The sequence below is a fragment of the Streptomyces sp. V1I1 genome, assembly GCF_030817355.1.
Lineage (GTDB): Bacteria > Actinomycetota > Actinomycetes > Streptomycetales > Streptomycetaceae > Streptomyces.
In genome coordinates this window covers 226494-282710 of the sequence record NZ_JAUSZH010000001.1, presented here as the reverse complement: position 1 = coordinate 282710, position 56217 = coordinate 226494, and the positions used below count along the sequence as shown (strand labels likewise).

Annotated in this window: 50 protein-coding genes and 7 pseudogenes (1 of these 57 cut by a window edge); 32 read left to right on the top strand and 25 right to left on the bottom strand. The window is 67.9% G+C overall.

What is annotated here, in order from left to right; translation table 11 throughout:
- The first annotated feature begins 1055 nt into the window (after positions 1 to 1055).
- A complete protein-coding gene (locus tag QFZ67_RS01460) occupies positions 1056 to 1655 on the top strand; it encodes a hypothetical protein (protein WP_307659270.1) in 600 nt (199 codons plus the stop codon).
- 6 nt (positions 1656 to 1661) lie between these two features.
- Here QFZ67_RS01460 and QFZ67_RS01455 read toward each other — a convergent pair whose 3' ends face one another.
- The gene (locus tag QFZ67_RS01455; protein ID WP_307659269.1) at positions 1662 to 1937 is read right to left on the bottom strand and encodes a hypothetical protein; all 276 of its coding nucleotides are present in this window, start codon (positions 1935 to 1937) and stop codon (positions 1662 to 1664) included.
- Positions 1938 to 2891: 954 nt separating this feature from the next.
- Here QFZ67_RS01455 and QFZ67_RS01450 point away from each other — a divergent pair.
- The 3 genes from QFZ67_RS01450 to QFZ67_RS01440 all read left to right on the top strand — a co-directional run bounded on the left by QFZ67_RS01450 (position 2892) and on the right by QFZ67_RS01440 (position 6545).
- Complete coding sequence (locus QFZ67_RS01450) at positions 2892 to 4154, top strand: choice-of-anchor Q domain-containing protein (protein ID WP_307659268.1); 1263 nt, start codon at positions 2892 to 2894, stop codon at positions 4152 to 4154.
- Positions 4155 to 4240: 86 nt separating this feature from the next.
- Positions 4241 to 5884, top strand: coding sequence for a carboxylesterase/lipase family protein (locus QFZ67_RS01445; protein ID WP_307659267.1), 1644 nt, complete (start codon positions 4241 to 4243; stop codon positions 5882 to 5884).
- Between the two features lie 148 nt (positions 5885 to 6032).
- Positions 6033 to 6545 carry a hypothetical protein gene (locus tag QFZ67_RS01440; protein WP_307659266.1) on the top strand — a complete coding sequence of 171 codons (513 nt, stop codon included), beginning with the start codon at positions 6033 to 6035 and terminating at the stop codon, positions 6543 to 6545.
- Positions 6546 to 6693: 148 nt separating this feature from the next.
- Here QFZ67_RS01440 and QFZ67_RS01435 read toward each other — a convergent pair whose 3' ends face one another.
- Positions 6694 to 7350, bottom strand: a complete 657-nt coding sequence (locus QFZ67_RS01435) for a TetR/AcrR family transcriptional regulator (protein ID WP_307659265.1) — start codon at positions 7348 to 7350, stop codon at positions 6694 to 6696.
- An 810-nt stretch (positions 7351 to 8160) separates the two neighbouring features.
- Complete coding sequence (locus QFZ67_RS01430) at positions 8161 to 9024, bottom strand: LLM class flavin-dependent oxidoreductase (RefSeq protein ID WP_307659264.1); 864 nt, start codon at positions 9022 to 9024, stop codon at positions 8161 to 8163.
- Positions 9025 to 9187: 163 nt separating this feature from the next.
- Here QFZ67_RS01430 and QFZ67_RS01425 point away from each other — a divergent pair, with 163 nt between their 5' ends.
- Complete coding sequence (locus QFZ67_RS01425) at positions 9188 to 9718, top strand: GNAT family N-acetyltransferase (RefSeq protein ID WP_307659263.1); 531 nt, start codon at positions 9188 to 9190, stop codon at positions 9716 to 9718.
- Positions 9719 to 9825: 107 nt separating this feature from the next.
- Here the strand turns inward: QFZ67_RS01425 and QFZ67_RS01420 are convergent, their stop codons facing one another.
- The 4 genes from QFZ67_RS01420 to QFZ67_RS01405 all read right to left on the bottom strand — a co-directional run bounded on the left by QFZ67_RS01420 (position 9826) and on the right by QFZ67_RS01405 (position 14333).
- Positions 9826 to 11334: an ISL3 family transposase gene (locus QFZ67_RS01420; RefSeq protein WP_307659262.1), complete on the bottom strand. Its 1509-nt coding sequence runs from the start codon at positions 11332 to 11334 to the stop codon at positions 9826 to 9828.
- A 634-nt stretch (positions 11335 to 11968) separates the two neighbouring features.
- Positions 11969 to 13189 carry an IS30 family transposase gene (locus tag QFZ67_RS01415; protein WP_307659261.1) on the bottom strand — a complete coding sequence of 407 codons (1221 nt, stop codon included), beginning with the start codon at positions 13187 to 13189 and terminating at the stop codon, positions 11969 to 11971.
- Positions 13190 to 13319: 130 nt separating this feature from the next.
- Positions 13320 to 13679: a hypothetical protein gene (locus QFZ67_RS01410; RefSeq protein ID WP_307659260.1), complete on the bottom strand. Its 360-nt coding sequence runs from the start codon at positions 13677 to 13679 to the stop codon at positions 13320 to 13322.
- Between the two features lie 78 nt (positions 13680 to 13757).
- A complete protein-coding gene (locus QFZ67_RS01405; protein ID WP_307659259.1) occupies positions 13758 to 14333 on the bottom strand; it encodes a TetR/AcrR family transcriptional regulator in 576 nt (191 codons plus the stop codon).
- Between the two features lie 105 nt (positions 14334 to 14438).
- Here QFZ67_RS01405 and QFZ67_RS38980 point away from each other — a divergent pair, with 105 nt between their 5' ends.
- Entirely contained in the window at positions 14439 to 15503 is a 1065-nt protein-coding gene (locus tag QFZ67_RS38980; protein ID WP_373430192.1) for a DUF2867 domain-containing protein, read from the top strand.
- 125 nt (positions 15504 to 15628) lie between these two features.
- Here the strand turns inward: QFZ67_RS38980 and QFZ67_RS38975 are convergent.
- From QFZ67_RS38975 to QFZ67_RS01390, 3 genes and pseudogenes are all read right to left on the bottom strand, one after another.
- Positions 15629 to 15751, bottom strand: a pseudogene (locus QFZ67_RS38975) (ATP-binding protein); the annotation flags it as partial.
- Positions 15752 to 15810: 59 nt separating this feature from the next.
- Positions 15811 to 16038, bottom strand: a complete 228-nt coding sequence (locus tag QFZ67_RS01395; RefSeq protein ID WP_307659258.1) for a hypothetical protein — start codon at positions 16036 to 16038, stop codon at positions 15811 to 15813.
- A 63-nt stretch (positions 16039 to 16101) separates the two neighbouring features.
- Positions 16102 to 16353: a hypothetical protein gene (locus QFZ67_RS01390; protein ID WP_307659257.1), complete on the bottom strand. Its 252-nt coding sequence runs from the start codon at positions 16351 to 16353 to the stop codon at positions 16102 to 16104.
- Between the two features lie 415 nt (positions 16354 to 16768).
- On the opposite strand from QFZ67_RS01390, the gene QFZ67_RS38970 reads away from it, so the two are divergent.
- Entirely contained in the window at positions 16769 to 17161 is a 393-nt protein-coding gene (locus QFZ67_RS38970; protein WP_373430191.1) for a WhiB family transcriptional regulator, read from the top strand.
- 79 nt (positions 17162 to 17240) lie between these two features.
- Here QFZ67_RS38970 and QFZ67_RS01385 read toward each other — a convergent pair whose 3' ends face one another.
- Together QFZ67_RS01385 and QFZ67_RS38965 are read right to left on the bottom strand one after the other, a co-directional pair.
- Positions 17241 to 17591 carry a PRC-barrel domain-containing protein gene (locus QFZ67_RS01385; RefSeq protein WP_307659256.1) on the bottom strand — a complete coding sequence of 117 codons (351 nt, stop codon included), beginning with the start codon at positions 17589 to 17591 and terminating at the stop codon, positions 17241 to 17243.
- Positions 17592 to 17651: 60 nt separating this feature from the next.
- Positions 17652 to 18317, bottom strand: a complete 666-nt coding sequence (locus QFZ67_RS38965; protein ID WP_373429920.1) for a CBS domain-containing protein — start codon at positions 18315 to 18317, stop codon at positions 17652 to 17654.
- 1015 nt (positions 18318 to 19332) lie between these two features.
- On the opposite strand from QFZ67_RS38965, the gene QFZ67_RS01370 reads away from it, so the two are divergent.
- From QFZ67_RS01370 to QFZ67_RS01355, 4 genes are all read left to right on the top strand, one after another.
- Positions 19333 to 19752, top strand: a complete 420-nt coding sequence (locus QFZ67_RS01370) for a CBS domain-containing protein (protein ID WP_307659255.1) — start codon at positions 19333 to 19335, stop codon at positions 19750 to 19752.
- 1517 nt (positions 19753 to 21269) lie between these two features.
- Complete coding sequence (locus tag QFZ67_RS01365) at positions 21270 to 22010, top strand: UdgX family uracil-DNA binding protein (RefSeq protein ID WP_307659254.1); 741 nt, start codon at positions 21270 to 21272, stop codon at positions 22008 to 22010.
- A 382-nt stretch (positions 22011 to 22392) separates the two neighbouring features.
- A complete protein-coding gene (locus QFZ67_RS01360; RefSeq protein WP_307659253.1) occupies positions 22393 to 22803 on the top strand; it encodes a hypothetical protein in 411 nt (136 codons plus the stop codon).
- A gap of 111 nt (positions 22804 to 22914) precedes the next feature.
- Positions 22915 to 23589, top strand: a complete 675-nt coding sequence (locus QFZ67_RS01355; RefSeq protein ID WP_307659252.1) for a DUF6766 family protein — start codon at positions 22915 to 22917, stop codon at positions 23587 to 23589.
- Between the two features lie 188 nt (positions 23590 to 23777).
- Here the strand turns inward: QFZ67_RS01355 and QFZ67_RS01350 are convergent, their stop codons facing one another.
- Complete coding sequence (locus tag QFZ67_RS01350; RefSeq protein ID WP_307659251.1) at positions 23778 to 23963, bottom strand: hypothetical protein; 186 nt, start codon at positions 23961 to 23963, stop codon at positions 23778 to 23780.
- Positions 23964 to 24394: 431 nt separating this feature from the next.
- Between QFZ67_RS01350 and QFZ67_RS01345 the strand changes: the two genes are divergently transcribed.
- From QFZ67_RS01345 to QFZ67_RS01305, 7 genes and pseudogenes are all read left to right on the top strand, one after another.
- The gene (locus QFZ67_RS01345; protein WP_307659250.1) at positions 24395 to 24718 is read left to right on the top strand and encodes a plasmid stabilization protein; all 324 of its coding nucleotides are present in this window, start codon (positions 24395 to 24397) and stop codon (positions 24716 to 24718) included.
- 354 nt (positions 24719 to 25072) lie between these two features.
- Positions 25073 to 27096, top strand: a pseudogene (locus QFZ67_RS38960) (molybdopterin oxidoreductase family protein).
- Between the two features lie 5 nt (positions 27097 to 27101).
- Positions 27102 to 27560: a hypothetical protein gene (locus QFZ67_RS01325; protein WP_307659247.1), complete on the top strand. Its 459-nt coding sequence runs from the start codon at positions 27102 to 27104 to the stop codon at positions 27558 to 27560.
- A gap of 509 nt (positions 27561 to 28069) precedes the next feature.
- On the top strand, positions 28070 to 28561 hold the full coding sequence (locus tag QFZ67_RS01320) for a metallophosphoesterase (protein WP_307659246.1): 492 nt from the start codon (positions 28070 to 28072) through the stop codon (positions 28559 to 28561).
- Entirely contained in the window at positions 28515 to 28871 is a 357-nt protein-coding gene (locus QFZ67_RS38955; protein ID WP_373429919.1) for a DUF6480 family protein, read from the top strand. Before QFZ67_RS01320 ends, QFZ67_RS38955 begins: the two co-directional genes overlap by 47 nt.
- A gap of 215 nt (positions 28872 to 29086) precedes the next feature.
- A pseudogene (locus tag QFZ67_RS01310) lies at positions 29087 to 29527 on the top strand (xanthine dehydrogenase family protein subunit M); the annotation flags it as partial.
- 30 nt (positions 29528 to 29557) lie between these two features.
- Positions 29558 to 31687, top strand: a complete 2130-nt coding sequence (locus QFZ67_RS01305; RefSeq protein ID WP_307659244.1) for a xanthine dehydrogenase family protein molybdopterin-binding subunit — start codon at positions 29558 to 29560, stop codon at positions 31685 to 31687.
- A 134-nt stretch (positions 31688 to 31821) separates the two neighbouring features.
- Here QFZ67_RS01305 and QFZ67_RS38950 read toward each other — a convergent pair whose 3' ends face one another.
- On the bottom strand, positions 31822 to 31998 hold the full coding sequence (locus tag QFZ67_RS38950) for a hypothetical protein (RefSeq protein WP_373429918.1): 177 nt from the start codon (positions 31996 to 31998) through the stop codon (positions 31822 to 31824).
- A gap of 447 nt (positions 31999 to 32445) precedes the next feature.
- Here QFZ67_RS38950 and ctaD point away from each other — a divergent pair, with 447 nt between their 5' ends.
- From ctaD to QFZ67_RS01285, 3 genes are all read left to right on the top strand, one after another.
- Positions 32446 to 34176 (top strand): cytochrome c oxidase subunit I, encoded by a 1731-nt coding sequence (gene ctaD / locus QFZ67_RS01295; protein ID WP_307659243.1) that lies wholly within the window; start codon positions 32446 to 32448, stop codon positions 34174 to 34176.
- Positions 34176 to 34526 (top strand): hypothetical protein, encoded by a 351-nt coding sequence (locus QFZ67_RS01290; RefSeq protein ID WP_307659242.1) that lies wholly within the window; start codon positions 34176 to 34178, stop codon positions 34524 to 34526. The genes ctaD and QFZ67_RS01290 overlap by 1 nt, the downstream gene beginning before the upstream one ends.
- Before the next feature lie 392 nt (positions 34527 to 34918).
- Positions 34919 to 35335: a CBS domain-containing protein gene (locus QFZ67_RS01285; RefSeq protein WP_307659241.1), complete on the top strand. Its 417-nt coding sequence runs from the start codon at positions 34919 to 34921 to the stop codon at positions 35333 to 35335.
- Positions 35336 to 35656: 321 nt separating this feature from the next.
- On the opposite strand, the gene QFZ67_RS01280 is transcribed toward QFZ67_RS01285, so the two are convergent.
- From QFZ67_RS01280 to QFZ67_RS01260, 5 genes and pseudogenes are all read right to left on the bottom strand, one after another.
- A complete protein-coding gene (locus tag QFZ67_RS01280; RefSeq protein ID WP_307659240.1) occupies positions 35657 to 35824 on the bottom strand; it encodes a hypothetical protein in 168 nt (55 codons plus the stop codon).
- Positions 35825 to 36198: 374 nt separating this feature from the next.
- Positions 36199 to 37155, bottom strand: a complete 957-nt coding sequence (locus tag QFZ67_RS01275) for an SMP-30/gluconolactonase/LRE family protein (RefSeq protein WP_307659239.1) — start codon at positions 37153 to 37155, stop codon at positions 36199 to 36201.
- A 32-nt stretch (positions 37156 to 37187) separates the two neighbouring features.
- Positions 37188 to 37616, bottom strand: a complete 429-nt coding sequence (locus QFZ67_RS01270) for a diguanylate cyclase (protein ID WP_373429917.1) — start codon at positions 37614 to 37616, stop codon at positions 37188 to 37190.
- Between the two features lie 292 nt (positions 37617 to 37908).
- On the bottom strand, positions 37909 to 38862 hold the full coding sequence (locus tag QFZ67_RS01265) for an LLM class F420-dependent oxidoreductase (RefSeq protein WP_307659238.1): 954 nt from the start codon (positions 38860 to 38862) through the stop codon (positions 37909 to 37911).
- A 304-nt stretch (positions 38863 to 39166) separates the two neighbouring features.
- Positions 39167 to 39783 (bottom strand): annotated as a pseudogene (locus tag QFZ67_RS01260) (hemerythrin domain-containing protein).
- A 573-nt stretch (positions 39784 to 40356) separates the two neighbouring features.
- On the opposite strand from QFZ67_RS01260, the gene QFZ67_RS38945 reads away from it, so the two are divergent.
- The 4 genes and pseudogenes from QFZ67_RS38945 to QFZ67_RS01235 all read left to right on the top strand — a co-directional run bounded on the left by QFZ67_RS38945 (position 40357) and on the right by QFZ67_RS01235 (position 44589).
- On the top strand, positions 40357 to 40845 hold the full coding sequence (locus QFZ67_RS38945) for a hypothetical protein (RefSeq protein ID WP_373429916.1): 489 nt from the start codon (positions 40357 to 40359) through the stop codon (positions 40843 to 40845).
- Between the two features lie 886 nt (positions 40846 to 41731).
- A complete protein-coding gene (locus QFZ67_RS01245) occupies positions 41732 to 43192 on the top strand; it encodes an aminotransferase class I/II-fold pyridoxal phosphate-dependent enzyme (protein ID WP_307659236.1) in 1461 nt (486 codons plus the stop codon).
- A 565-nt stretch (positions 43193 to 43757) separates the two neighbouring features.
- Positions 43758 to 44101: pseudogene (locus tag QFZ67_RS01240) on the top strand (plasmid stabilization protein).
- A gap of 137 nt (positions 44102 to 44238) precedes the next feature.
- The gene (locus QFZ67_RS01235; protein ID WP_307659235.1) at positions 44239 to 44589 is read left to right on the top strand and encodes a PRC-barrel domain containing protein; all 351 of its coding nucleotides are present in this window, start codon (positions 44239 to 44241) and stop codon (positions 44587 to 44589) included.
- A 112-nt stretch (positions 44590 to 44701) separates the two neighbouring features.
- Here QFZ67_RS01235 and QFZ67_RS01230 read toward each other — a convergent pair whose 3' ends face one another.
- A complete protein-coding gene (locus tag QFZ67_RS01230) occupies positions 44702 to 45118 on the bottom strand; it encodes a CBS domain-containing protein (RefSeq protein ID WP_307659234.1) in 417 nt (138 codons plus the stop codon).
- A 298-nt stretch (positions 45119 to 45416) separates the two neighbouring features.
- Between QFZ67_RS01230 and QFZ67_RS01225 the strand changes: the two are divergent.
- The 3 genes and pseudogenes from QFZ67_RS01225 to QFZ67_RS01215 form a co-directional block, all read left to right on the top strand.
- Positions 45417 to 45581, top strand: a pseudogene (locus QFZ67_RS01225) (gas vesicle protein K); the annotation flags it as partial.
- Between the two features lie 184 nt (positions 45582 to 45765).
- Positions 45766 to 46224: an SRPBCC family protein gene (locus tag QFZ67_RS01220; protein ID WP_307659233.1), complete on the top strand. Its 459-nt coding sequence runs from the start codon at positions 45766 to 45768 to the stop codon at positions 46222 to 46224.
- 114 nt (positions 46225 to 46338) lie between these two features.
- Positions 46339 to 46530 carry a DUF6381 family protein gene (locus tag QFZ67_RS01215; RefSeq protein WP_307659232.1) on the top strand — a complete coding sequence of 64 codons (192 nt, stop codon included), beginning with the start codon at positions 46339 to 46341 and terminating at the stop codon, positions 46528 to 46530.
- A gap of 1035 nt (positions 46531 to 47565) precedes the next feature.
- On the opposite strand, the gene QFZ67_RS01210 is transcribed toward QFZ67_RS01215, so the two are convergent.
- The 3 genes and pseudogenes from QFZ67_RS01210 to QFZ67_RS01200 form a co-directional block, all read right to left on the bottom strand.
- On the bottom strand, positions 47566 to 47844 hold the full coding sequence (locus tag QFZ67_RS01210) for a GlsB/YeaQ/YmgE family stress response membrane protein (protein WP_307659231.1): 279 nt from the start codon (positions 47842 to 47844) through the stop codon (positions 47566 to 47568).
- Between the two features lie 280 nt (positions 47845 to 48124).
- Positions 48125 to 49126, bottom strand: a complete 1002-nt coding sequence (locus QFZ67_RS01205; protein ID WP_307659230.1) for an ATP-dependent DNA ligase — start codon at positions 49124 to 49126, stop codon at positions 48125 to 48127.
- A gap of 520 nt (positions 49127 to 49646) precedes the next feature.
- Positions 49647 to 50086 (bottom strand): annotated as a pseudogene (locus QFZ67_RS01200) (transcriptional regulator); the annotation flags it as partial.
- 291 nt (positions 50087 to 50377) lie between these two features.
- Between QFZ67_RS01200 and QFZ67_RS01195 the strand changes: the two are divergent.
- Positions 50378 to 51388: a glutathione S-transferase family protein gene (locus QFZ67_RS01195; RefSeq protein WP_373429915.1), complete on the top strand. Its 1011-nt coding sequence runs from the start codon at positions 50378 to 50380 to the stop codon at positions 51386 to 51388.
- A 306-nt stretch (positions 51389 to 51694) separates the two neighbouring features.
- Here the strand turns inward: QFZ67_RS01195 and QFZ67_RS01190 are convergent, their stop codons facing one another.
- On the bottom strand, positions 51695 to 52102 hold the full coding sequence (locus tag QFZ67_RS01190) for an actin depolymerization factor/cofilin-like domain-containing protein (RefSeq protein ID WP_307659229.1): 408 nt from the start codon (positions 52100 to 52102) through the stop codon (positions 51695 to 51697).
- Positions 52103 to 52659: 557 nt separating this feature from the next.
- A complete protein-coding gene (locus tag QFZ67_RS01185; protein WP_307659228.1) occupies positions 52660 to 52935 on the bottom strand; it encodes a hypothetical protein in 276 nt (91 codons plus the stop codon).
- Between the two features lie 94 nt (positions 52936 to 53029).
- Here QFZ67_RS01185 and QFZ67_RS01180 point away from each other — a divergent pair, with 94 nt between their 5' ends.
- The 3 genes from QFZ67_RS01180 to QFZ67_RS01170 all read left to right on the top strand — a co-directional run.
- On the top strand, positions 53030 to 53245 hold the full coding sequence (locus QFZ67_RS01180; protein WP_307659227.1) for a hypothetical protein: 216 nt from the start codon (positions 53030 to 53032) through the stop codon (positions 53243 to 53245).
- 43 nt (positions 53246 to 53288) lie between these two features.
- Positions 53289 to 53474 (top strand): hypothetical protein, encoded by a 186-nt coding sequence (locus QFZ67_RS01175; protein ID WP_307659226.1) that lies wholly within the window; start codon positions 53289 to 53291, stop codon positions 53472 to 53474.
- A gap of 728 nt (positions 53475 to 54202) precedes the next feature.
- On the top strand, positions 54203 to 56217 hold the 5' portion of the coding sequence (locus QFZ67_RS01170) for a DNA polymerase III subunit alpha (protein ID WP_307659225.1). It continues 1438 nt past the right edge of the window; 2015 of the gene's 3453 nt are visible here — the first part of the coding sequence; it begins with the start codon at positions 54203 to 54205; its stop codon lies beyond the right edge, outside the window.

The following is a 56217-nucleotide window of genomic DNA, read 5'->3' as shown; positions in this document are numbered from 1 at the left end:
CGAAGCGCTGCCTCCTAACCGTGATGCAGCGCTATCCCGGTAACTGTCCTTCGTAGGGGCACCTCGTCGGCCTGTGGGTTCCCCGCGACTCCGGGACGTACCGCCGGTGGCCGCCTTGCCGCGAGGGGCCCGGCACACGTGCCTTCATGCGCTGATACCGCGGCCCGGGCCGCAAGGCGGAGAAACTGCCGCAGCTCTTCGCGGACTGGCAAACGGAAACGCTTCTTGTGGGCTTGCAGCGTCGCCCGGCTCAGCCGCGCCGGTGAACTCCAGGTCATCGGCCTTGCCGGGTGAAGTGCGGTGGACGCCGCCTATCGGTCAGGGGTAGGGCCCTTGGGCGTGGGTCATGCTGACGAGGAGGCGCCCTGGCGCCGACAGGCCAGCGTGGTGCGGGCCCATCCCTTCCACCTTCCGTTCCCGCACCACGCTCCACCGGGGGCCGCGCTGCCGCACCACGTCGTCAACCGATGCTCCCGGCTCCCAGCCGCGGACCACACTCCCCGGCTCGCCGATACTCGTAGCGGCCGCAACTGGGGCGTCACCCGTCTGCCGCCTGAGAACTTCCTCCCGGCGTGGATCCAGCTGACCGTTGCGTAAGCCGAACCGAGACGGCCAGCACGACACTCGGCTATTCGGGTGTCCCGCGTGTGAACGTGAACGTCAGGCTCGACGAGCCCGCCAGCTCCCCGCCGTAGCCCAGCAAGGAGATCTGGCCCTTCGCGCTGACCTCGGCGCGATCGTGACCTCGGTGAGCTGAAACTCGCCGCAGTTCACAGGTAGTTCGGCGATGGTCGAACGCATCGGCTCAAGGAACCCGGTGACGCGCTGCTGGAAAACGGCGACGGGAATCTCGGCCCGGCCGACCCGCCATTCCTGCGAGCGCCTGAACAGGGAGCGGTCGTCGCTGTCCTCCAGTCCGAGCACCCGCGCACGACGTCATTGCCCTCGGCCACGTCGGTCTGCGGCTCTTCGCGCTTCGGCCCATCAGTTTGCGAGCATTGGCTTTCGCTGCGCAACGGCCACGGCCGGGGGGGTTGCGCTCCAGCCTCCGGGCGTTGCGCAGCACCCGCGGCATCGACGTCAAAGTGACGCTGAGGGCCCTGCCGTTCACTCCACCCGTAAAGCTGTATCTGCTGAACCGCTCCGAGGCGTTGTTCGGGTACCACACCGTCAAGAAGCGGGAGGGGCAGATCGCGGAGACGGCGACCGAGATCTATGACGCGCTCGGCAGCGATTCCGTGCTGTTCCCGTTCGAAGTCGGTGGCGGAACCAAGGAGGTGACCGTTGTGACGCGGTCGCAGGCGTGGTTCGACGGCCTGTGGGGGACGATCGCCACGGAGATTACCCTCGGGAGACCAGCCACCGGTTCCGGAGGAGCGGTACGGAGCCAGAGCTCTCAGCCACGTGAGCACGACCGCGCCTCTCCAGAGACACGTCAGGCCCCGGACGGCGACGATGGCTTGGAGCTGTCGGCGTTCGAACGCCTGCCGTCCCAGAGCCACCTCATGCGGACCTCCGGAGCCACCAGCCTGACCGTGCAGAAAGCCATCCGCGCTCTGGGACGCAGGCCTCGTCCGCGGTCCGCCAGGGACGCGGAACCTTCTCCACCGCCGCGAGCCCCGCCTGCCCCCAGGACACCGCCGCCGATCTGCTGACCCTCCCTACCGCCATGAGCGGACGGATCGACGCCGCTGCCAGCCGGCCTGGCATCCCTGCCCGACTCCCTCACCGATCTCGCCACCTTCCTGCGCATCGACCCCGACCTGGTCGCCGCCGCACTCCTGCCCGACCCCGGCCCCGACCTCACCAGCGCTGCGTACGAGACCTGGATCAGCGCGCTGCCGCAGGGCGACAAGGACGCCGTCCTGCTGCGTCTGCTGCACGACGACGATCCCTACGCCGTCGCTGAGCTGCGCCGCCGCTTCCGCTGCGCCCACCCGGCCGCTACATGCGCCGAGCCCGGCCGCACCGTCCTGCGATCGCGTCGCGGCCGCGGCGCCGGGCAGTGGGCGTCGGCGCGAAGCACGAGACGGCACCTGCTGCAGAAGCGGCTGTCCGGCGTCGACGAGATGGTCATCTCACTTGCGGCAATGGACTGACGACCGGCGAGGTCCAAGCCCACCGAGCGGAGGTCTATGCCGCCGACGCGTCCCGCCGGTCCGGTGCCGTTAGCGGACGGCATTGGTGACCAGCTCGCTGACGATCAGCTCCGGGGTGAAGGCAATGCCGGTGGCCGGGTGCCTGACACCTTGGCCGCTTTGGTGCGCCATCCCGATCTGTTGAGTGATACGTGCCCTTCGGTGGCCAGCTGCTCCGTGGGGGTCGACCGCCGGAAGAGTCTGTGAGCTGCTGATTCTGCCCATCTCTTACAACACCTGCGGCTACGTATCTGCCGCCAACGGTCCGGGGCCGCTGCGCCGCGTTCGCGCGCGAACGGCATAACGAACTCGCTGTTCGTCGCGCTTCGCACCTCCCCGGTCGTCCGAGGGCCGATCAATACGACTTCGGGCCATGGCCGCTGTTTCCCTGTCAGTTCTGTAGACAGCTCCGACTGTGAATGGAACGCTCACTACAGAGAGGCAGGGTTGTCGCCGAGAACGCGTCGTCCTGCCTGCGCAGGGGACGGCTTTGACGGGCAGGTCGGTGTGACACCAGGTGGGCTTGGGCCGTGGTGCGCAGCGGTGCCCGGCGGGGCCGTCGGCGAGCCGAAATGGTTTTTCGCTCCCGCACTCGGCGGTGGCGATTGCGTTCGTCCGCGCTTTCCTTCTCCACGGCTGCTCACCCCGCAGCCCAGACCGGCCTCGGAGCGATCCCGGCAGGTCGTGAAACCCCGGCAGACATTGCCAGTCGGAGCACCAGTCAGCATTCCTTCGCGGACAGGAGTTCACCAGATGAGCAACCGAGCCACCCCAGGAGCACTCGCCGTCGTCGTACTCGTCACGTTGGCGAACTTGGCCGCCGCCGCCTCCTCCGCCTCCGCCTCCGTCTCTGCCGCGGCCAAGGCCGCCGGGCCGACTGAGTTCACCGTGGACACCACCTCCGACGCGGTGGACGCGGACCCGTCGGACGGCGTCTGCCGCACCGCGGCCGGTGCGTGCAGTCTCCGCGCGGCGGTGATGGCCGCCAACTCCCGGCCGGGCAGCACGATCACGCTGCCCGCCGGCCGGTACCGGTTGACCATCCCGCCCAACCCCCTGTTGGTCATCGGATCGCACCCCGACCCGAGCACCGGTGACTTGAACGTCAATGCGCCGACCACGATCCGGGGCGCCGGCACGCGTACCGCCATCATCGACGCCAACCGCATCGACCGGGCCTTCCGCATGCGGGCGAACACCTGGCTGTCCGACCTCACCGTCACCGGAGGAGTCGCCAGGCAGCGCGAAGTGCCCATCACCGACACCGGTGGCGGCGGCATCGCCAACGACAAGAACATGACCCTGAGGCGGGTTGCCGTGACCGGGAACTCCGCCGGATACGGAGGCGGCCTCTTCAACACCCCGGATTCGCACCTGGACCTGATCGACAGCACCGTCAGCGGGAACATCGCGGGGGAAGCCGGGGGAATCAGGTTCGACGACAGCGGCACAGTGGTCAACTCGACGATCGCCGACAACCGCGTGATCGATCCCGGCGGCCGTCCCGGCAGCCTCGGCGGCTACGGCGGGGGCGTGGACATCCGTGGCCTGGGGCCCGTGAAGATCCTCAACTCGACCATCACCGGCAACAGCTCGACCGACGGCGGCGGCGGAATCAACATCGCGCCCGCCTACCTGGACAGCCTGCCCTCGCCGATCACCGACATCATCGATCTGCCACTGGGACATCTCACCCTGCAGAACTCGATCGTGGCAGGCAACACCAGCGAGGACGCGTCCGGTGACTGCAAGAAGGTCTTCGCTGACATCGAATCGCATGGTCACAACATCGACAGTGACGGCAGTTGCCACCTCACCGCCGCGGGCGACCTGCCAAGCCGTACGCCGCTGGTCGGACCTCTCGCCGACAACGGCGGGCCCACAGACACCAACGCGCTGCTGCCCGGCAGCCCTGGCCTCGACGCGGCCGCCCACTGCCCCGCTACCGACCAGCGCGGCGTCCCCCGTCCCCAAGGCGCCGCCTGCGACATCGGCGCCTACGAACACACGCAGTGACACCGGTAACCCTGCTGCGACGGGAGCACCAGACAGGCACCCGCCGTGTGCTCGCGTCCGCCACCGAAGGAAACAGAAGGAGACCGATGAGATCCCGCAGCGTGCGCCGCACCGCGACCCGCGCCGTGACCGCCGTCGCGGCACTGCTGCTGTCGATCACGGCACCCCCGGCAGCCTCCGCCGACTCCGGACACGACCCTCTGGTCGTCCGCACCACGCACGGCACGGTGCGCGGCGCCGCCGGTCCCGATGGCGGCCGGGTCTTCCAGGGCATCCCCTTCGCTGCCTCCCCGACAGGGGAGTTGCGCTGGCGCCCGCCCCAGCCGGCCGCAGCGTGGTCCGGCGTACGGGACGCCACCGCACCGGCCAGCCCCTGTCCCCAATTACCGCTGACGCTCCTCCCGGATGGCGGACCGGTCCTGCCAGGTGACTCCAACCGGACCGGCAGCACCACGGAGGACTGCCTATACCTCAATGTGTGGACCCCGGCCCGGACCGGCAACAGGACCCTGCCAGTGCTGGTGTGGTTGCACGGCGGCGGCAACGCCTACGGCGCCGGAAGCGATTACAACGGCGCGGCGCTGGCCGCGCGGGGCGTGGTCGTGGTCACGGTCAACTACCGCCTCGGAGCACTGGGGTTTCTCTCCCACCCCGCCCTGTCGGCCGTGAGCGCGGACCATGCCTCGGGTGACTACGGCCTGATGGACCAGCAAGCCGCGCTGCGGTGGGTACGGAGCAACATCGGAGCGTTCGGCGGCGACCGGACCAGGGTCACCCTCGCCGGCCAGTCCGCCGGATCAGTCGACACCTGCCTCCACATCACCTCGCCGACGGCGAAGGGCCTGTTCCACCGGGCCGTCCAGCAGAGCGGCAGCTGCGTATCCCACGGCGCTCTCACCCCGCTCACCCTGGCCGCGGCCGAGATGAAGGGGCAGAGCTTCGCGGCCTCGGTCGGCTGCACCGCCCCGTCGACCGCCCCTGCCTGCCTGCGTGCCGTACCCACCACCGAGCTCATCCGCGGCGCCCCCGGGGCCGCCCCACCCTTGTGGGGAGCCAATACCGGGCCGAGCATCCTTCCGGTCTCGCCGGACAAGGCGTGGGCTGCGGGGCGGGTGAACGCGGTGCCGACACTGAGCGGCAGCACCCACGACGAGTACCGGTACTTCACAGCGCTGTATGTGGACCTGCTCGGCGGCGGGCCGCTCACGCCCCAGACGTACGCCGCCTTGATCAGACTGCAGCATCCCGACCGGGCGGCCGCCGTCCTCGACACGTACCCGGCCTCCGCGTACCCGTCCCCCAACCTGGCCTATTCCGCCGTCGGCACCGACCAGCGGTTCGCCTGCCCGGCGAGAGCGGACAGCCGCCTGTACAGCGGCCGGGTGCCCGTCTACGCCTACGAGTTCAACGATCCCCAGGCGCCGCCGTTCATCCCCGCGCCACACACCCCGCAGGGCGCGTTCCACGCTTCGGAACTGGCCTACCTGTTCCCGATGAACGCTCTGCCACTACTGACTCCCGCCCAGCGCCGGCTGTCCGCCACGATGGCCGGCTACTGGGTCAGGTTCGCCGCCACCGGCAACCCCAACGGGCCGGGAGCGGCCATCTGGCCGCGATACGCTGCCGACCGCGACCGCATCCAGGTACTCGCCCCGGACCGGATCGCTCCCACCACCGGCTTCGCGGCCGACCACCGCTGCACGTTCTGGCAGCCCTCCGGCACCTCCTGACGGGCGCCTCGTCGCTCTACGGAGCGGGTCCACTTCCGCTCCGACGGGCCCCTTCGGCGGCCTCGCCCCGTACGGTGAGGCCGCCGTCCCGGCCCCCGCGCTGGGGTACGGCTGCCTACAGGGATGGCTGCATATCCACAGCGACTGGGTGATCTTGGAGCCGGTCGATGCCGCCTATCGCCCCACCGCACCCGGCCATCAGTCCATCACCGTACTGCTGACCAGCCTGTGCCGATGGGCGCAGCCGATTCTGCGCTACGACATGGGCGACAGCGTGCTGTGGCGTCCGGATCCATGCCCGTGCGGGGACCCGCTGCCCGCGATCAAGGTCCGCGGCCGCGCCGCGGACCTGCTGTCCTTCTCACGCCGAGACGGCGAGTCCGTCCGTATCGTGCCGATGGCATTCGAGACCGTCACCGAGCGTACCCCTGACGTCGACTTGTTCCAGATCGTGCAGATGAATCCCACCACCTTGCAGGTGCGGATACGGCCGACCCCCGGAGCGGATCCGGACAGGGTGTGGAGCGCGGTGCGAACCGAGATCGTCGGCCTGCTCACGGCCCATCAGGTGGGCCACTGCACCGTCGAACGCGCCCACGAGCCACCCCCGCAAGCCCAGGCGGCAAATTCCGCGTTGGCATCCCCTTCACGTGACCCATGAGCGCGCGCACGGTGTGCCGGCCGGGCCATGGGCTTCGTGCTTCAGGGGGTGCTTTCCGCGAGTAATGGTCACGAGCACCGGCGGGACACTCGGCCCGCGGCCAGGCGTGCCCGGCAGTGCGGGGCGGCCTCGTCTGTCTGGCGGCGACCTACCGGTTCGCGACACTTCCGGGACGCGGGGCCCCCGCGGATGCCTTTCCCAGGGGAACGCCGTGGTGGGCCGCCAAGGCCATCAACGCGACGTGAAGCGGCTCTGTCTCCAAGTCAGTGATTGGTTCGAACCAACGGGCAACGGCGGTTCCACTCGCCGTTCTGAGGGTGAAGCGGGCAAGTTCGTCCGACACCTCCGGGCGGCCGCGCAGGTCGAAGACGACACTCAGGGAGTCCTGGGCCCATGCAGCCAGGGCGTCGCGGTAGTGGTGCAGCTCGGCCACGGCCGCCCTACTGGCGTTCTGCTGCAACATGCCCAGCCCGAGCAGCAGCTTCAGGCCGTGCGGGTGGCGTTGGAATCCGTCTCTGACCGCTTCGAGGAAGTTGTTCAGCCGTTGTGCAACGTCCGCGCCGGGTACCTCGACCGACGGCAGGGCTGCCAGCAAGGTAATTCTGGCGCGTTCGAGCACCGCGACGTAGATGCCGTCCTTGCTGCCGAAGTGCCAGTAGATGGAGCTGGCGGGGAGGCCGCATGCGGCGGAGATCATCGAAATGGACGAGGCGGCGTAACCGTGCCGCGACATCAGCTCGGTGGCGGTGTCGAGGATCGCGTCGCGTGACCGCATGCCGCGGTCATGGCCAGGTGCCTCCGTCATGCGACCGACTCTAGCCTCGCCGTTTCATTTGGTGTGCGGTCGGGTTTTGAGCGGGAAGGTGAAGGTGCCTTCTGAGCTGGGACGATGAGTCTTGTCGAGGGGGCCTGTCGTCACCAGAGGAAGGCACTTTCTGCGTGCAGGCCAGTCGGTTCACGTCCCAAGTTCGTCGTATCCGCCGACGGAACGGGGGTGGTCGGGCAGGCCGGGGCACGGTTGTTGCCTGATCTCGCCGATGCCACTGGACAGACCACCGCGTACTCCGCCGCGCTGCGGTCGCTTCGGCCGCGCGGGATCGAGCTGATCAGTCTGCGACAGGCTTTCCCAGCACAGACGGAGGAACTTGGCGCCGGCTGATCGAGCGCCAAGCGCCACCCTGACGCACGTCGAGGCGATCCTGAAGCTCAGTCAGCTGATCGGCAGCCTGGCCCCGCAGATGTATGTGCTTACGAACCCTCGGGATGAGCCGAGCGGCCGGCGGGGGCACCGAGACTCTGGACGAGGTCTGCCGGAAGGCTCAGCAGCGTCATCGAACCGCTCGCCCCAAACATCGACTTCAAGCTCGTAGCCGCGAGAGAACGGACCGTGCGGGCAGCCGCACTCCGCTAACCCGAAGGCGCGCTGTCCCCCAGAGAGATGCTCCGTCACGCAGGTGGCGCGGACCGCGGGTTGTCCCGGACAACGCGTTGACCAGCTCGGGCAGTGGCGTCGTGTTCGGAACAGCCTGTTTTTGGCAGGGTGAACGGGTTCAGGCACAGATTCCGTGAAGTCGATCGTGTTGCCGTGCCCCGGTGACGCTCCGTAAGGCCCTTGTTAGTAAAGGGCCGGCGGCCCCTGCTCAATGCGGCGCAGCACCGGCGTGAGCTGGTCGAGTTCATCGCTGCCCTGGAGCTGCCGTTCGTCCCACCAGGTGGCGCCGGCGTCCAGCAATGGCCCGATCAAGTCGCGCGCCTTCGCGCCCTCGCCGGCAGTCGCGCCGCCGAGGACGATCTCGAAGGGACTGTCCTTCTGGTCGTCGCGGTGCTGGTGAAGGTATGCGATCAGGTCGCGGACCTGGTCGACGGGCGGAACGTGGCCGTGCCTGGCGGAAGCGAACAAGGGGACCGCGCCGTCCCAGCGGGCGGCGCGGCGCATCGGCGGGCGGTTCGGCCAGAATCCGGCAATCCAGACCGGCGGTCGGGGGTGTTGCACGGTGGCGGGCAGCAAGGTCACGTCTCGTACCTGGTAGTGCTGTCCGTCGTGGTTTACGGGCTCGCCCGACCAGTAGCGTTGCAGCAAGTGCAGTCCCTCGTCGAGGCGTTGGGCGAGTACGAGGAGGTCGGTTGTGTCGCCGAAGCTGCCGTACTCGTCCTCGATTGGACCGCCCAGACCCGCCCCGAAGATGACCCTGCCGCCGCTGAGGGTGTCCAAGGTGGCTACTTGGCGGGCGAGTTGCTGCGGACGCCGCCGGGCGACGGGGGTGACCAGCGTGCCCAGCCTGATCCGCGACGTCGCCAGCGCTGCGGCCGTCAGCAACATCCAAGGATCCCCGAACGGCCGCTGGTGCCGTCTGTGCACAACGTGGTCCCAGACGAACAGCCCATCCCAGCCCGCCTGTTCCGCCGCTGCGGCGACGGTCGCCACCGTCCTGGGATCGGCGAAGTCCCCGAAGTTCGGGATGTTGATGGAGAAGCGCATTCCCGCATAGTCCTCCCGCACGGCCAGGCGCGGCAATCGGATAACAGGACATGGCCATCCGAGCGTGTGCAGGTGGAGACCCGGCCGCGGACCGTCGTTGGTCACACCCGGTCGGGAGATAAATCCGTTGGTCACGCTCGCCGACACTGGCAATACTTCCGCTATGGATCCGGTGACGCTCGAGACCCCCCGCCTGCTGCTGCGGTCCTTCACTTCCTCCGACGCGGATGCGGTGTACGAAGCCTGCCAAGATGCGGACATTCAGTACTACACGCCGGTGCCGTCGCCGTACCGGCGCGAGGACGCAGAGAAGTACGTCAAGGAGGTTGTCGCCAAGGGCTGGGCGACGGACCACGATCACATCCTTGGCGCGTTCCGCAAGGACAACGACGCCTTGGTCGGTTCCTGCTGCTTGTCCGCACGCGGCCGGGGTGTCTACGAACTCGGCTACTGGGCCGCCAAAGAGCAGCGGGGCTGCGGGTACTCGACAGAGGCCGCGCGGGCGCTATGTGAGTGGGGCTTCACCGCGCTTGAGGCACACCGCATCGAGTGGTGGGCGATGGTCGGGAACACGGCCTCGCGCGCACTTGCCGAGAAACTCGGCTTCGCCCTTGAGGGAACCCTCCGCAACCGCAGCATCGCCAACGATGGCCAACCGCACGACTGGTGGGTGGGCGGACTCTTGAAGCCCTGACACCACTTCCGCCACCACTTCGGGCTCGGTTCGGAGCTCGGCCATTCCTGCCGGAGCCAGACGCCCCGCGCGGCCGAGGCTCCAGCCGTGGGGCTGTGAGCTGGCGGTCAAGGATGTTTCGGCTCGGATGCGGATTTCGCTCTGCGGCTGGCGGCGATGAGCAGAACCTTCTTGCGGAGGAGCGGGAGCCCGGACCGCCCGAATAAGGCCCTTTTGAGAGCCTTGAGATCATTGACTCTGCCCTCGACCGGGCCGGAGCTCCACTCCGTGCTCAGCCCGTAGATGACTGCGTCGAGGTCGGGGATCAGTCCGGCGGCGAAGGAGGTCAGGCCGCACTGCTCGTCGGCGCAGACGTTGGCGATCCACCCGCGCAGCCGGTCGCCTTCGCGGTTGCTCATGATGGTCGCGAAGGTGCGGACGTGGCCGGTGGCGGCCGTGAGCTCGGGCGAGCGGGCCAGCAGCGCCTTGAGCTGCAATTGGTCATCCGTGCGCAGGTGGTCGGGATGGCTCATGATCCAGCGGGTGGCCTCGCGGGGCGAGGGCGGCCGGGCCATCGGCGGCCGGCCGGAGGCGGGTCGGCGTCTGGGACGCAACGGGTGGACGTAGTCGCGCAGGGTGCTGTTACTGCATCGGGCGCCGCGTTCCTGGATCTCGCGGTGGAGCCGGGACAGGTTCGTGCAGCCCTCGGTGATGCGTTGCTCCAGGTAGGGCCGGTATGGGTCGAGCTTGCTGGTCCGGTCTTGCCACTGGCCGTGCAGCATCGCCTCCGGGGTGGCGGCGCGGGCGTACTTGCGCACGGTGTTGCGGCCCAGCCCGAGTCGACGGGCGACTTCGCGCAGGCTCAGGCCCTGCTCGACCTGGGCGCGGACCGCGGCGTGGGTGTCACGGAGCCGGTCGAGGAACTTCCCCGGCGGGTAGGGCTCGGGCGGCTTCTCCCTGACCGGGGCCGGCTCGGGCTCCGGTTGTGACTCGGGCACCGGTTCGGGCTCGACGAGGTCACGCAGGAGAGCGCGGTGGCGGGAGACGAGGCGTTCGACGGCTTCGCCGAGGTTGTGCCACACATGCCATTTGTCCGCGCAGTGCTGGGCCTGCGAGGCGCCAGCGCGAGCGCCCTCGGCGAAGAACGCCGCACGGTCACGGCAGACGATCTCGACGCCGGGGTGCTCGCGCAGCCAGGCGGCCAGGGTCCCGGCCTCGCGATCGGGCAGCAGGTCCAGGGGCTGGCGGATCTCGCAGTCGATCAGGATGGTGCCGTACCGGCGGCCCTTCCGGGTGGCGAACTCGTCCACCCCCAGCACCCGCGGCACCGCCCAGGCCGGCTCCGGCAGCGCCATCACCACGCGCAGCACGGTCATCCGGCTGACCACAATGCCCAGCAGCAGCGTCAGACGGGCCACGGCGCGAGCGGCCAGGACGACACCGAGTGCGCCGATCACCCGCTGCAGGACGGGCGTTCGCCGACCGTAGCGGCTGGTCAGCCCGTCCACCTGCTCGGCGAACGTCACCCGTGCACAGCCGCCGTTGTCGCAGAACGGCCGGCGCACCGACAAATCGATGAGCACCGGCCGGGCGCCGACCGGCGCATCGGCGATCCTGCGCCCATAGCGGCTGTGCACCCGAGTCGACGCCGAACCGCACCCCGGACAGACGGCCACTGTCCCGTCGTGCTCGCCGCGATCCGTAGCACGCCGCTCTCCACCACCACGTGTTCCACCAGCACCGTAACCAGGTGCGGGAACATCAGCTCCAGCAAGTTCTCACACAGCCGAAGGATGACGCCGCATGCGACGGAGCGTCACCGGCGCACGGCAGCACGATCGACTTCACGGAATCTGTGCCTGAACCGGTGAACGGAAGCCACCCGGGCAACGGGAACGAGAGCCACGTTGCTCCATCCGTGAAGACCACGGACATCGACACAGGTTCATGATCGGCAACGGAAATGGGAGCCACCCCCATCGGGTGACATCCGGCGGTGCCGGGTGGGGCCCGGGAGTGGCTGCGGTAACGATGCGGTGGGAAGCGAGTAAGTTGGCGGTCCCGGGCCCTGCTGGCCTGTGTCCCTGACAGGCGCGTTTGGAAGGGCCCGGCCCGAGCGGGGGTTTCTACCTCGCCTCAGGCGTCCTCGATGATCGAGCAGACGGTGGATGGCTCTCTGCAGGGGCGGTCGTCGGCGGCCCCGTGGATTAGACCGACCGCCACTTGATGGTGGCGGTTTCTAGGGATCGTCGCAACACGTGATCGGTTGTGTCAGGCGGCGAGCAGTTTATGCAGGCGCTCGGCTGGGGTTTCCCAGCCGAGCGTTTTGCGTGGGCGGCCGTTGAGTTCGGCGGCGACAGCGGCCAGTTGCTCGCGGGTGTGGACGGACAGGTCGGTTCCCTTGGGGAAGTACTGCCGCAGCAGGCCGTTTGTGTTCTCGTTCGAGCCGCGCTGCCAGGGACTGGCGGGGTCGCAGAAGTAGACCGGGATGTCGGTGGCGACGCTGAAGGCATGGTGGGCGGCCATCTCCGATCCCTGGTCCCAGGTCAGCGAGCGTGTCAGATGCGACGGCAGGGTCTTCACGGTCTCCACCAGCGCGTCGCGCATGTGCGCTGCGCTGCGGCCGTCAGGCAGGTGCACCAGCATCACGTAGCGGGTCGCCCGTTCGACGAGGGTGCCGATCGCTGAGCGGTTGTCCATCCCGATGATCAGGTCCCCTTCCCAGTGGCCGGGCACCGCCCGGTCCTCCGCCTCTGCCGGGCGTTCGCTGATCATGACCATCGGATGCGTGAAGCGCGGCTGACGACAGGCCGCCTGGCGCTGCGGGCGGCGGCGGGCGCGGCCCGAGCGAAGGGCCCGGGCCAGCTCGCGGCGCAGTTCTCCGCGGCCCTGAACGTACAGGGCCTGGTAGATCGTCTCGTGCACCACGTGCATCTCCGGCTGGTCGGGGAAGGTCCGGCGCAGACTCTCGCAGATCTGTTCCGGGCTCCACTTCAGGTCCAGGCCGTCCTGGATGAAGTCCCGCAGTGCGGTGTTCCGACCGATCTTGCCGGGCTTGGGGCGGGGCCGGCGGGCATCCGCGCGGGCCTGGGCGGCGTGTGGGCGGTAGTGCCACTGGCTGCCTCGGCCGGGACTGCGGTTGCGGTGGATCTCCCGGCTGACGGTGGACGGGCTGCGGCCCAGTTCGGCGGCGATCGCCCGGACGGTGGCCTTCTCCCGCAAGCGGTCGGCGATGTGGATGCGCTCGGTCTCGCTCAAGTACCGGGACGGTGCGGCAACGGGCGCCCGCTCGATGTGAGCGGGCGCCCGAAGCCTCTGCGGATCCGTCCGGCCATGACGCCACTCGCGACCGGTCCGCTCATGCACGCCGACAAGCCGGGATGCTTCTTTGTTGCTGTAGCCCTGTTGCACGAGCCGGAAGTATTCCGCCCGCTCACCACGGAGCTTCCTGGGCCCCTGCGGCTTGCGATCCCCACGGATCTCGAAGTCCATCGCATCCCCTGAGCTGAGGCGTTGCGACGACCGCTAGAACCCAAGTGGTCAGCGAGGGGCTTCAGGCTGCCGACTGATCGGCGTGATTCGTGCAGCCAGGTTCAACATCAGCGCTTGTCTGGGCGACGAGTCAGGACTCGTTGGCCTGGGCAAGGATCGCCTCGATGCGGGCTGCGGCCTGTCTCCAGACGGTGCGGAACTCTCCCTTGTCTACCTGTGCTTCGCGCCAATGCGCATTCTCGTCTCGGGAGCGGAAGCTGAACAGGATCGCGCGGTTGGTCATCTCGGCGTCGACCTGCATGTGGTCGAAGGTGTCACCCAGGCTCAGTTGATACCGCTCGTGCGGTTCGCCGCTCTCGGCCAGGCGGGCGAGATCTTGCAGGTCACAGTAGTGCGGATAGAATGCCGTTGTACTTCCGTCGCCTATCGGCCCAGCCGTCGAGCAGGATCTGGAAGAGACCGAACCGCCGTAAGCCGACCGCTCGTTCATCGCCCGACGATTCCGTCCTACGCAAGGATTTCGGGCCGGTCGAGGCCGCCCCGCACGCCGAGGCCGTGGCCGCGACCCTCAACTGGTACCGCCACCGCTAGGGCGGTCGAGCAGTAGATCGCCAGCGCGGGCGAGGACCTGGGCCCGGGAGCGGCCGTCGTGGTCGGCGACGAGGAAGTGCGCGCCGATCGCCACGCAGAAGGCGAGCAGGCTGCGGGCCTCGACCTCGTCGGGATCGGCGCAGAAGGTGCCGATCATCTCGCGCAGCAGCGCCATGCGCCGGTTGTCCACCCGGCGCAACCGTGCGGCGACCGCCTCGTCGCGGCGGGCCCAGTCGCGGATCGCGAGGTCGATGGGGAGCAGGCGGTCGCTGGAGAAGGTGAGCACGCCCGCGCGATGGATCTTGGTCTTCGGGTCGCCGCCCTCACGCTCGACGCGATCGATCACCTCGTCGGTGCTCTCCCGCTCCCAGCTGTCCAGCATCGCCCCGAGCAGCGCGTCACGGTCGGCGAAGTAGCCGTAGAAGCCGCCCTTGGTGACGCCCAGCCGCTTCGCCAGCGCCTCCACGCGAACGGCGTCCGGGCCGCCGGCGGCCAGCGCCCGCAGCCCCTCCTCGACCCATCGCTCACGCGGGGTGCGAACCGCGCCCACCATGTGCGTCACCTCACTTCTCGGTCATATATACGCCAGCGTATAACGCGCGCTAGCCTCGCCTTATACGTCAGCGTATATCTCGAGGTAGGGAAGGCTGCAGTGGCAATGAGGCTCCCTGGCACAGCCCACACCGATCAGCCGTGGCGGATCCACGAGCTCACCCCCGACTTCCGGCTGGAGGACGTGTGGGCCTTCCGCGCGCCCGGAGCCGGACCGGACGACTTCCCGGTGATGCTCGCCGCGATGCAGGCGGCCGGCGGACCGGGGACTGGCTCCTGGCCGGTACGGTTCCTGTTCGCGCTGCTCTGGAAGCTTGGCGCCCTCTTCGGATGGGACGAGCCCAGGGCGGCGCGCGTAGCGCCCCTGCGCGACCGTCTGCCACGCGATCTCCGCGAGACCGCCGGCGGCTCGGTCGCCGGGGACTCCCCGTTCACCTCGGTGTACGAGCTCGGCAACGAGTGCGCCCGCGAGCTGGCGAACAAGACCGTCCACGCGGTCATGCACCTCGGCTGGGCCCCGGCCGCCACCGGCGGGCACGAGCTGCGCATGGCCGTCCTCGTCAAGCCCAACGGCCTGCTCGGACGCCTGTACATGGCCGCCATCGCCCCGTTCCGGCATCGCGTCGTCTACCCGGCGCTGACCCGCCAGTGGGAACGCGCGTGGCAGAACCGCAACGGCTCGGCCACGGTCCACGGCGCCGTGGGGACGTACAACGTCTCGGCGTCCGTCCTCGCCCTCAGCTCGCTGCCTGACATCGACTACGTCGACTTGTTCATCCTCGAAACCGGCCTCGACGCGACCCCGGAGCAGTGGGCCCGGGCGATGTTCGGCGACGTCCCCAGCGCCGCCGAAAAGCTGATCTGGCGCGGGTTTCTAGGTCTCCGCCTCAGCCCAGGCCGTTCCCCGCACACGGTGGCCGGCTGGCGCATCGCCGCACGCGGCGACAGCTGGATCCGTCTCGAAACCGCCTCCGGGTTCCTGAGCTGCAACCTCGTAGTCCACACCGCCGAAGGGCAGGTCTCCCTGGCCACCTACCTGCACTACGACAAATCCCTCGGCCGCCTCATCTGGCACCCGCTCTCCGCCATCCACCGCCGCCTGGCCCCGGGCCTCCTGCACGAGGCTGCAACAAAAGTAGCCACAATGACAGAGCCCAACACGGAGAGCTGAGCAGGAAATCGGGACGGCGCGCGCCTGAACCGTTCCCGATCACCCTGCGTTACGTTGAGGCTAGGTGCAGGTTCGGGGGAGGATGCCGTGTGGGCCTTGCGCTCGGCTTCGGTGGCCTGGAACCGATAGGACTCAGTCCGGGTCTGGATCAGCGTGCAGCGGAAGGCGATTCGGTCGGCGAAGGCCGCGCAGAGCCTCGGGTCGTCGAAGATCTTGTCCCACTCGGCGAACGGCGAGTTGGTGGCCACCGCGGTGGCCTTGCACTGCGGGGGAGTGGGGTGGAGTGGGCAGCCTCCACCCCAGGATCTCAACGGCGGACGATGGTGACGGTCACGGTCGTTGCTGCACCGCCAACAGCCGTTGCGGCGCCGAAAGCGGCGACGGCTTGGATTGGCTCCGTGTTGCCCATTGCGATCAAGGCCAGGATTGCGGCGGCGGTCAGCAGCGCCACCAGCGCCGGCACCCACTGGGCCGCCTGCAGGAGCCGATGTGAGGGCCTGGCACAGGTGGGCAGTTGGAGAGGCTCATCCGGCATGGGAACCCCCTGACGCCGTCCTGCGCGTGACTCCCGGATGGGTTCTGGCCCGGCTGGTCTCACTCACTGGTGGCATAGGGCGTCTCGCTCGCTCTGTGACGACTCTCCGAGATAGCCCAAGGGGGTGAGCAGGTGCTCGGCTCCCGCTGGCCCGGTCACCTCCTGGAGGTGCTCGTCGACCTCAGCGCGCAGTGCCGGTTCGGCGGCACCGACGCGCGCGGGGGAGGTGTCCCAGTCCTCATTGCACAGGAATCCGCTGCCGTCCAGGGAGCGGTAGCAGTACACGGCTTCGATGGGTTCGTCGCGCAGGATCACCCGCGCCGAGGCCTACCAGCGGATCACCGAGCTGGCCGACGCCGGCGACCCGGCCGTCATCGCTGCCACCCGCCAGACCTGGGTACGCCGCGCGGACGTCGGCCCCGAAGAAGCCCCCGTCCGGCGGCTGTACGTCCTGGAGCGCACCGACACCGGCGTCTTCGTCGCGTACGTCGACCTCGACGCGGCCGTCGACTTCCAGGAGGCTATGCCTGCGCTCTTCCCGACAAGGACCTGGAGCTCAACGACCACTCAGAAGGCGCCGAGTTCGGCGTGGACCTGCTGGAGTTGTACGAGCTCGAGGACTGGGAGCCCTTGGAGTTCTTGCTGCCCACCGTCGGCGCCCTCGACAACGAGGGGGAGCGGAAGTCGTGAACACCGCACCGCCCCGTACTGCCGTCACCTCCTGCCGCCGGTGCGCCGACCGCCCGGCCACCGCGCTGGAGACCATCTCCGCCAGCAGGCACGACAACACCCCTCATCGCCGACCAGAGCGCCGGCGAGCTCGGCGGCGACGCCCACACCCACGCCGACCGCAACGGCGACATGCACGTGGTCCGCCCGAGCGGAGCGACGTCGTGAGCGCCCGCCTCGCCCCGTACCCGCAGTTCACCGGCGCCGAGCCCTGCCAGGCCCGGACACCGACCCCGACTGGTGGACCAGCGACGACACGAACGACCGAGCCGCTGCCCAACTGGCCTGCCTGCGCTGCCCGAACCGCGAGGCCTGCCTGGCCTGGGCCATCGACCACCCGACCGACGCCGGCGACGCCATCTGCGCTCACCGGTCCCAGGGCCAGTCGGCGTAGGCAGATGCGTCCGTGGGAACCGGTGACCAGCAGGACAGCCATCCGGCGAGCTGACATCGCCGGCTTCATGAGGAAGCCGTCACATATGGGGCTGCCCGTAGTACCTGGCGAAGTGCTCGAGGTAGCTGGCGTCGCCCGAGTACTTTGCCTGCTCGAACTCGGGAGCGTCCTTGATTTGGTCCTTGGTGCGGTTGAGGTAGACCGTTTCCTCAGCCTGGTCAATACGGGTGACCGTCCCGGCCGGGAGCAACACATGCTTGCCGAAGATCCACATTCCGATGTCGACGACAATGTGGGCGGAACCGACCTCGTCAGACTGCTTGTCGATCTTGCCGATGTGGCCGTCGGTCGCCTCGACCTTGAAACCAACCAGGTCAATCCCCAGGTCATACCCCGACCTGGGCTGGTACTCCCAGATGCGTTCAGTCACGGACTCACTTCCCTTCTTACCTGGCAGAACGTCGGTAGCGTTCGTTCGCTGTGATGCGCGTCAGTCGGTGGACAGGGCGTTGAGGAGGTCGCCGACCTGCGGGTCGGGGAGGGCACGGGCGACATCGGCCTGGGCGACCATCCCGACCAGGTCGTGGCCGTCAATGACGGGCAGACGGCGGATCTTGTGCTCCCCCATCGTGGCCAGAATTTCTTCAACGTCGTCGGCGCCGATGGTCACCGCCTCGCCCTGCGCCAGCTCTCCGGCCTTGGTCTGGGCAGGGTCCTTGCCTTTGCCGAGGCCCTTCACCACGATGTCCCGGTCGGTGCGCATCCCTTTGAGCTCTTTGTCGGTGCCGCAGGTCGGCAGCGTACCCACGCCGAGCTCGGTCATCTTCTCAGTGGCCTGCAGGACGGTTTCTTCGGCTCCGATGCACTCGGTTCCAGGCGTCATGATCTCTCGTGCGGTCGTCACGTCGGCTCTCTCCTCACGGTGGGCGTGGTCGGCGAGCTCGTCGTCCGCGATGGCGTCGCCGCCGGTGAGGTGGGCCGGGTAGAGATGCTGCTCCTCGGCGACCGAGTGCCGCACCAGCTCGATGGTCAGCTGATCCAACAGCAGCCTGCGCTCGGAAGTCCCGGCTGTGGCCGCCTGGATCTGCCCGAAGAGGCCATCGGCCTCACGATGATCGGTGGTCAGCTCCTTGATGACGTCTGCGCCGTGTCCCACAGCGCCCCCAAGCTTTCCTCACGTGACCTGCCGTTGCCGGCCGGTATTCCGTCCGGCGGGTCACGAGTTCCCCGGCATCGCCCCCGGCTAACGCGGCCTGCCCCCGATTGATCCGACGGGGCTAACCACGGGTGGCACCCCACACGATGCGTCCGGCGAGGACGGCGCGGCGGCCATGCCCGAGGCCATCGGCGCATCCCGCCTTCCGGTCCGCACGGCCGACGGTGAGGCGCAGGCGCCGTGAGCTCCCGGCGTAATGCGGCAGGCGAGAGGGGAGCGCAGAACTCGGCTGCACCCGGCCGCCGAACTGCGGCGACGCGGCTCCGACGACCTGCGTTGCCGGGGAGTTTCGGTGTCCTGGAAGCGGGACCTGATCTCGGGGTCGGGCGAATCGGCATGGCTCTTTTCCTCAGCGGCGTGGCACCATGCGTGCGCTCCCAGTACGGAGGCGAGGCACCTGATCGGGCATCAGGAAAGGTGCCCGCGCTTCGCAGCACCTGCTTCGCAGCACCATTGTTCGTCCAAACCCGCCTCTGCCGGCGGTCAGTCATTTGGAGTACGCCCGGCTGCACGGTCCTCCGCGCGGGGATCGGTAGTGTCCGTAGAGCACGGGAGCGGTGGCTCCCCTGGTTCTCTCCCGTGCCACAAGCCCTGACTCCCCTCTGTCGGTAGCCGGGGCCTTCTGCGTCGGTCTAAAACTGACGGACATCGTTAACACCTGGGTCTCCGGCGACTACGGAGATCGTGCATGTCGAAGTCCATCCCCGCTCTCGATCGTGAGGCCAAGCGGGGCCTGGCGGTCATAGTCACGTCGAAGAGGTCACGGGCAACGTTGCGCTGAACTGCCGATACTTCGGGATCAGCCGGCAGGCGTGCCGCATCTGGTACCGGCGTCTCGTGCTCGCCTTCTCAAGGCCCGCTTCCATTCTTCGGGTGCGTGGAGCGCGTGGTGGGGGTACCCGACCAGCGTGCCCGCTCTGCGGGCCGGATTTCCTTGCCGATCAAGGGTGGAGCAATGGCTCAGCAAGTCCGCGAGATCATGACGGGAACTCCCGCCGCGGTGGGACCGCAGACGTCAGTGACCGAGGTCGCCCGGCGGATGCGTGAGGAAGACATCGGGGCGGTCCTCGTCGTGGAGGACGAACAGCTGCGCGGCCTGGTCACCGACCGGGACCTGGTGGTGCGGGTCCTTGCCGACAGGAAGAACATCGAAGACACCACCGTGTCGGCGGCCTGCAGCGCCGACCTGGTCGCCGTCTCCCCCGACGACGACATCGACCGCGCCGTGCAGCTGATGAGGCAACGGGCAGTACGCCGGCTGCCGGTCGTCGATAACGGGCGCCCGGTGGGCATCATCTCCCTCGGCGACCTGGCCATCGAACGCGACCCCGACTCGACGCTGGGCGACATCAGCTCGGCTGAACCCAACCAGTGAAACGCTGGTCGCCGTGCGAGCGAGCCAGTTCCCGGACGAGCCAGTTCTGCCAGTTCCGCCAGGATGGGCGTGTGACCGTTAGCGGTGCTTGTGTTCATGCCGAGTCGGAGGCTCGCCCGAGGCTGCTGGGCTCATACCTGGCCCGCCGCGAGGCCCGTGGGCGAGGTGCTGTAGAAGTCCCTCCGTTGTCCTGTGGTCGACGTCCGGCTACATCGCGGCCTTCATGCGCCTCCAAGGCCGTGTACGACATCGGCGCGGGAAGGGCACTGTGACCCGCTTCCCCGTCGAAGTGGCGGGCCAAAGCGCCGTGCCCTTATTGACCAGCAGCGACCGGCCGGTGGACGTTCCAGGCCGGGGACAAACGGCCAGCCTGCGGATGCGGCCGATGCCCTGCCTGCGACCGAAGCGGAGGCGATGGCGGCTCACCCCCGCCTGCGCGGGGAGGACCGGGCGGGCCAACGGCCATGCGGTGACGACTCCGGCTCACCCCCGCCTGGCGCGGGGAGACCGGCACCTTGTCCGCATGACGGCGCACCGAGGGAAGCCCGTTGGGCGGCTGGCAGACGCCGGGCCGACAGCCTCACCCACGCGCCGCCCTTGCTGTGGCCGGTGGAGCGGCGTGGGTTCCGGTACGGCGTGCAGATGGCGCCGGTGTGAGGTGTGGCCGGGCTCGCCCAGTACGCGTTCCTCGTAGCGGCCGAGGGCGAGCAGGGCGCACAGCAGTAGAGGAGGTAAGAGGAGGACGGTGACAACCACGAGGTTCCTTCCGGCCAGGGCTGGTCCGTGAGCCTCGAGTTGCCCTCCCTGTCTGCCGGAAACCCTTTCGGTGTCCGTCAATTGCCGGGCGTTTGATGGTTACCGCCGAAACTTACAGCGGCACCATCATCTACAGCGCGCGTTCTGTCACCTTGTCCGGGCCGTACTGGCCGCCGTGCTGGATGCTTCTGCCGGGCCGACAGCACCGCCCCGTCACCTATTGCGGCCCAGTGCAGCCGTCGGCCGGCGTCCGCCACATTTCTCACCGCCAGTGGAGAGATGGCAGCCATGCTCGTGGATTCTGGGCGGCCCCGTGTGTGGGTGGACCGACGCCTCGACGACGACATGGCCGGTCCAGTGCGCCTGACCAGGACTATTCAGGGGAGTCAATCTGCACGTGCGGCTCTGGAGGCCCCCTTCGCCGTACTCCTCCTGGGAACGCGAGGCGCGCGTTTGCGGCGCTTCGCACGCGGGCGCAGGGTGAACAGGTGGCGCACCACGCCGAAGGCAGACTCCGGCGGAGAGGACACCGAACCCGATGAGCAAGGGCAACGCCAGTGCGAACGAGATCAAGGGCAAGCTGAAGGCGACCCTCGGCATGATCACGGGCGACAGGCCCATGCAGACTTCGGCCGGGGCAGCAGCTGTGCGGCAAGCCGCAGGAAATAGCGTCGAAGGCGGCCGAACGCGTCCGCAAGGGCACAAGGCGCTGAAGTTGACCAGGGCACGGAGCGAGATGTTCGCACGGCGGCACGCTTGTCATGGGCGGAACCTCTGACGTGGCACCTGACGTGGGGGAGGGGCAGGAGGGACAGGTGTACGACGCCAAGCCGTTCCTGCCGGGTCGGCGCGCGGGCCTGCCGGGGCTGCGGAAGGCTGCTGCCGACTGTCACGGATGCCCGTTGTACCGGGAGGCGACGCAGACCGTGTTCGGCGAGGGGGACACGGGCGCGCGCGTACTGCTCCTGGGTGAGCAGCCGGGCGACCAGGAGGACCGGCAGGGCAGACCCTTTGTCGGCCCGGCCGGGAAGGTGCTGGCGCGGGCCCTCGCAGACGCGGGCATCGACCCGGAGCGGTCGTACGTCACCAACGCGGTCAAGCACTTCAAGTTCACCGTTCCGGAAGGCGGCAAGCGCCGTATTCACAAAGCCCCGAACCTGCGCGAGATGACGGCCTGCAGGCCCTGGCTCCTCGCCGAACTGCGGCTCGTGTCCCCGGAGGTCGTGGTGGCGCTCGGCGCGACCGCAGGAAAGGCCCTGCTCGGGTCCGCCTTCCGTGTGACTGAACAGCGCGGCGTCCTGCTGCCCTGGCCTGATCTCGACGAGGACGGTGAGGCCGGCGAGGGGATCCGGGGGCTGGTGGCGACGATCCACCCGTCCGCCGTGCTGCGTGCCGACGACCGCGAGCCGGTGTACGAGGGCCTCGTCTCCGATCTGCGGCTCGTCGCGGACGTCCTGGCCGGCGCCAAGGAAGGCGGCGCGAAAGGCGGCAGGGACCGATGACGATTCAGCATCCCGCCGACCGGCCTGCATCGGTAACGCCCACCAGAACAATGCCCTGGTCGGCCTCGCGCTGGTCTTCACTCGGACAGAAGGCTCCTGTCGGCCTGGATGCCCATGTGCAAACCCTCTGTCTTCCTTTCAGCGTCCGGGTCCCCAGCACGCTGGGACGGACCTCTCTCGCCCGGCCTGGCGGGTACGACTGCGGCTGAACGAGCGATGGGACGCCGCTATTGGACCACCGCGCGAGTGACCAGTATCCAGTGCGAGGAAGCTTGCTGTAGGTCGTGACCACGAACGGAAGGGTGTCCGTGCTTTAGTCCATCAGGAGTGAGAACGCCCCGCCAGTGATCCGTACAACCGATAACGCCGGATGGAGGGACGCTTGCACAGGCCAACGATGCACAGGATGGTGCCGCTGCTGCTCCTACTGGGCGCGATGAGCGGGTGCGGAGGTGCGCAGGCGCGCAGTGCGGACGCTTCCGCTGTGGTTGAGAAGTTCGAGCGGGCCGTCCACGGCGGGGACGCGGCGGTTGCCTGCACTCTCCTGGCCCCGCAGACACGCAGCGAGCTGGAGGATTCTGCCCAGGTACGGTGCGACGCGGCCCTGAAGGAGGAACAGCTTCCCGACGGAGGTGCGGTGCGGGACACGGCGGTCTACGGGCAACAGGCGGTGATCACTCTGCAAGGCGACACGCTGTTCCTGTCGCAGTTCCCAGGCGGCTGGCGCGTTGTCGCCGCCGGCTGCGTGCCTGAGGCGGGCAAGCCGTACCAGTGCCAGGTCAAGGGAGGCTGACCTTCGGTGCGCGTCATGTTCACGCTCTGCCTGGTCACGGTGCTCGGTGGCCTGGCCTATTTCATCACACTGGGACTTCTGCACCGATGAGCGCGGGGAGGGGAGCAGGAGATGCGCAGGTTCGTACGTGACAATTCGCTGACCTTGGTGTTCGGTATCGCCTTCCTGCTGGTCCTCTTCTGTCAGGCTGTCGCAGGCCATTCCGAGTTCAACCAGCAATCGGCCGTCGACGGCCTCGCCTCGATCGGATTCGGCGACTACCTCATGTCATCGGACTTCGCCGTGGACGTCACCGAGAACTGGCAGTCGGAGTACCTGCAGTTCTTCCTGTACATCTTCGGCACCGTCTACCTGTTGCAACGCGGCTCACCCGAGTCGAAAGAGACGCACAAGGCCGGCGTGGAGTCCGAGAAGGATCAACGGATGGGCGAACACGCCCGCCCCGACTCGCCACGCTGGGCCAGCACGCGGGACTGGCGTCAGACGGTGTTCTCCCGATCGCTGGGCCTCGTGATGGCGAGCCTGTTCTTCTTGTCCTGGGTGGCGCAGTCGATCGCGGGAGTCGCCGCCTACAACGAGCAGCGGTTGCGACAGCTTCAGGCGCCCGTCGGCTGGGGTGAGTACGTGATCTCTGCCGACTTCTGGAGCCGGTCCCTGCAGAACTGGCAGTCGGAGCTCCTCGCGGTCGCGTCCATGGCCATTTTGTCCGTCTACCTTCGCCAGCGCGGCTCACCCGAATCCAAACCAGTGGGCGCCGCTCACAGCTCCACCGGCATTGAAGGCTGACGTCCGAGCTTGAATCCGCCGGTCGCTGTCCTTTTCACAGTGGGCGTCTCTGCTACCGGAATGCACGGGGCCGCTCAGCGCGGGGAAATCGTCAGTCCACGTCAGTCCATGAAGTCAACGACCGATCACCCCGCACTTCGCACTCGCCTCGCGCCCATAGGTGGATCTGCTCCGCGGGAGGAAGCACGTCATAGGGCCACCCGGTCGGTAGTCGCCCAGACTTGCCGCCGCCCACCTTGTGCTCGGCCTGTCCGAAGGATCTCGTCGGCGTCGACCGTCACCGCCTCGCCCTGGGCGAGCTCACCCGCCTTGACCGCTGCGGGTTCCTCGGCGGAGCCAAGGACCTTCACCACGATGTCACGGTCGGTCAGCATGCCCTGGGGCTTGTTGTGCGTGCCGCAGATGGACAGCGGCCCGAGGCTGCTTCATCTTGCGTGCCGCGTCCAGAGCGCTCTCATCCGCGCCGCTGCATTCGGCGCGCCCCGTCATGATTTCTCGCGCCGTCGTCATGGATCGGCCCTCTCTCACACACGGATCGGAAACCATCCTGCAGGCGGATCGCCCCGTGAACTGCGGCTGACATGGCACGTGTTCGCACGGCTCAGCTCCCTAACAAACCGGTCAACATTGACGGGCCTCGAGCTCGGCCAGACCTCCCAGTGAAGAACCTGCTCACCACGTCGCGCGTCGCAGTCGGTGTAGGCGGAGAGTGGCGGGGTACCGGCTTTGCCTACCCCCCTTTGCGGCGGTGTCTGTGGCCGCGCAGGGTGGGTGGGACATCCCACATCTGGTGCAAGGAGTAGTCATGCCACGAGGTTCGAGCCCCAAGCGGGAACGTCAGTACGAGCACATCAAGGAAAGCGCCGAGCAGCGCGGAGAGAGCACCGAGCGGGCCAAGGAGATCGCCTCCCGCACCGTGAACAAGGAACGGGCCCGCTCGGGTGAATCAAAGACAGCGAGCAAGACGTCGACGCAGGACAAGCCTTCGACACAGCGCGGTGGCGAGCGCTCGCACAGCGGAGCGGAAGGGCCCACCTACGATCAGCTCTACCAGGAGGCCAGGAAGCGCAACATCAAGGGTCGCTCCTCGATGAACAAGTCCGAACTGAAGCAGAAGCTCGGTCACTGAACCCACGTCGGGAGCGCGGGACACCTCGTGAAAGATTGCTGCTGATCACGGTGGCTCTGTCCTTTCCAGGGTGCCTCCGGATGCTTCCCGCAGCATCGCAAACACCGTTGCAGTGCCAAGACCCGTCCGACCCCTCACCGACGTGAGGCACGCGGCGGGAGCGGTCCGGTGCGGCTCTTCGTCGACGTAAATCAGCTGGACCTGTCCGGACATCTGAGACGTACGGTAAGCACCTGGCTACCCCCTGCCCGGGCAGGGTCCCCCCGCGGCCTTCCGGCCGCAGTTGCGGGGTACCCCTGATCGCGGACGAAACCCGAGGCCACTACGCAGGCAGCAGCGGATTCGGAGTGCCGCATGACTCACGAGACGACAGACCGCATCGCCGACCCATGGGGAGCCCCGGCGCCGGGCGGGCGGGGCGCTCCCTGGGCGTCTCGGACGGATCAGTGGCTGGCCGAGGGCGTACGGGCCGAGGAGGTCGAACGGTGGGTGCGCTCGGCCTGTCTGCTGTGCAGCAATGGATGCGGGCTGGACATCGCGGTTCGTCACGGCCGCATGGTGGGCGTGCGGGGCCGCACCGGGCGACAGGGTCAACCGCGGACGGCTGGGGCCCAAAGGCCTGTTCGGATGGCAAGGCCAGCAGTCCGGCGATCGGCTCACCCGCCCCCTGGTCAAGAACGCGGACGGCCGACTCGTCGAGACGGACTGGGATTACGCGATGGCCCGTATCGTCCAGCGCTCCCAAGCGCTCCCAAGCGCTCCCAAGCGCTCCTGGCCGACGGTGGGCCGCTCACCCACGGCTTCTCACCAGCGGTCAGCTGATGCTGAAGGAGTACTACACCCTCGCCGTCCTGGGTAAGGCTGGTCTCGGCACGCCGCACATGGACGGCAACACACGGATGTGCACCGCCACGGCTGCGGCGGCCCTCAAGGAGAGTTTCGGCTCCGACGGCCACGGTGCTGTGGACCCGTATGCGTGACCGGCTGCGCGGCCCGGACCGGCCGCTGCTGGTGCGCCTCGACCCGCGCTCGACGCCTGTGGCCCGCGAAACCGACGTGCATCTGGCGGTCCGCCCCGGCACCAACCTCGCCCTGATGAACGCTCTGCTACATCAGACCATCGCCGACGGCCGGATCGATCAGGACTATGTCGGCCAACATACGCAGGGATTTGAGGAGCTGCGCTCGGCCGTGGCCGAGTGCACGCCCGCGTGGGCGGCGGAAATCTGCGGTGTCGGGGCGTCCGACATCGAGCGGGCCGCCGAGATCTTCGGCCGCAGCGAGCGCGTCCTGTCCACCGTTCTGCAGGGCTTCTACCAGTCCCACCAGGCCAGGGCCGCTGCCGTCCAGGTCAACAATCTGCATCTGCTGCGAGGGATGATCGGCCGTCCCGGCTGCGGAGTCCTGCAGATGAATGGTCAGCCGACCGCGCAGAACAACCGCGAATGCGGGGCGGACGGCGACCTGCCCGGCTTTCGGAACTGGACAACGAAGAACACGTCCGGGAGCTGGCCGAGCTGTGGAACGTCGACCGGCTCACGATTCCGCACTGGGCCGAACCCACGCACGCGATGGTCTGGCTCGACTACGCACGCAGGATGGGCTTCACCGACCGCGACGGCAACGAACTCATCCCGTGGAAGAACCCAGAGGACGCCTACCAGGCGTGGCAGGCCTGCTCCCGCGGGCGCCCCTGCGACTACACCGGAATCAGCTACCGGCAGCTGCGTGAAGTCCCCGGCGGTCTGCGGTGGCCATGCACCCCGACCGCCCCCGACGGCGCCACGCGGCTGTACACCAACGGGCGGTTCCCCACCGACACCGCCGGGTGCCAGACCTACGGCCACGACCTGGCCACCGGAGGCACTTGCACCCGGCAGGAGCATCAGGCACTGCGGCTGGACGGCCGCGCCCGGCTGAGGCCGGCAGCCTACGAGCCGTCGCCGGAGACGCCTGACGCGGAGCGCCCGTTGCTGTGCACCACAGGCAGGACGGTCTACCACTGGCACACCCGCACCAAGACGGGGCGGGCTCCCCGTCTCGCCGCCGCCGCACCCGGACCGTGGGTGGAGATCGCACCGCAGGACGCGGCATCGTACGGGATCGCCGAAGGCGACCTCGTACGCCTGGAATCGGCGCGCGGGGCGGTGCAGTTGCCGGCCCGGATCTGCGGCACTCGTCCGGGAACGGTGTTCCTGCCCTTCCACTACCGTCACCAGGCCGCCAACGAACTCACCCGCACCGTGTGGGACCCGGTCTCCAAACAGCCGGTGTTCAAGGTGAGCGCGGTACGGCTGACGCGGCTCGGCCCCGGGGACGGCAGGCCGGCTCCGGCCCCCACTGTCGGCGCGGCCGCGCCCCTCGACACAGGGGAGTGAGCACGATGCATCTGCCGACCTACCTGGGCATGCTCGAACACGCCGAACGCACTCTCGCGGACGCCTTCCGGCAGGTGGCCGAGTCCCGCAGGGACGAGTCCGACATCCCCGTGCTCGCCCGCCGGATGTCCGCTCAATGCACCGCCCACGCCGGACGGCTGCAGCCTGTCATCGAGCGTTACGGGAAGCAGGAGGACGAAGAACCAGAGCGTCTGTGCGTCAGCGAATTCTCCGGCGAACGAAGCGGCGGCCTCGGCCTGCTGCGCGATCTGCACGACGTCTACGTGCTGGCCCACTTCGCCGACATCACCTGGACCGTGATCCAGCAGACGGCGCAGGCCCTCAGCAACCAGGAGCTGCTGGACGTGGTGGCCCTCTGCCAAGGAGAGACAGCCGAGCAGATCCGTTGGCTGAAGACCCGTATGAAGGCGACAGCCCCGCAGGCGCTCCTGGTCGCCCGGTAGCGCAGCCGGCGATCCGGTCGTCCGCCGCAATCGTCCGCTGGGCCGAGCGCTCGAATCCGTATGTCTGTGGCCGACGACCCCGCTGCTCCCGAGGGAGAAACCGTGGACACCTGGCTGCGATGCCTGGCGGGGCAACGGCTGGCCCGGCTGCCGCGGTCCCGCGCCCGCATGGCGCTGGGCAACCGCCTCGACGGTGAGTAACCCTTCCCGCGTGCTTGAAGGAAGAAGGGCTTCGCGAAGGACCTCAGGATGAGCCATCGCTCCTGTCGTGCTCCGCTCACGTGCAGACGCCGCATTTCGGAGGTCCGTCCGCCCCGTGCCGTTCGGCGGCAGCGATACGGCTGCCCTGCCACGCGCGCTTTTCCAGCCGGGCGCGTGTGTGGGGCAGCCTCCATCATCAAAGTCCGCCTCGGCGACAGCCACACGCTCGTGTGGGTAACCATGCGTTCAATCTTTCGATCACGGGAAGGGCAACTGCGTAGAGCGCCGGGATCACGCATCGTGGAGCCATGCACCTGCTCCTGACCTCGGACACACATCTGCCCAAGCGCGCCCGGCAACTGCCCGCGGACCTGATGGACCGGATTGACCACGCCGACGTGGTATTCCACGCCGGCGACTGGCTCGACAGCGCGACCCTCGACCTCCTGGAGTCCCGCTCGGCTCGTCTCATTGCCGTCTACGGCAACAACGACGGCCCCGAGCTTCAAGTCCGGCTGCCCGAGGTGGCTCGGGTCGAACTCGGCGGGCTGCGGTTCGGCGTGGTGCACGAGACCGGCCCGGCACAAGGCCGGGAACGCAGGTGCGCCGACCGATTTCCCGACCTGGACGTGCTGGTATTCGGGCACAGCCACATTCCGTGGGACACAACAGCTCCGGGGGGATTGCGGCTGCTCAATCCCGGCTCACCGACCGACAGACGGCGAGAGCCTTTCTGCACGTACATGACCGCTGATGTGGCCGACGGGCAATTGGCCGACGTCCGCTTGCACCGTCTGTAAAACGCCCCTCACGCGGAAACACATCCACAGGCGGTTTCTCACGCGACATAAACAGGGACGTACCGGGCACCCGCCCCATATGAATACCACCAACCCGGACCCAGATCCCCGTAATACCCCCGGTCTCAGCCCCGGAGGTTCCGTACCAGCTGGGGAGACCCCTCCGGCGGAAGCGAGTACCGCCTCAGGGGCCGGACCCCGCGACGATCCGCCGCGTGGATGGAGCAAGGGCCCCATCATCATCATTCTCGTTGTCGCCGGCCTTTGCGCGGCCTTGTTCCTGGCCATGGCGCTGAGCCTTGCTCTGTGAATCCCTGCCGTGGCCGACTCGGCTCAATTCGTCTACCTGGTGCCCGGCCGGCCCGGACCGGTGCCCGCGGACGACGTAGTCGACGCACGCAAGCATGGCAAGGACCTGGCGACGCTATCCGTGAACCGACCGGCGGACGGGGAACGGAGACCACCCCGCGCACGGCTGCGGTGGGCCGCAAACCGGCCCGGAGACCGGCTACGCGCACGACTGCCGGGACCCTCCGGCGGAGGGTCGCCCCGCCGAGCGGGGCTCCCGGTGAACGGCCGGACCTGGACACAGTCATCCGGCCCGGCGAACTCATCACCAGTGTGCTGCTGCCCGGCGACCCGGCAGGTCTCCCCTCGGCCTACCGCAAGGCGCGCGACCGAGCCTCGTACGCCTTCGCGCTCGCCTCGGTCGCGGCCGTCCTGGACGTGGTCGACGGAGTGGTACGCCACGTGGGGCTGGCCTTCGGCGGCCTTGCCCACGTGCCGTGGCGGGCCCGCCGAGCCGAGGCGCACCTTCTAGGCGTGTCGCCCACCACTGACAACATCAGCCGCGCCGTCGACGCTGAACTCGCACCGGCGCAACCGCTGCGCGACAACGCTTTCAAGGTCGGCCTCGCGCGCAACCTCGCGACAGAGGCCTTGTCCCAGCTCGCCGAGCGGACCTGAGCCGAAGAGCACCGCAGTAAGGAGCCCGCGATGGGTCACACCCCTTCGGCGCTCGGCACGCCCGCCGCGCGCAGAGAAGGCCGGGACAAGGTCACCGGCGCCGCACGCTACGCATTCGAACACGTCCCTCCCGGCTGCGCCTACGCATGGCCGGTGCCGGCCACCATCGCCCGCGGGGAGGTCGTCACCATCGACGACTCCGCTGCGCTGGCCCTGCCCGGCGTGCTCGCCGTCCTCACCCACGCATCGGCCCTGCGGCTCGCCGGGCCGGACGATCCGACGCTCGCCGTGCTCCAGAATGCCCGTGTGCCGCACCGGGGTTGGTATGTCGCCCTCGTCCTCGCGAACTCCTTGGAACAGGCCCGCGAAGGCGCCCGACTGGTCGAGGTGGCGTACGCGCCACAGCCCCACGATGTCACCCTCACCACCGAACACCCCCGCGCCTACACTCCGGAGGAGGCCAACGGCGGCCATCCCGCCGTCCGCGAGCGTGGGAATGCCGACGCTGCCTTCGCGGACTCGCCCGTGCGCGTGGACGCCGCCTATGTGATCCCGCCGGAGCACAACCATCCGATGGAACCCCACGCCGCCACGGCGGAGTGGCAGGACGGGCGCCTGACCGTGCACGACTCCAGCCAGGGCTCGTCCAAGGTCCGCGAAGCCCTGGCCGGTCTGTTCGGCGTGCCCGAGGGCGATGTGACCGTCGTGTCCGAACACGTGGGCGGCGGATTCGGCTCGAAGGGCACCCCACGTCCGCACGTGGTACTCGCCGCGCTGGCCGCCAGGCACATCGGCCGGCCCGTGAAAATTGCCATTCCCCGGCGCCAGATGCCGGCGGTCGTCGGCCATCGCGCCCCCACGCTGCACCGCGTACGGCTCGGTGCGGAGCAGGACGGCAGCCTGAACGCCCTCATCCATGAGGTCACCACGCACACATCACAGCTCAAGGAGTTCGTCGAACAGGCGGCGGTCCCCGCTCGCATCATGTACGCCTCGCCCCACAGCCGCACGAGCCACCGCGTTGTGGCTCTCGATGTGCCGAGCCCGTCGTGGATGCGGGCACCCGGAGAGGCACCCGGCATGCACGCCCTGGAATCGGCCATGGACGAACTGGCCGACAGCCTGCACCTCGACCCCGTCGAGCTGCGGATCCGGAACGAACCCACCACGGAACCGGACAGCGGCCGGCCCTTCAGCAGTCGCCACCTCGTCGAATGCCTCACGGAAGGGGCCCGCCGCTTCGGCTGGTCGCAGCGCGACCCGCAGCCCGCGATCCGGCGCGCCGGTCCGTTTCTGACCGGCACCGGCGTCGCGGCGGCCACCTATCCCGTTCTCGTGAGCCCCTCCACGGCCACGGCCCACGCACGAGCCGACGGCACCTACATCGTCCGCATCAACGCGACGGACATCGGCACAGGTGCCCGTACTGTGCTCGCCCAGATCGCGGCCGATGCACTGGGCGCACCGCTGGAGTCCGTACGTGCAGAGATCGGCAGCAGTGATCTGCCCTCCGCACCGCTCGCCGGCGGATCGTCCGGAACGGCGTCGTGGGGCACGGCCGTGCACAAGGCATGCACCGCACTGGCCGGACGCCTCACCCAGCAGGACGGACCGTTGCCCGCCGAGGGCATCACTGCCCAGGCCGACACGTCCGCCGATATGGACCATGAACAGCCCTACGCCAGGCACGCGTTCGGGGCGCACTTCGCGGAGGTGGACGTGGACACGGTCAGCGGGGAGGTACGTGTGCGCCGCCTCCTCGGCATGTACGCAGCGGGCCGCATCCTCAATCCGCGTACCGCGCGGTCCCAGTTCGTGGGCGGCATGACGATGGGCTTGGGCATGGCCCTGACCGAGGGCAGCACCATGGATGCCGCGTTCGGTGACTTCGCCGAAAGCGACCTGGCCGCCTATCACCTGCCCACACATGCGGACGTGCCGGTCATCGAGGCGCATTGGCTCGACGAGCCGGACAATCATCTCAACCCCATGGGAAGCAAGGGAATCGGCGAAATCGGCATTGTGGGCACCGCAGCGGCCATCACCAACGCCGTCCACCACGCCACTGGCGTCCGTTTCCGCGAACTCCCGCTGACACCCGACCGGGTACTGGCCGGGATCCAGGGACTTGACGGCGGGACTACCCGAATGCCCCGCTGAGGGCGGTCAGCAGCGTCTTCGCCGGCCAGTGGAGGTATTCGCTCTGGGTCTCGTCGCCAAACCGTGCGAGTGGCGCCGCCGAACCAGCGGAATTGGTCGAGAGCCCGCCGCACCGCCGCACCCCGGTCGGTGTCCTAGCAGACGGGCAGTTGCCCGACATGGGGCGTGCCCTCTCCGCCGTGCGGGTCGAGGGAGGTCAGCAGTTCCGCCGCTTCCGGCTCCGTGGCGATGACGAAGTCGGCGAGGGAGCACACCTGCTTACCCCGGCGGCCAGCCGCCGCCCACGACATGATCGTTGAGGTTCTCCCCATGGGGAGAAGCGACGTGGACTTGGAACAACTCCGAATGCCGGCCGGTACGGCCTACGCGGCAACCGGACTCGCGCTCCCGGTAACAGCCGTGGCGGGATGAGGCTCTCGAGCGGGCCCGTTCGCGCCGCCAACGAGCGGGAGAATCGAGGCCGCCGAGATCAACGCGGTGACCGTGTTCTTCTCGAAGCGCGCCTACGCCAAGTCGAGTGGACGGCGGACGGCCCTCTACCAGTAACCTCTACGACCACGTCGCAACGTCTGTGGTGGCGCTTTCGCCGTACGCCGTCGCGCACGTCTGAGCGAGAGCGAAAGTCGCATGAGAGGTCTAATTCCGAAACGGACGAATCGAACCGGTTACTGGAGATCTGCCGCCGTAGCGTGCGAGATGACGTCGGAGGTGCACCCTGCCGCGCGTCCTTCTCGCCAACGGCAAACGTAGGGATTCGTATGGCCACCTCCACCGAATCGGTCGCTCCTGTCCCGGTCGCGGGACGCACACGCGGGAGCGTGGTGATCAGCTGGATCACGACGACCGATCACAAGAAGATCGGTCACCTCTATCTCATCGCCTCGTTCATGTTCTTCGTGATCGCCGGTGTGATGGCACTGATGTTGCGGGCGGAATTGGCTCGCCCTGGTCTGCAGATCATGTCCAGTGAGCAGTACAACCAGTCCTTCACGATGCACGGCACGATCATGCTGCTGTTCTTCGCTACCCCGACCTTCGCGGGATTCGCCAATGCGGTCATGCCGCTGCAGATCGGCGCACCCGACGTCGCATTCCCGCGGCTGAACATGCTCTCGTTCTGGCTGTTCCTCTTCGGCGGGCTGATGGCCACCGGCAGTTTTCTCACCCCGCAGGGCGCCGCCGACTTCGGCTGGACTGCCTACACCCCGCTCAGCGGCGGCGAGCGGACCCCCTTCATCGGTGGAGACCTGTGGGTCATGGGGCTGGCGCTGTCCGGGTTCGGCACGATCCTCGGTGCGGTCAACTTCATCACGACGATCGTGTGCATGCGCGCGCCCGGGATGACCATGTTCCGCATGCCGATCTTCACCTGGAACATCCTGTTCACATCGGTCCTGGTCCTGCTGGCCTTCCCCGTCCTCGCGGCCGCGCTGCTCGTCCTGGAGGCCGACCGCAGGTTCGGGGCCCAGGTGTTCGACCCGGGAAACGGCGGCGCCCTGCTGTGGCAGCACCTCTTCTGGTTCTTCGGACACCCGGAGGTCTACATCATCGCGCTGCCGTTCTTCGGCATCGTCACCGAGATCATCCCCGTCTTCTCCCGTAAACCGATCTTCGGCTATGTGGGGCTGGTCGGCGCCACCATCGCTATCACTGGCCTGTCTGTCACGGTGTGGGCTCATCATATGTTCGCAACAGGCGCCGTCCTTCTGCCGTTCTTCTCCTTCATGACGTTCCTCATCGCTGTGCCGACTGGGGTGAAATTCTTCAACTGGATCGGCACCATGTGGACAGGCTCGCTGTCCTTCGAAACACCGATGCTGTGGTCCATGGGGTTCCTCGTGACCTTCCTCTTCGGCGGCCTGACGGGCGTCATCCTGGCCTCCCCGCCCATGGACTTCCACGTCACCGACAGCTACTTCGTGGTGGCCCACTTCCACTACGTCGTCTTCGGGACCGTCGTGTTCGCGATGTTCGCCGGCTTCCACTTCTGGTGGCCAAAGATGACAGGCACCCTGCTCGACGAGCGACTCGGAAAGATCCACTTCTGGACGCTGTTCATCGGCTTCCACACCACGTTCCTCATCCAGCACTGGTTGGGTGCCGAAGGCATGCCCCGCCGATACGCCGACTATCTGGCCGCGGACGGCTTCACCACGCTGAACACCATCTCGACCATCGGGGCCTTTCTTCTCGGCTCCTCCACGCTGCCGTTCTTCTACAACGTGTGGAAAACCGCCAAGTACGGCAAACGCATCGACGTCGACGACCCCTGGGGATACGGACGCTCCCTGGAATGGGCGACCTCCTGCCCCCCACCCCGGCACAACTTCGTTGCCCTGCCCAGGATCCGCTCCGAATCACCGGCCTTCGACCTGCACCACCCCGACCTCGCTGAACTCGAAAACATCACCAGTGGCGACCGCCGTGACGTCATCGAACCCGGCAAAGGCGTCGCACCCCCGCTGGGAGACGACAAGGGCGACTCCTGATGGAACAACCACCACCCACAAAACAGGAGACAGCCGCAGGTATCAACAAGATCGAGGGCTACCTGCTCTACCAGGCAGAACTGCGCACAGCACGCAGCGAAGCCGAAGCATTTGCCCGCAGCATGCCCTGGCTCACCACCGCCGAACAGGACGAAATCGCCCGGCGCTACGCCGAGCAGCGCGTCAACCTGTCGAAACAGATGCTCAGAGCGATTGCCGCCCGCTGCACCGAACTGAATAGCACCTACACTGCCCGCTACCTTGCCCTCCGCCGCCGACTGCTCAGCCTCAGCGTCGCCTGCCTCCTGCTGTCGGTTGCGCTCTGCGTCGGCTTGTTCTTGCTCTCCTGATACGGCAGCGCGTGCTCAGTCGTTCTTCTCGACAACGTCGCACAGGCGCCGAAGCGGCGAGCGATGCCGAATCTGGAGCAACACATCGACGGCGGAGTTGTGCAGGGAGCCGGCCGGGCCAGCACGTCGCGGGGGTCGGCGCAGGCCGAGCAGCCTTGCGCAGGACACTCTCCATTTTTCCCGCGCCTGTTCGGGACGGATTCCCGCAGGACATAGGACGGAGGCGACGAGCGAGGTGAGGTCGCTTCGCTTCCTCGACGCCGATATGCGTACTTTCGGTGAGGTTCTGTTAGGCGATCTCGGTTGTGGGAACACGTGCCACGTCACCGCAGTCAGCGTTCGTGGGAGTTTTCCTGCAGGGCTGGCAAGATCCGTAGGAGAGGGAGCGATCCATGACGACGGCACGAGAGATCATGACGGGGGGCGCCGAATGTATTGGCGCCGAAGAGAGCGTTCTGGAAGCGGCACGCAAGATGAAGCAGCTCGGTGTCGGCGCACTGCCCATCTGCGGCACCGACGACAGGCTCAAGGGCATGCTGACCGACCGCGACATCGTCGTGAAGGTCCTCGGTGCCGGCAAGGACCCCTCAGCGGTCAAGGCCGGTGAGCTCGCCCAGGGCGAGGCGGTGACGATCGGCGCCGACGACGACCCCGACGAGATCCTGCACACCATGACCCGGCACAAGGTCCGCCGCCTGCCGGTCATCGACGGCCACGAACTGGTCGGCATGGTCGCCCAGGCAGACGTCGCCCGCGCCTTGCCCGATGCCAAGGTCGGTGACCTGCTTGAGGCCCTGTCCACCGACTGACCCCGCATTCCCTCACCCTGCGGGGCCCCGGTTCCGCCTCCCCGCGACCGGGGCCCCGCCCTGTTTCCGCAGGCCAGTGCCCTTCGAATGCATGGTGGCACCAGGCGCGTCGAAATCCTCGGCAGCGAGCAAGGCGTCGGCCACCAGTTACACAGCTTGGGCAGCCGCCGCCGTCTCCTGTGCCAGCTCACACAGGAGCTGCTGAGCTTCGACCAGAAGCTCACCTCCCACCGCCGCGGCTGTGCCTCTCTCCTGCTCGAAATCCCTGGTGAGGCTGTCAAGGAGATCCCACGCGCTCCTCAGGGCCTTATCGCGCCGGTCTCACACAGGCCGTGGCTGGTCGAGGCCTTTGAGCAGCTCGGCATTGGCGATGCACGCGATCGCGGCCTGCTCCAGCACCGCGGCATAGCGGCGGAGGTAGGCGGGGGAGGGGGAGGTCAGCTCGACCTTGCTGTCTGCGGCAGCCGCCAGGGTGCGGGTTACGGCCATGAGCCGGCTGCTTATGCGCGCCCACACCCCGTCCGCGTCGGTGGACGGCGGAGACGGTCCCACGCGGCGGAGGCGCCAGCCCGGATTGAAGCGGAAACTTTCTCTTGCCCACTGCCGGGCGTCGGCAAGAGCCCGCACTTTCTGGGTGAGCCGAGAGGCGCGGTTGTGCCACTCGTAGTTCCTCCGCCATGTCGGCCAGTAGTGTGCCGCTGCCACAGGAGGCCGGGCGTACCTGCTCAAAGACCGTCATCCCACCAGGAATCTTGGTGCTATCGCGGTTGGCGCATGGCGTAGGACGCGTACGAGGCTGCGATGCGCCAAGCTCGCGGTCTGTGTCGTGCCGGGCGTCGGACGATGACTCCGCGTGTGGGGACTCACGGTGAACCGGTCCGTAAGCATGGCGGGATGGGGCACGTGGCTAGGGCGTCCTCCAGCAGGCTGCCGAGTATCAGAGTCTGGTGGTGCTCATAGACACTCGTGATCATCCGGTATTCCGTGGAGCGTCGCTGTAGGTCATATAGCGCGTGACCTTGTTGGTCGATGCCGAGTACCTGTGCAATGCGCCGTGGTGGTAAGCGCAGCCGAGTTGTCGCGCGTGCTGCCAGGTGCCGCCAGGCCAGCGGTCTGCGGTGCAGCCAGTCGAGTGCTGCTTCACGCGGCGAGGCCAGGGCGATCCAGATCGTGCCCGAAGGTCCGCGTGAAAGGTTGTCGGGAAATCCCGGCAGTTCATCGATGAGCACGTCACGTCGTCCCGTATGGGGGCCGGTGAGCCACAGGCGGGTCAGGCGGTAGGCGCCGGTCTCCGCCACGGCGACGTAGGACTCGTCGGCGGAGAGCACGACACCGTTGGCAAACTGCAGGCCCTCAAGCAGGACTTCCGTCCCACCGTTTGGTACGAGGCGCAAGAGCTGGCCTGTTGGGGAATGTTCGACGATGTCCGCGCGCCAGTCGCTCAGCCCGTGGCGGCTGCTGGAGGTGGTGAAATAGACGGTGCCGTCCGCGGCGGCCGCCGCGTTGCTGCAGAACCGCAAAGGCGCTCCGTCCACCGAGTCGACGAGCACTTCGACTCCGGTGTCGGGCGCGGGAGTCAGCCGCAGCAGGCCCCGCTGCGCGTCGCACACGAGGATGCGTCCATCGGGCGGGGCTTCGAGCCCCAGCGGCCTACCCCCTGTCTGTGCGACCGCTTCAACGCTGCCGTCTGTCCGCGGGCCGGGCAAGGTGATCCGCAGGATCCTTCCGTCCGCCGTTCCGGTCAGGACCCGCCCCGCTGCGTCGACGACGACGTCTTCGGGCCCGGAGCCGCCGATGCGCAGGATACGCAGCGGTGGCATCGTGGTATGCGTAAACCTGCGCGACTCTGGCGTCACTGCAGGCCTGCCCCTCGCCGGGCGCGGAGACAACGGGTCATCTCCTCCGCATATGGCAGGATCACGCCGGCTCCGATTACCGCGCCGAGTGCAGCGAGGTACTTCGCCGAAAGGGGCCGGTCCTTCGGCAGCAACCGCCAGTCCTCCGGAGCCTGGCCGCCGCGCAGCAGGGACCGCACTTCGTCGGCGTGGAGACAGGCGGTGAAAGCCATCGCGGAGAGAGGGAGGACCTCGAGAAAGCTGTGAATGTGCTGCTCCACTGGCCGTACTTCGCGTTCCTGCGTCGCCAGGCCTACGTCGTACAAGGCGGTCGCTCCGTGAGCCAGGGCTGCCCCGCCCATGACGGAGAGAACCAGCGGGTTGATCTTCGCGAGCAGACTCATCGCGACGGGAATCCCGGCTTCGGTCATCATAAGCGCGTGCACGGCTGACTCTTTGGCACCGCCCGTGTGCTCGATCCGGGTCCGATGACGCCGTACAACAGGAACCGGCGCATGGTGTCCTCGACCGAGGTGGTTTGTAGGGGAACGGAAAGATCGCGCCCCTGGCGCCAGTGCCGCCACCTGCGCATCAGCGGCGCGGCTGCGGTAGCCATGGAAGTCCTCCTGAGCTTGTCGATGTCTGCTGACAGGTCACCAGGCGACATCGGCCTGGCGTTCGTGCCCCGACTGCCGACTGCCGACTGCCGACTGCCGACTGCCGACTGCCGACCCAGGCTCAGGCGCCGAGCCGGGGCAGTACTTCAGTGCGGTAGAACTCGAAGAAGCCCCGCTGGTCCCTGCCGATCTGGCTGACATACACGGTGTCGAATTCCGCCTCTACGTACTTCGTGATGGCCTCAAGGTGTGTATCCACGTCATCGCCGCACGGCAGGACGGCCTGCACCTGATCCCGAGTGACCAGTTGTGAGGCCTGCTCGAAGTGCCGTGGGGTGGGCAGAATCTGGGGGAGTTCGCCGGGCAACTGCTCGTTGGCCCACAGGCGGTGCGCAGTGCGGACGGCCTCCTCCTTGTCGGTTCCCCAGCACACCTTCAGCCCGCCGTAGACGGGTTTACTGCCACCACTTCGCCGGAAACGCTCGATCAGGGTTCTGTCCGGCGTCATGGTGATGAGGCCGTCACCGATTCGTCCGGCCACCTCGGCTGCCTGTGGACCAAAGGCCGAGACGTCGATCGGCACCGGATCGTCGGGCACGGTGTACAGACGGGCGTTCTCCACCGTGTAGTGCTTCCCGCGATGGCTGACCTGTGCCCCGGTGAACAGACGGCGCATGATCTGAACGGCTTCCTCGAGCATCTCCAGCCGTACGGAGGCCTCGGGCCACGCGCTACCGAGGATGTGCTCGTTCAGTGCCTCACCTGTGCCGACGCCCAGGCGGAACCGGCCCCCAAGCTGGACGGCGCTCGTGGCCGCCGCCTGCGCCACCACCGCCGGATGGGTGCGCACGAGGGGGCAGGTGACGGCCGTCTCCACGGGAAGGGACACCGCCTGCGACAAGGCGCCGATCACAGACCACACGAAAGGACTCTGCCCCTGGTGGTCGTTCCAGGGGTGATAGTGGTCCGAGACCCAGAGCGATGTGAAGCCGGCCTGCTCGGCCATCCGGGCCTGTTCGACAAGTTCTGCTGGGCTGTGCTCCTCGCAGGAGAGGAAGTATCCGAACTCCGGCATGGCATCTCCTCGGGCGCGCGCCTGTTCCCGTTGTGGACCGGGTACCTGAGACAGGTCGGTTCGAAACGAAGATCCGCGATCTCCGGACATCCTGAAACCCGGCAGACCTGGGTCGCCTCGGTGGCAGCGCCCTGAGGTGGCGGCGCGCCCGGGGGCGGTCCTCTATCGAGCGGCAGAGGCCCGAGGCCTGCGGAGTGAGCTGATCAGTGGTGAGCACCGCCGCTCACACCTTCCAGAGGCGGGCGGTGCGCGGTCTGCGCTTTCAGCATCCGAGCCGGTCCATGAGCAGGACCACCACCGGGAATCAGGCGCAAGGATCACGACGCCTACCCGACCGTCGTCTTCCCTGCCGACTTAAGGATTCCTTGCCGCGTCCGGTCAGGGCGTCCCTGATCCGGCCCACCAGGCCTGTCCCCTGGGGCGAGCAGTTTGTTGGCCGGGGGGAGTGTCTGGAGCCGACGGGTGCGGCCGGGTCGGGGCCGTCTTCTTGGCCTGGCGAACCTTCTCGCCCAGCTGCATCAGCGCCTCTTGGGAGGCTGTGGTACGCAGCTGGGGAAAGAGGTTGCTCTCTTCGTCCCGTACGTGCGACGGGGCCTCCGTCATCAGCTCGCGTAGGAGCTGATCGAACAGGGGATCGTCAGCGTCGAGGCCTTCGAGCTGCTTCATAGTGCGCTCTGCCGCAGAGTGATCCTCGATCTCCTTGTCGGCGACGGTGTCACCGTCGGACAGGTACTCGCGGACGGCGGGATAGCGGTACTCCTCCTCGGCTACTGAGTGCCGAACCAGTTCGATGACCGCCTGATCGGTGAGCCGCTGGCGCTTGCTGTCCCCTGCAGGCAGGGACTCAATACGGGTGAACAGCTCTTCCACTTCGTTGTGATCGCTGGTGAGTTCTTCGATCACGTCTCCGCCATGGCCCATGGCATTTCCCTTCCAACGAACTGCGGGGACGGAATGCCATGACCCTGTATCCCGGACGGACGTGCCCCAAACCGCGATTCATCCAGGCAGCCGCGACGTAGGGTCAGTTGCATGGCCCGAAGCGTGGTCGGCTGCTCCGCACCCTGGAAAATATCTCAATCAAGACGCTCGAGGAGCCCGGGACGGTGCAGGTCGGCTATGGGTCGAAGCAGGTCAGGATGACGCAGGAGTGACGCAGCCTCCCGCTCCTGGTCGTGCGGACTGACGAATCGGCGGAATCGGGCTGCCGTTCTGCCGTGAGGCGGGGATCGCGCAATGCATCCCTCGCCGCGGCGGCCGGCTCCGGACAGCACAACAAAGTCGCAGCCCAGCTCGCCACGACGCCAGTGCTGCGTCCATCTCGGTGGGGTACCGCAGCCAGGCCGGAGCATGGCCGCCGCCGCAGGCGTGTCATGTCCGGCGGGGGTGCCCGTGCATCGTGTTCGTCCCGGCCGGTCAGTGGTGCAGTCCCGAGGCCAGGGACGCGTTGATGCGGCGGCTTTCTGCCGTGTCAGACGCCTGGTCATGAGGGTGATGGAGGCCCAGGTGATGAGTGTCTCGGATTTCTCCCGAGCCGGCGGGCACACTCATCCAGGCCAGACTGCGTTCGACGACCCGGCGGCGGGGCAGGAAGACGAAGCCGGAGGTGCCACGGGGCGGCTGACGGTCTTGATCGTCAGATTGATGTGCTTCTTTGCTCAGGTCACGAGCTTTCCCGCGTTAGCGGAGTCGGCCCAGACGATGGTGATTTCGGGGTGTATCAACCGCATGTTCGCCTTCTGGCCGCTGATCGCCCAGGGCGTCACGTCCGTCGGGCCATCCGCGCACAAGCCGCCCGCAGGTCAGGCATCTACGGGCCGTCCCTTGGAGGCGCACGATCCCGAGGTCCGGATCATCCGGCTCACAAGCCAGGTGCCCCGCAAGGACGAGGCCGGAGAGAAGAAGCGGGTCTACAACCATCGGTGGCCGGTACAGATGCACAAGATCCGCCAGCGGTACCCAGTCGGCAGGAGCACCGTGTGATCTGTCGTAGCCCCTACATCAAGGGGCCCGCCGACGCGCCCCTCATGGTCGGTGAGAAGGCCTATCTCATCGACTCGTAGATCACGCGCCGCCTACCTCGGCCCATTGCCGAGGCGACACAGTGGCGCTCGAGGGAGCACAACGACCCGCTTCAACCCTTGTCTGTGCCGTCGGGAGTGGGAGCGGCGCCGGGGTCGGACCGGCCTGCTGCGCGGTGCAGGCGGAGTCCCTCGGCGGAGGGCACCGCTTGGACCGGGCTCACCTGCGAAGCTTCCTGGATACGACGGGTCAGTGGTCCTGAGGGGGCGCCGCGGGGTACGCACCTGCCGGCTCTGAGGTCGTCCGGCCAGAGTCCGCAACAGTCGCCGTCGATGTCCTCGTCCATGAGCTTGACGGAGTGAGGTCCTGTGGCTGCTGACAGATTTGACATGTCGAGATTACATGGGGTCATAAGGGGACCAGGCGGCCGAAGGCGTCGACCACGGCGCTGTGCGCGACGCCTGCCCGGGCGGAGCGGGACGCCAAGTCTTCCTGGTCAGTGGCGTAGTGCAGGGTGAAGGTTGAGTCAACCAGCTCGTCGAGCCGCTCGCGTGCCTCGGTGTCATCGATGAGCAGTTGGACCTCGGCCAGGGCGACGGGGGGCAGACCCCCTGCCCTCCGGGCGCTCCGTGTGGCGACGACAGCGGATCCGGCCGGTGCGACCTGAGCCGCTACTGGGAGCGCGACATGCGGTGTACGGAGCGTCGTCCTTGGGAGTTCATGCGTCTTCGCCTGCTGCGGTGCTCACCGGCCCAGGGCCCGGCGTGTCAGGGCGGGTGAGTCCGGGAAGGCGGTAGGCAGGGTGACATTGCTCGAGCCTTCGTCGGTGGGAATGGAGGACACACGGATGGACCACTCCCGGGTCCCGGTACTGGACGCTCTGGAGGATTTCCGCGGCCGGGGCGACGTCGTGTACGGACCGCCTGGCCATAAGCAGGGCCGCGGTGTCGATCCCCGGGTGCTGCAGATCCTCGGTGAAGACCTGTTCCGAGCGGATGTGCTGATGCTCAACGGTCTCGACGATCGCCGCCTCTCCCAGAAAGTGCTGACCCGGGCCGAGGAGTTGATGGCCGACGCCGTACGCGCGGAGCACGCATTCTTCTCCACCTGCGGCAGTTCCCTCTCGGTTAGGACCGCGATGCTGGCGGTGGCCGGCCCCGGAGAGAAACTGCTGGTCTCCCGCAATACCCACAAGTCGGCGGTCGCGGGTCTGATCATCAGCGGCGTCGAACCTGTCTGGGTGCACCCGCACTTCGACCGCGAGCGCCATCTGGCCCACCCTCCCGAGCCGGAGGATGTACGGCGTGCTCTGCAGGACCATCCGGATGCCAAGGGCATGCTGCTGATCACACCGACCGACTGGGGCACGTGCGCCGATACAACAGGCGTCGCCCACGTGGTTCACGAGCGTGATCTCCCGCTCATCGTCGACGAGGCATGGGGTGCGCACCTGCCGTTCCACCACGGGCTGCCGACGTGGGGCATGGATGCCGACGCCGATCTAGTCGTCACAAGCGTGCACAAGATGGGTGGGGCCATCGAGCAGAGTTCTGTTTTCCATCTTCAAGGCGACCGAGTGTCGGCGACGGTGCTCAAGCAGCGCGAGGACGTGCTCGGCACCACAAGCTCCTCCTCGCTCGTGTACGCGTCGCTCGACGGCTGGCGCCGGCAGATGGTAGAGCAGGGCACCGCGTTGCTGGAGTCCGCATTGCAGCGGGCGCGCAGGATCCGCTCCGAGATCGCCGCTCTGCCCGGTATGCGGCTGCTCGGCGCGGAGGTGCTCGGCGCGGGCGGTGCCGCCGACTTAGATCCGCTGCGGATCACGGTCGATGTGCGCTCGCTGGGCATCAGCGGCATGCAGGCCGCCGAGTGGATGCGCACAGCCTGCCATGTGGACGTCGGCGCTTCGGACACGGTCCGGGTGAACGGACAGATCACCCATGCAGACGACGACGAAACTGAGTACCGCTTCGTCGACGCCTTCCGGCGGCTCATCGACGCGGCCGACAGCCTGGAACCCCGCCCGGACGTGGCACTGCCGGAACCGGAAGCTTTCGAACTCGAACAAGCTGTGCCAACGCGCCGGGCCTTCTTCGCCGACGCCGAGCAGGTCCCGGCCCAGAATGCGGTGGGCCGTGTCGCCGCCGAGATGGCCAGTCCCTACCCGCCAGGTGTACCCGCGATCGCACCCGGCGAGGTAATCAACCAGGACGTGGTGGACTACCTCCGCAGCGGCGTCCAGGCGGGCATGCTGATCCCGGATGCCGCCGACCCCACGATGGAGACCATCCGCGTGATGACCCTCTGAGGGGTCTTGCGTAAGTCTCGTGCTGGGTGGGCATATCGGCTCGTGGGAGGCGTCTCGCCCTGCCGAGCCTGCTGAGGCGGCCTGCGGCTGTACGGCTGAGGGCCGAAGCCGACGAGGTGGACCTTTACTACGTCGACGAAGCAGGTTTCTCCCCGACCCTGCCCTCTGGATACACGTGGGCGCGCCAAGGAACCCGCGCGGTGATCTACCAGGAAGGCACCTGCGGTCGGCGGGTCAACGCACTCGGCGCCTTGCGGTGCGACGGCGACCGGCCACACCTGCTGTTCCGCACCACTACCGGGAAAGTCACTCCGAACTGCTGCTGGACTTCATATGGATGCAGGTCGCGGCACTCACCGGTGCTCCGGACACCTCGGCTGTCCTGCCCTCCGCCCGAGCCGCGACTCCCGGCTCTTCTTGCCACCAGCACCTATTCCGGACGCGTAAGGCTCGCCGGTGTACTGCGGTCCCTTTCAGCCGTTCGTCCGCTGCCGTGGCGAGATCATGGCCGGGGGTTAAAGCTCGCCTCAGGGGCCGCCCAAGAGAACCAAAGAAGTCCGGCGCCGTGACCGAAGGAGCCGTCACGCCTGCAGGATCCATCCTAAAGCGGGAGCGCCAGTACGAACACATCAAGGAAGGCGCCAAAAGCGCGGCGCCTCCGCCTCACGTGCAAAAAAGATCGCCGCCCGCACGGTAAACAAGGAGGGAGCACGTTCCGGCGGGTCCAAGACCGCGAGCAAGACCTCGGCCCAGGACCGCAAGTCTGCCTCCCCGCGCGGCGAGGAGGGCTCCCACCAGGGCTCACAGGGAGCAACCAAAGATCAGCTGTACGAGGAAGCGAAGAAGAAGAACATCGAGGGACGGTCCTCGATCGACAAGGTCGAGCTGCGCCGCGGCCTGGGCCGCTGACTCTGGAACCGCCTAACACTCCCTGCCTGGGATCGCTCTGGTGGAGGAACACCCGAGTGGCAGCCCCTGGGCTTCGGAAGTACGTTCACCGACATCGGCGGATTCTCATATCTGTCACGCACCGGAGAGGAATTGCTGTGAGCGAAGACATCTGGGGTTATAGACCGGGCGCGGGATATCAGAAGGGGATCGACCTCATCGGTTACAAGGTCGAGGCCACTGATGGCAGCATCGGCAAGATCGACAAGCACTCCGAAGACGTTGGTTCCTCCCACGTCGTTGTCGATACCGGTATCTGGATTTTCGGCAAGCACGTGCTGCTGCCCGCCGGGACCATCGAGCGCATCGACAGGGCCGGGGAAACGGTCTTTGTCAACCGGACGAAGGATCAGATCAAAGACGCGCCCGAATTCGACGAGGCCAAGTACACCGGCGAGCCCAGCTACCTGGAGCAGTTCGCCCGGTACTACGGCCAGCCGCACATGTAGGGGCGGGGTCACCCCACCAGCGCTGCGGCACGGCCCACTGCGGTGGATCCCCTGCGCTGCGTCAGTGCAGGGGTGGCGTCTCTCCTCACTGCACCCCTCAGGCGTGTGCCGGTCAGTCGGTGGACAGGGCCTCGAGGAGGTCGCCGACTTGGGGGTCGGGCAGAGCGCGGGCGACGTCGGCCTGGGCGACCATGCCGACCAAGTCGTGGCCGTCGATGACCGGTAGCCGGCGCACCTTGTGGCTGGCCATGGTGCGCAGAATCTCGCCTGCGTCGTCGTCGGCTCCGATGGTCACCGCCTCGCCCTGGGCGAGTTCGCCTGCCTTCGTCTGCCCGGGGTCCTTACCCGCGCCCAAAACCTTCACCACAATGTCGCGGTCCGTCAGCATGCCTTTGAGCTTGTTGTCGGTGCCGCAGATCGGCAGCGCGCCGACACCGAGCTCGGTCATCTTCTGCGCCGCCAGCAGTACGGTTTCCTCGGCACCGATGCACTCGGTACCGGCAGTCATGATCTCTCGCGCGGTCGTCACGTCATCTACCTCTTTCGCACAACGGCTCGTGAACCGGCCCCTGGGCATCCCACCCGGGCGGTTCCTCCCCTTGTACGCCTGACCCAAGGTCCCTGCCGCAAGCCACGACCCTGATGCCGTCAGCGTCATCCGAATACCCGAGTCATGGGGCGAAGCGCATCCACGACCGTGCACCCAGGGGCCCCCATATCTGTGGCAGCTCGGTGCCGAGGCCATGACCCTCGTACGTGCCCAGGAGTTCAACGCGTCAACGGTGCGGATGATGATGGATGCCGACCCGGCCCTCGGCCCGGCGTGGGTCGACCAGGGAGACCTCACCGACGAGCAGGAGGAAAGGCTCGGGTCCACGCTCCTGATCCTGCACGAGCGCATGAGCGAGTTGTGCGACCAGTACGGACTGACCATGGAGGACCTCAATCTGGACCTCGGACCGCTGGGCACATTGCTGCCGCCCTCGGATTGAGGCCGCCGGCACGCGCACGGGCGCCACCCGGCCTCCTGAGCCTGCGGAACGACAACATCCGCCGATGTGAACCGGGAACGGCCTTCTGGCTGTAATCCGGGTGATCTGGGGTACCCGCCGTATCGGCCGACCGTGTGCGGCAGAACCGCTGCGGACGTGATGAATACGGAAAGGAAGCGCAGGCATGAGCACGGTGAAGGAATCGGTCGAGGTCGAGGTTCCCCTCAGCACCGCTTACAACCAGTGGACGCAGTTCGAGGAATTCCCGAAGTTCATGGAAGGCGTCGAGGAGGTGACCCAGCTCGACGACGTCCACAACCACTGGACTACCAAGATCGGTGGCGTACGGCGGGAATTCGACACCGAGATCGTCGACCAGCTGCCGGACGAGCGCATCGCCTGGCGGACGATCAGCGGCGACACGAAGCAGATGGGGATGGTCCGCTTCCAGCGCCTGGACGACACGCACACCCGCGTGGAGCTCGTGATGGACGTCGAGCCGACCGGGGTGACGGACAAGACTGCGTCCGCGGTCGGGGTGATCGACCGGCGGGTCAAGGGCGACATGCGGCGCTTCAAGGAGTACATCGAGCAGCGCGGTGGGGAATCCGGTTCGTGGCGAGGCCGCGTCAGCCCGGCCTAACAGCTGGAGACCGCTGCCCGGAGGGATCTGCTGGAGACGGTTCGGGATGCAAAGTCGTGAGGGCGCTGATTCCCTGAGTAGTGTCGGCTCGTCCCGAACGTTCGAGGAGTGACCATGAGCGATTCAGGCGAATCCGGGAGTCACGTCCGTCAGCTGCGACAGGAAGCCGAGGGACTGAAACAGGAGGCGGAAGGGGCGACCGACCCGGGCGAGCGCCAGCGGCTCCAGGACAAGGCGCGCAAGCTGCTTGCGCAGAGCGAGCAGGAGAGCGCCATGGCCGCGGGGGACATTTACCCCCAGGAGTAGCCGCCGTGACACACCCCGCCGACGAGGGCCGCGTCCCGTCGGCGCCGTGGAAACGGTCTACTGACGCGTGCGCGACGGATGGAGTTGGCTGTCGTGTCGACGTCAGGTCATGAGGTGTTCGGCGCTCCCTGTTGGGTCAGCCTCATGGCCCGCGATCTGCGCGCCGCGGAGCTACGGCGCCGCGTTCGGCGGCGGCGCTGTACCTTGCCGCGCCCTCTCCGCCGGTGCAGCGCCTTCTGGAGATAGCCGGACCGGACTCGGGGGTGCCCGCCGCGGCGTCGCTGGGTGAGGCCTTGGACGCGGTGGGAATGTGACCGCTTGCTTCTGCCTGCGCCCACGACCGATCGCTAGCCTATGCCGACCTTCACTACCCCGGCGCGGTCGTCGGCTGGGCCGTCCCTGGGCATGACAGCGGCGGCTGCTCGGCGGCGAGCTACCCGATGGCTGGGTGTGCGCTCCGACATCCCATGCAGATGTCGGAGTGAGGCAGGGCCAAGAGGCGTTCCCTCCCGATGGGCCGCCCGTAGGCCCGGCAAAGCCCGAAAGCGGTGGCGTCCAACCGGTCAAGGGCGGCGAGGGTGTCGTCGAGCAGCGAGCGAGTCCCCGCCGCTCCGGCTCCGCAACTGTTAGAGGGCTTCCGCCTTCGCCCCCGCATCGCCGACCTACAAGTCGCAGTCGCGGTGCAAGTCCGGTCACCGCCGTGGGCCGGCACCATCCGGGGTGACCCATACAGTGCGGGGCCGATGCCCGCGTCCTTACGTTCGGCACGAGCCGGTGGGGGCCCGCTTCGTGCTCAGCTGGTGGGGGCGTGCAATGGGCCCGCCCGCTGACGGTACGCGTGACGACGGCGGCCCATCTGCCCAACGGCCGGTACCGTGTCGCCTGCCGCGCCATGCCCCATGTCCGCGATGCGTTCCCTTCGGCGAGCGAGTAGACGCCTGGCGCGGTCGACCACTTCGGGGCCAGACCCGACCGCGCCGAGGCGCCTCTGCCTCGGGTTCAGCTTCTCGTCGCTGCGGGGTTTCGGGCCAGCCGTCAGGCGTGCCGGTGGGAGCGCCTGTTTCCGGTGATGAGCCGGTAGAGGACGAGCAGGATCAGGGAGCCGACGATCGCCGCGACCCACGTGGAGAGGTCGAAGAAGCCGTCGATCGAGTCGACGCCGAAGATGACCTTGCCGAGCCAGCCTCCGAGAAGGCCGCCGGCAATACCGATGAGCATGGTGATGATGATGCCGCCGGGGTCCTTGCCAGGCATCAGGAGCTTGGCGATCATTCCGGCGAGCAAGCCGATGAGTATCCAGGCGATGATGCCCATGGTGATCGTCTCCGGTCTCAGGGGATGTAGGGCTTAGTTCATTTATCCCCTGCGCCGGGAAAGCGGCTTCAAACCCTCCGGTCAAGGCCATTCCGTGGCGAGAGCGGGGGAGAGGGCAGCGGGGGAGAGAGGGCGCATGACGTCGGGGTCCGCGCTTGGGGCACGCTCGCCAGACCATGCTCGACATCCGCAGCGGGGAGCGCGCATGCACCGTCGTCCAGCAGGTCTTCGCAGCGCGTTGCGTGGCGAATCCGCGAACTGAAACCCGCCACCGCCTGTTTCATGGCGCGGGTTCCGGGTTCTCGTCGGCGGCGGGCACGTCTTGGGGCGCGAGATCGGTCCTGATCCGCTGCACCTGTACCGGATGGCGCCACCTGCCGGCGCCGATAGCGGTTTCGCCGAGGAACTCGGCGACGAAATGCGGTGCCACGCAGGTGAAGGACAGTGGCTCTCGGCTGCCCCCTTGGGAAGAGATGCGCACGTCCTGCCAGGGATGCTCGCGGCCGGCGGGGGACAGCAGGCGACCGAGCTCGCGCTGAAGGGGAGGCGACAGCGGCATGCTGCGGGCGACCAGGCGCAGGCCACCACTGGAGGTGTAGCGGCCGAGCAGCAGCGTGGTGGGATGGGTGAAGAGACCGGTAACAGCTCCGATGATGGCCTCCGCAGTGTTCCGGGCGCGGATCTTGCGCCAGCCGCGGCGCCCGGGCAGATACGGCTGGTCGGCCCCTTTGGCCACGACCCCTTCCACCCCAGTGCCTGCCCGTTTTTGAAGCCACCGCTCTGCCTGTCGGTGATCGGTAGTGGGAGGGGTGAGAGCCCACGGGGCGTGCAGCCCGTGTCCCTGAAACAAGAACTCGAGTGCGGCGCGCCGCTCCCGGTAGGGCCAGTTGAACATCTGGGTGCCTTCGAGCTCGAGGAGATCGAAGGCGATGAAGTGTGCGGGCTGCTTCGCGGCCAGCTGCGCGACGGTGCCCGGCCGGCGGCCCATCCGCTTCTGCAGGGCGGTGAAGTCCAGTCGGCCGCCCGGGTGGATCACGGCCTCGCCGTCCAGTACGACGTCCTCGCACAAGGCTGCCGCTGCGTCGGCGATCTCCGGGAACAGGGACGTCAGTTCGCGCAGGTTCCGCGACTGCAGATACACGTGACCGGCGTGCGCGAAGACGAGCATCCGGTAGCCGTCGTACTTCGGCTCGAACACCGTGCCGCCGGGCAACGCTGCGGGCCCGGGCAGTTGCGGGACAGCGAGAGCGAGCATCGGCGCCACGGGGGGAGTGATCGTCACGGTGACATCCCCTTGGCTATGGATAGGGGGGTCTGGATCGGCGGAGGACCGTGAACCGCAATGCCGGACTGCAGCTGTCATGCGCGGCTCTCCGTCGCGGGCGAGTCACAAGCCCGAAGCTGATCGCGCCGTTGGCCAAGGCGTGTCGCATGACGTACCTCCAACCGCCCCCTGTTCAAGCCTACGAGCGGCTACGGTGCCCGTCGCGGGCATCAGGGTCGTGGCTTGCGGCAGGGACGTTGGGCCAGGCGTACAAGGGAGGAAAGGCCGGGGTGGGGATGCTCAGGGGCTGGTTCACCGGCCGCTGTGCGAAAGAGGTAGATAACGTGACGACCGCGCGAGAGGTCATGGCCTCTGGTACCGAATGTATCGGGCAGAAGAAACCGTGCTGGTGGCTGCGCAGAACGACTGAGCTTGGCGTCGGGGCGCTGCCGACCTGCGGCACGGCCAGTGCGCACGCTCACGGGCGACCGGTACCTCAGAACCAGGACAGCTGTCCCTGACGCTACACGGAAGTTCCACCCTCACCGCGGGAACGCTCAGGTGGAAGGGGCCCGAACCTCCGCTCGGCGGCGTGACGTGGCGGAGCTGCTCATCGCGCTGCCGGTAGCCGTCCATGGCCGCGAGGAAGTCCTCCGGCGACAGGTCGCCGGTGACGCCCACGTCGGCCATCGTCGCCACGTAGGCGCCGTGCAGACGGTTGTACCAGCCGTCCAGGTAGCGGCCGTTCTCGTACCGCACTCACGCCTCGGCCGGTGCGAGGTCGTAGCCGAGCTCCACCGCGTGCGCGACGGTCGCGTACCAGGCCGGACCTTGGGGCGTCTCACCCTTCGGCGTGAACGGGCTGGGCAGCAGATCCCTTTCGAGCTGCTGCCACTCCTAGCCGATCAGCACGCGCGCCAGGTCGACGTGCGAGAGGTTGACCAGCCAGGAGCCGGGCGCTTCGGGTCGAACCGCCGGCCAGCACCGTCGCCCGCGCCGCCGTCGTGGGCACCGAAAGCGTTCTACGTCCCTGAGAAACGCCACGTTCGACTTCCGAGAGGGCGGCGTGGTGTGCTGGTCAACTCCTCGAAGCCGAAGCAGTCTGATCGTGACAGGTCACCTGAACCGCTCAGCCACAGCAGGAGCCGCATCGATCAGTCGGCGAGCTTCGTCGGTCGAGGCGTTCTCGACCGCAGCGCGATGCCCACGCACTACGCACTCGAGGCTGGCCGCCGCGTTCGCCGCGGTTGTTCTGGGTAGGGCGAGGGTGTGAGCTATGTGAGTCCCGGCGGGAAGTACTCGCGCGACAGCCGGTACATCACCACCCGGATCACCACCGACGGACGCGACGGCTTTCCTGTGGAGCCCGGCCGCTACCGGCTGGTGGTCAGTCGCGCCTGTCCGTGGGCAAGCCGGGCGGTGATCGTACGGCGGCTCCTCGGCCTGGAGAGGGCGCTGCCGATGGCCGTCGCCGGGCCCATCCACGACGAGCGCAGCTGGACGTTCGACCTCGACCCGGGCGGCCGCGACCCGGTGCTCGGGATCGAGCGGCTCCAGCAGGCGTACTTCCGCCGCGACCCGGGCTACGACCGGGGCATCACGGTGCCGGCGATCGTCGATGTGCCAACGGGCAAGGTGGTGACCAACCACTTCCCGCAGATCACGATTGACATGTCGCTGGAGTGGATGCTGTACCACCGCGACGGAGCGCCGGCGCTCTACCCGCCCGCGCTGCGGTCGGAGATCGACGCGGTGAACGAGGTGGTCTACAAGGACGTGAACAACGGCGTCTACCGGGCCGGGTTCGCCGGGTCGCAGGAGTCGTACGCCGAGGCGTACGAGCGCCTGTTCGCCCGGCTCGAGTGGCTCTCCAAGCGGCTTGTACGGTCCCGCTATCTTGTCGGCGACACGATCACCGAGGCGGACGTGCGGCTGTTCACCTCGCTCGTGCGCTTCGACGCCGTCTACCACGGCCACTTCAAATGCAACCGGCACAAGCTTTCCGAGATGCCGGTGCTGTGGGCGTACACGCGGGACCTGTTCCAGACGCCCGGCTTCGGTGACACGGTCGACTTCGACCACATCAAGCGGCACTACTACACGGTGCACCGCGACATCAACCCGACCAGGATCGTGCCGGCTGGCCCGGACCTGACGAACTGGCTCGAGCCGCACGATCGCGCAGCGCTGGGCGGGCGGCCGTTCGGCGACGGCACGTCGCCCAAGCCGGTCACGCCCGAGGAGGCAGTGCCGGCCGACCATACGCCGCTGGCATGGTGAGTCCATGACCGAGTCATCCTCGTTCCAGTAGCTTGGTGCGGGGACGTATGCCGCGCAGGGCGGCGGCCGCGATGTCCGCGCTCAGGGCCCTGCCCGGCGGGCTCGGTGCGGTGTTCGGTCAGGGCACGTAGAGCGGCAGGTATACCAGGGCAGATCCGCCGCCAGGGCAGGAGCGGCCTCCGACGCCAGTGCTGGTAGGAGTGGCGGCCTGCGTGAGACCGCTGGTTGTGAATGGGCCGTAGGCGGCGGGTTGCCGTGAACGAGCTGCTGTTCTCGAACCCCTCGGTCAAGGAGGCTGTGGGTGGGTCAAGAAGCCCGGGATACGAGTGCGTCGTACTCCACGTCGGACAGCTCCGTGGCCTGTACGTAGACCTGGACACCGTCGAGCATGTTCCGGAGTGTGTCGTAGCTGGAGGAGTGCACCATCCTCTGCTTGATCTCCGTGGTCTCGGGGGACCAGGAGATCATCACAATCATCTCCCTCCGGCTCCCGTCCGACGTCGCGAAGACCAGGTCGTAGACGACAAACCGAGGCTCGGCGGCTGGCAGAGACTCCAGTAGTTCGTCGTGCGTCAGGTTCCCCTTGAAGTCGAGGATGACGGTCTCCAGATTGTCACTGAGCCGGTAGATCACTGTGTTGATCTCCCGCTTGCTCTTCAGCTCCTGGAATGCGCTGATACAGCTGTCTTCCACTCCTGGGATACCACTGCTCACGACATGTCCTTCTGATCATTGGGGGAGCAGGACGAGCGGCTCAACGAACTGGTCCCCCGGGAGGTTCTGCAGGGAGTCAGGTCCAGTACTCGGACCGGCTGGCCTTCCCAAGCCGTCGGTGCGGTGGTGGCGACGATCGCTCCGTCCGGCCGATCCGGGGTGGGCTCGGACGGTATGCAGTCCGGAGTTCCCCAACCAGGGAGAGGCGATCGGGGACTGGCGCCGCCCCGCACGCCTGGTCGTGGGCCTTGCTGACGCAGCCCTCCCTGTCGCTGGTGCGGGAGCTGTACCGAGGTATCGACGCGCCGCTGGTGGTCACCGATCTCACCTCCGCGGAAGTGGTCAAGTACGCCAGCAACGCGTTCCTGGCCCCCAAGATCAGCTTCGTCGGCGATCTGATCACCTGTGCGAGGCACCGGCGCCGACATCGACGACGTTCTCGCCGGCACCGGCACCGGCCTCGACCCGAGGATCGGCACCGCTTTCATGCGCGCCGAAGGCGGATACGCCGGCTCGCGCCTGCCCAAGCACACCGGCTCTGCGCCACTGGGCCCGGCTCACCGGCCGCCCGATGCCTCATGGAGGCGGTCATCGCCGTCTGATCCGCGGTCGGACCTGGTCCGGCTGATCCGCGGTCGGACCTGGTCCGGCTGTCGGCGCACGAGCTGGTTGCTGGCCCACGCCGAGAGGGTCGGGCGCCGCAGGGACTGGATATCCCCGGCCAGCTTGCGGTCGCCCGCCTTTCTCGCTGCAGCCGCATGCTCGTTTCTGGCCGCGATGAAGTCGGCCGGGTACAGCCCGTACAGCTCGTCCGCGATGGTCTGCAGATACACAGGTCACCCAGCACCCTTCACTCTGGCTAAGAGAGGAGATTGCACTCTTTGCTCGGGTAATTGCCTTATGCGAGTCTTGTTCCCAGTGGAGCCGATGCTGGCCCGATCCGTGCCGCGTCTGCCGGGGCCCGCCGCCGTGCCGGGCGGCACGGTGTTCGAGCCGAAGTACGACGGCTTCCGGCTGTTCGTGTTCGCCGGGGCTGATGGCGCGGTGTTTCTGCAGTCCCGCAACGGGCGGGACCTCACCGCGGCGTTTCCGGAGGTCGCTGACGCCGCTGGGCACTCGGCGAGGACGTTGGCGACGCCGTGATCTACCGGGTGGCCGACAGGACTTCTCGGCGCTGCAGCAGCGGATGAACCGCCGGTCGCGAGCGGTCGCCCAGAGGGCCCGGGCGCGACCGGCCCATCTGGTCGCCTTCGATCTGCTGCGGCATGTCGGCACGGAGTTGCTCAGCTGGTCCTACGCCGAGCGCCGCGCAGCCTCGAGTTCGCTGTTCCAGGGGCAGGGCCTTCAGGCTCCCTGGGCGCTCACGCCGTGACGACCAGTCGCGCCACAGCCCAGGAGTGGCTGACCGAGTGGACCGCGGTAGGGGTGGAGGGCCTGGTCATCAAGGGTGTCGACCAGACCTGTCAACCCGGCCGACGCGGTTGGCTGAAGTACCGCACCCGCAACTCTGCCGAGGCGATCGTCGGCGCGGTCACCGGCAGTCTCACCCGGCCTGAGACGATCCTGCTCGGCCGCTACACCAGCGACGGGCATTTCCTGCTGGTCGCCCGGAGTACCCCCTTGTCGCCGCGGCTTCGTGCGGAGCTCGGTGGCGGCTTGCTCGCACCCCGGGCGCGGACCACCCCTGGCACGACGTGCAATTCAGTTCGCACTGGGGCAGTCGCGAACTGCTCCGGTTCACTCCCGTCGCACCCCTGCTCGTGGGTGAGTTTCACGGTGACACCGCGGTTGATCACGGTCGCTGGCGCCACCCCGTCAACCTGCACCGGCTCCGCATCGACATCACCCCCGACGACGTCCCGCTCTACGGCACGGAAGGACCTACCGACGCTGATCGGGGGCCAGCAGCGGCGGAATCATGACGCCGGGCTGCGCCAACGTCGCGCGGGTGGGGGTTTCCCTCATCGATGTGGTCTCGTGCGCCACGGTCGCCGCGCACTGCATCACGCGTTACTGTTCTCGAACAGAGGTTCGAAGTCGCTTTTCGGTGTATTTCGCACGAAAATAGACAGAGGGGGTTGTGGTGTTCGGAGGCGCGGCATGGGTTTTACCCACGTGCACGTCGCGTCCGGCTACTCCGCCCGGTACGGGGCCTCCCACCCCGAGGACCTGGTGCGGCGGGCAGTCGAGCGCGGCATGAGCGCGCTGGCGCTGACCGACCGGGATACCGTCACCGGCGTCGTGCGGTTCGCGAAGGCGGCGATGGAGCACGGCATCCGCCCAGTCTTCGGCATCGACCTGGCCGTCGCTCCGCTGGCTTCTGTCCGTGCGCAGCGCCGCCGTACCCCGGTGCGCGGCGGCGCCCACGTGCTCGAGCAGCCGTTGCGGTTGGTGCTGCTCGCCGAGAACCGGACCGGCTGGGCGCGGTTGTGCCGCCTGACCTCCGCCGCCCACCAGCAGCCGCACGGCGAGCCGCCCGTGGTGTCCTGGGAGGCGCTGCGCGAGCACGCGGGCGAGGGACTGATCGCGCTGCTCGGGCCGGTCTCCGAACCGGTCCGTGCCCTGTCCGCGGGCCGACCGGACATCGCTGAGCAGCTGCTTGGCCCCTGGCGCGACATCTTCGGGACCGGGCTGCGGCTCGAGGCAGTGTGGCACGGCCTGTCCGGCACCGAGCCCGGCTCGCTGCGCCTGGCCGCCCGAACCCTCCAACTCGCCGACCAGGCGCACATCCCCGCCGTGCTGACCAATGCCACCCGGTACGCCGACCCTGGCCAGCACCGGCTTGCCGATGTCCTGGACGCGGCCCGGCTGCTGCGCCCCATCGACTGTCACCGGCTCGATACCGGGGAGCGCTGGCTCAAGTCCCCGGCCGCGATGACCGACGCCGCCTCCCGTATCGCCGAAGCCGCGGGCACGGGAGAGCGGCGGGTCCGCCGTCTGCTCGCCGACACCGAAGCGACGGCCGCACGGTGCGTGCTCGATCCGGTCGCGGACCTGGGCCTGGGCACACCCCATTTCCCCGAACCGGAGGTGGTCGGCGCTGGTGGGGGAGCGGGGGAGGCATCCCGGCTGCTGCGTGAGCGGTGCGAGGCAGGCATGGTCCGCCGCGGCCTCGACCGTGACACTGCGGCCCTCCAGCGCCTGGAGGAGGAGCTCGCCGTCATCGCCGAGCTCCGCTATGACACCTATTTCCTGACTGTCGCCCAAGTCGTCGCCGATATACGGGAGATGGGCATCCGGGTCGCGGCCCGTGGCTCCGGCGCGGGCAGCATGGTCAATCACGCGTTGATGATCGCCACCGCGAACCCCTTGGATCACCGGCTGCTCTTTGAGCGCTTTCTATCCGTGCGGCGCGCCTCGCTGCCGGACATCGACATCGACGTGGAGTCTGCACGTCGGCTGGAGGTCTACGACAAGATCATCGACCGGTTCGGGCTGGAGCGGGTCGCGGTCACCGCTATGCCGGAGACGTACCGGGCACGGCACGCGCTGCGCGACGCCGGGCTGGCACTGGGCATCGCGCCATCGGATGTGGACCGGATCGCCAAATCGTTTCCGCACATCCGGGCCTGCGACATCACCGCCGCGCTCGCTGAACTGCCGGAGCTGAAGCAACTGGCAAGCGAGGCGGCGCCGTTCCGGCTCATGTTCGAGCTCGCCGAAGGCCTCGACAAACTGCCGCGCGGCATCGCTATGCACCCCTGCGGCGTGATCCTCACGAACACCTCGCTGCTGGACCGGCTGCCGGTGCAGCCGACCCCGGGCGGCTATCCGATGGTGCAGGCCGACAAGGAAGACGTAGAAGACCTCGGCCTCATCAAACTGGATGTGCTCGGGGTGCGCATGCAGTCCGCGATGGCGCACGCCACCACCGAGATTCAGCGCACCACCGGCGACACCATCGACCTGGATGACCCGCGGCAGGTGCCGCTGGATGATTTCTTCGCGTTCAGACTCATCCAGGCCTCCGAGACCCTGGGCCTGTTCCAGCTCGAATCGCCCGGACAGATGGACCTGCTCAGCAGGCTGCAGCCGCGCAATGTCCAGGACGTCGTCGCCGACATCAGCCTGTTCCGGCCAGGCCCGGTGGCCGGCGGCATGCCGGAGCAGTACAT

Bases quoted from the DNA above. Each gene is read 5' to 3' on its own strand.
- QFZ67_RS01370 (WP_307659255.1), top strand. From the start codon at position 19,333: ATGGCTCAGCAAGTCCGCGAGATCATGACGGGAACTCCCGCCGCGGTG.
- QFZ67_RS01410 (WP_307659260.1), bottom strand. From the start codon at position 13,679: ATGAACGAGCGGTCGGCTTACGGCGGTTCGGTCTCTTCCAGATCCTGC.
- QFZ67_RS01415 (WP_307659261.1), bottom strand. From the start codon at position 13,189: ATGGACTTCGAGATCCGTGGGGATCGCAAGCCGCAGGGGCCCAGGAAG.
- QFZ67_RS01175 (WP_307659226.1), top strand. From the start codon at position 53,289: ATGAACCGCCGGTCGCGAGCGGTCGCCCAGAGGGCCCGGGCGCGACCG.
- QFZ67_RS01350 (WP_307659251.1), bottom strand. From the start codon at position 23,963: ATGCTGACCGACCGTGACATCGTGGTGAAGGTCCTTGGCTCCGCCGAG.
- QFZ67_RS01305 (WP_307659244.1), top strand. From the start codon at position 29,558: ATGGGTCACACCCCTTCGGCGCTCGGCACGCCCGCCGCGCGCAGAGAA.
- QFZ67_RS38945 (WP_373429916.1), top strand. From the start codon at position 40,357: ATGGAGGCCCAGGTGATGAGTGTCTCGGATTTCTCCCGAGCCGGCGGG.
- QFZ67_RS01320 (WP_307659246.1), top strand. From the start codon at position 28,070: ATGCACCTGCTCCTGACCTCGGACACACATCTGCCCAAGCGCGCCCGG.
- QFZ67_RS01265 (WP_307659238.1), bottom strand. From the start codon at position 38,862: ATGCCGGAGTTCGGATACTTCCTCTCCTGCGAGGAGCACAGCCCAGCA.
- QFZ67_RS01425 (WP_307659263.1), top strand. From the start codon at position 9,188: ATGGATCCGGTGACGCTCGAGACCCCCCGCCTGCTGCTGCGGTCCTTC.
- QFZ67_RS01290 (WP_307659242.1), top strand. From the start codon at position 34,176: ATGGAACAACCACCACCCACAAAACAGGAGACAGCCGCAGGTATCAAC.
- QFZ67_RS01445 (WP_307659267.1), top strand. From the start codon at position 4,241: ATGAGATCCCGCAGCGTGCGCCGCACCGCGACCCGCGCCGTGACCGCC.
- QFZ67_RS01325 (WP_307659247.1), top strand. From the start codon at position 27,102: ATGCATCTGCCGACCTACCTGGGCATGCTCGAACACGCCGAACGCACT.
- QFZ67_RS38955 (WP_373429919.1), top strand. From the start codon at position 28,515: ATGTGGCCGACGGGCAATTGGCCGACGTCCGCTTGCACCGTCTGTAAA.
- QFZ67_RS01365 (WP_307659254.1), top strand. From the start codon at position 21,270: ATGGGCGGAACCTCTGACGTGGCACCTGACGTGGGGGAGGGGCAGGAG.
- QFZ67_RS01345 (WP_307659250.1), top strand. From the start codon at position 24,395: ATGCCACGAGGTTCGAGCCCCAAGCGGGAACGTCAGTACGAGCACATC.
- QFZ67_RS38950 (WP_373429918.1), bottom strand. From the start codon at position 31,998: ATGGGGAGAACCTCAACGATCATGTCGTGGGCGGCGGCTGGCCGCCGG.
- QFZ67_RS01395 (WP_307659258.1), bottom strand. From the start codon at position 16,038: ATGCCGGATGAGCCTCTCCAACTGCCCACCTGTGCCAGGCCCTCACAT.
- QFZ67_RS01280 (WP_307659240.1), bottom strand. From the start codon at position 35,824: ATGGCCGTAACCCGCACCCTGGCGGCTGCCGCAGACAGCAAGGTCGAG.
- QFZ67_RS01430 (WP_307659264.1), bottom strand. From the start codon at position 9,024: ATGCGCTTCTCCATCAACATCCCGAACTTCGGGGACTTCGCCGATCCC.
- QFZ67_RS01210 (WP_307659231.1), bottom strand. From the start codon at position 47,844: ATGGGCATCATCGCCTGGATACTCATCGGCTTGCTCGCCGGAATGATC.
- QFZ67_RS01450 (WP_307659268.1), top strand. From the start codon at position 2,892: ATGAGCAACCGAGCCACCCCAGGAGCACTCGCCGTCGTCGTACTCGTC.
- QFZ67_RS01435 (WP_307659265.1), bottom strand. From the start codon at position 7,350: ATGACGGAGGCACCTGGCCATGACCGCGGCATGCGGTCACGCGACGCG.
- QFZ67_RS01180 (WP_307659227.1), top strand. From the start codon at position 53,030: ATGCTGGCCCGATCCGTGCCGCGTCTGCCGGGGCCCGCCGCCGTGCCG.
- ctaD (WP_307659243.1), top strand. From the start codon at position 32,446: ATGGCCACCTCCACCGAATCGGTCGCTCCTGTCCCGGTCGCGGGACGC.
- QFZ67_RS01275 (WP_307659239.1), bottom strand. From the start codon at position 37,155: ATGCCACCGCTGCGTATCCTGCGCATCGGCGGCTCCGGGCCCGAAGAC.
- QFZ67_RS01285 (WP_307659241.1), top strand. From the start codon at position 34,919: ATGACGACGGCACGAGAGATCATGACGGGGGGCGCCGAATGTATTGGC.
- QFZ67_RS01355 (WP_307659252.1), top strand. From the start codon at position 22,915: ATGCGCAGGTTCGTACGTGACAATTCGCTGACCTTGGTGTTCGGTATC.
- QFZ67_RS01245 (WP_307659236.1), top strand. From the start codon at position 41,732: ATGGACCACTCCCGGGTCCCGGTACTGGACGCTCTGGAGGATTTCCGC.
- QFZ67_RS01215 (WP_307659232.1), top strand. From the start codon at position 46,339: ATGAGCGATTCAGGCGAATCCGGGAGTCACGTCCGTCAGCTGCGACAG.
- QFZ67_RS01220 (WP_307659233.1), top strand. From the start codon at position 45,766: ATGAGCACGGTGAAGGAATCGGTCGAGGTCGAGGTTCCCCTCAGCACC.
- QFZ67_RS01405 (WP_307659259.1), bottom strand. From the start codon at position 14,333: ATGGTGGGCGCGGTTCGCACCCCGCGTGAGCGATGGGTCGAGGAGGGG.
- QFZ67_RS38980 (WP_373430192.1), top strand. From the start codon at position 14,439: ATGAGGCTCCCTGGCACAGCCCACACCGATCAGCCGTGGCGGATCCAC.